Source organism: Leptolyngbya sp. GGD (assembly GCF_026735145.1).
Classification (GTDB): Bacteria; Cyanobacteriota; Cyanobacteriia; order Leptolyngbyales; family Leptolyngbyaceae; genus Leptolyngbya; species Leptolyngbya boryana.
The window spans coordinates 57,672-114,962 of the sequence record NZ_JAPQKE010000012.1; the positions used below are offsets into that span (position 1 = coordinate 57,672).

Below are 57,291 nucleotides of genomic sequence, written 5' to 3' on the forward strand. Positions count from 1 at the left end.
CACCGCAGCGACCATATCTGGAACAAAGAAGATGCCGAACACACAGACGATCGCATCAAAGCTCTCATCCGGCAACCCCAGTGATTCAAAATCCCCAGCCCGAAACTCAATATGGTTCAGTCCTTGCTGTTGAGCTTTCTGACGACCGAGTTGGAGCAGGGATTCAGCAAGATCAACCGCGAGAACTTGTCCAGTCGAACCGACACAGATGGCGGCTGGAATCGCAGATGCACCAGAACCACAACAAACATCTAAAACGCGATCGCCAGAATTCAAAGCGAGTTGATCGATCGTCCGTTGTCCAAACCGATTCCAGAACGACAATGCTGGCGCATCAAAATAATCTGAAGCCGTATTAAAAACCGCTTCTGTTCGTGCGAGTGCTGTTTCTTTGTTCATGATCCAGAAATAAAATGTTACAGAACAACAGGTTGCAGATGATCAGGAATCCGCTACCTTAGACGTGTTATCACTCTACGTTGCTTTTCTACAAGGAGGTGGACGATGACTGTATTCTTTGCCGAAATCACTTCAATGCTTCAACCGCAAGGCACAGAGGGTCTCGTTTTCTCCTGCACGATCCAGGGCTAACCTCCCGGCTGTGAACCTTGCTATCCACAAGTTGTCATCACAGCAAAAAACACTCATGAATTTAGAACAATTGGGCTGGAACGATACGATCGCTTCCAGTTTCATTCCCTATCGCCAGCAAGGATTCGTTGCAGGTCGGGTTGCGGTGGAATATCGCGATCGCTATCTCCTCTACACCGGGCAAGGCGAACAATTTGCAGAAGTCACAGGTAAATTCCGCCACCAAGCGACTGGAATTCAAGATTTCCCAGCCGTTGGCGATTGGGTTGCAATTCACAAGACCACAATTCATGCCGTGTTGCCAAGGCTGAGCAAATTTTCTCGTAAAATAGCAGGCGGCACGACTGAGGAACAGGTCATTGCAACGAATGTAGATACAGTTTTTCTCGTTTCTGGATTAGATGGGGACTTCAATCTCAGACGGATTGAACGCTATCTCGTCTTAGTTTGGGAAAGCGGTGCAATGCCTGTGATTGTCTTAAACAAAGCAGATCTCTGCCTCGATCTTGAATGTCGCATTGCTGAAGTAGAAGAGATCGCTCTCGGTGTCCCTGTTATTGCCTTAAGTGCAGCACAAGAGATTAAGGTTCTTCAGCCTTATCTTCAACTGGGAAAAACGATCGCGTTACTAGGCTCATCAGGTGTTGGTAAATCGACGATTACGAATCAACTCAAAGGTGAGTCAGTTCAAGTCGTCCAATCCGTTCGACTAGGAGACGATCGCGGTAAACATACCACAACGCATCGGCAGTTAATTTCCTTAGCTTCTGGTGCATTGATTATCGATACACCCGGAATGCGGGAACTGCAACTTTGGTCAGGTGCGGAAGCATTACCCGAAACGTTTGCAGATGTGGAAGCATTCGCGCAGCACTGTCGGTTTCGGGATTGCCAACATGAACAGGAACCAGGTTGTGCGGTGCAAAGCGCGATCGCAACCAGACAATTGAACACAAGTCGATTTCTGAGCTATCAGAAGTTGCAGCGAGAACTTCAGCATATCAATCGCAAACAGGATCAACGAGCTAATCTAGCCGAGAAGGAGCGGTGGAAGAAGATCCATAAAGCGATGCGGAAGAATCCTAAACTTCAACGGTAGAGTTTGGGTTTAGCCTGCGGTTCTTTTGGAGTGGCATTCTGCGCTAATCGCAAGGGATGTGAGGAATGCATTCAACATTAGCTTGAGAGCAGAATGATCATTCCTCACAATTCTTCTCCTGATGCTCAGCCGGAACCCAGTTACACACTAACTTACCATCGACGGTGATCCACTTTGCAGTTAGTCCCCGCGGTTCCTTCGGAGTTGCGCTCTGCGCTAAACGCGAGAACAGAGAAGTAGATTGTTGATTGTTCGCAACCTTGGGTTCGATCGTTAAAGTTTTCATTGTTCGACTCCTTAGAAATTTCAGAATGGTTTGATGTATCGAAAGGCGATATTTTTATAGACGATTCACCTGCGGAATTTATGCGGATATCACTCTTTTGGAAGCAGGTAATGCCTTCAATCGGGCTGAACGAATGAAACACTAGACTAAGTTGAGATGCAGGGAACTATCCCTACCTCTCTAAAATCATTGGGTAAAGTGCGCCCTAGCTATGCAATCCAAGCCGCTAAAAGATGCTCTGCGTTTTCTGCTTCTGCGGTTGTTGGATCAACAATTGTTTCGATCTTTGAAAGGCGGAAAATAACCTCGAACTTAGAATCAGCGGATGTTCGATCGTCCGCCTGTATTTGAATTGCTGGGCGGATCGCGACCCATCTATCATTTCTAGATCACAATTCACGTCGCATCACAAGTTCGCCGTTCTCTTCTTTTCCGGTGTAAACAAAACCCATCTTCTCGTAGAACGGACCGGGCCCCCCTTTAGCCAGCACACAACTTGTTTCGACCGCATCTGCTCCAGGGCGCGTCTTGACATATGCGAAGAACAACTCTAGCGCCTTGCGCCCGTACCCATGCCCCTGATATTGCTCACCGATCATAAAGCGCCACAGAAAGTACTCTTGTTGCGCTACGTCGTCTTCCAACATCAAAAAACCGACTGGCACATCACCAGCGTAGATTGCACGGAACCAAGCAACCTCTGGATTGAAATGCGCTTCTGCGATAGACACGGCGTTGGATGCCACGAACTGCTCTTGGTGTGGGGCTACTTTTAAGCGGATGATATCACGCCAGTTTTCCTTAGTAATCTCACGCAGCGTTACTTCGAGGTTGGGCTTGGACATACAGAATGTTCTCCCTGGATAATGCTTTTGAGAATAGTTTCTCACTCAATAACACAAGCAATATCCCCGCTCCTCTTCTGAAGCTCACCCTCGACCTGCTAAAGCTGACACACGAGCTTCTGAAGCCCTCCTGCCCGCCCTCAAACTCCTCCGCCTCAGTCTTGCTCTGTTAATCCCTGCGGCGTTCCTGTTGTGCAATTCATCGGGTTCCAATCAAGACGGGCTGAAAGAACTGATCATCCAACCGAGTCACTGAACGATAGCCAACTTGTGCCATCAACTGCATCAAGTGGGTTGGACTCACCGCATAGTAGCGCGATCTCATCACCGTTGTCGTCGCACGATCACTCTGTTGATCATCCTCTACGAAATACAGGGACAAATCGTAAACCTCATCGACAAAATCCCACACTTGAAACACCAAATAGCGTTTCCCTGCGGCTTCACGAATTGAAATGACCCCTCAAAACTAGACCACTTCCTTTGTCGATAGAAGCAGCATTAGCTCACAGCTAGTATACTGCTATTTCTAATTCTTCTCCATGTTTGTTTTACTGATTACTCCTCCATTCACTTTCAAATTCAATCGGTGTTAGATATCCAATTGATGAATGTATCCTCTTTCTCATGTACACATCCTCTAAAAACGTTTTGATCTGCATGTATGCTTCCGCAAAGTTGCGATACTCGGATAAATCCACTTCCTCCTCTTTGATAGTTCGCATTAATCGCTCCGCATAGCCATTCTGCGTCGGCTCTCCCACTTCTGCCATGCTGATTTGGATGTTTCGCTGCTTTAGGACTTCGACATAGCCCGTTGCTGCATATTGCACGCCCTGGTCAGAGTGATGAATCTCAGGTTGGTAATGTTCGAGCGCTTTGTTCAATGCGGTCAAGGTCAAGCTGTGATCCAGTCCTCTCCCTAAGTGCCAACCCCGAATACACCGAGTAAACACATCCATCAACACGGCGAGATAAACAAAGCTTTCTCCCAGTCGAATGTATGTGATATCTCCGACCCAAACCTGCTCAGGTCGTTCGATCTTTAGTCCTGCTACCCGATTCGGATAACGAGCAAAGCTATGGTTGCTATTGGTTGTGCGAACTCGCCGTTTGGGAGCTTTTCCAGCGAGTCCCATTTCTTTCATCAATCGTGCCACTCGCTTGTGGTTAACGACAATCCCTTGCCGTTTCAATTGCTGCGTAATTCTCCGATAGCCATATCTGGAAAACTCCCCTGCAATTTCCGCAATCGCATCTTTGAGTTCTGCTTCTGCTTCCAGATCTTGCTTAACAGGCTGATAGTACAAGCTACTTCGATTCACCGATAGCACTTCACAGATCAGTCGTACCGAGTAGCTCGGTTCAAGCTCAGCTACGATTTGCCGCTTTGTTTCGTCACTAAGATGCTCGATGCTTTTTTTGCAATCTCTAACTGCATGGTCAATTTCCCCACCATCTGTTCGAGTTCCGCAATTCGCACTTCGGTTTCTGAAACTTGTCCAACTTCGCCAAACACTGATGGCGCTCGTTCGACAAATTCGTTTTGCCACCGCGTTAAGACACTGCGATGTACGCCATGCGCTCGACTGATCTCGGTTTGCGTCTTTTCTCCACGCAGCAGTTCGAGTACAACTTTGGCTTTGAATTGAGGTGTATATTTCTTCGCTGGATTTGACATGCACTTGATCCTACTCCTTAAACGGTTCCTTGTTGCTTTTGGAGTGGTCTAGATTTTCGGGGTCATTTCAAATCCCATAAGGTTTGACAATTCCTGTGCCTCGTGGTTCTTTGTCGTAATCCCGAATCGTGAGTAGGCAACCGCCACCCGGACGGGTACACCGATACATTTGACCAAGCGCAGTGAGAATCTCCGCATCGCTAAGCAAATGAGGAATCGAATTATCGCACGACAGCACCACATCAAATTGAGCTTGATGACGATCGTAAGCAGTCCGCATGTCGCAAACCGAAAAACGAATGTCTAAATGACGGGCTTTGGCTTCTTGCTGAGCGCGATCGATCTCCTGAACAGAAAGGTCAGAAGCAGTTACCCGATATCCTTGCGCCGCTAATCCGAGTGTCTGCGTTCCAATACCACAGGAAACATCTAAAAGGGTGTGTGCTTCGCTCCAGTGCGATCGAATGATTTGGGATAGCTGAGCCGCTTGAAGTGAGATTGCAGCTTCCCAATCGCCATAGATAATGTGATAAAAGGGCGCAAGTTGATCATAAAAATCAGTCATCGCAAGATTTCCAATTCGAGTTCTTCTACCCACCCATTACTGACCTAATCTTGAAACCTGCTCCAGCAAAAGCAATTCCGAAGATGACTCCAGAGATGGCAAACAATAGGCTGAAACCTGCCGCAAAATAGCCGACGATCCCTACTACTACAGAGATTAGCCAGAAGCTAGAAACCCACTTGGGTAGCTTTCTGGCTCGCCAAGAGCCAACTGCAAATAAACTCAGACCCACAGAGAATGTCAATGCTCCGATCGAGTACAGACTGACTCCGGCTAGGGTTCCTGTGCGGATGATCACAATGCCAATGGTTGCAAGTAGAAATCCGAAAAATCCCCATAGTCCAGACTCTTGATGCTGAAATCCATACATGCCAAAGATTCCAAATAAGATGAAGAGATCTGTCAGGAGGTAAAGCATTGCAACTGTACCACTAGAAGCATCAGCGGGGACAAACGAGTTGACTGCGCGAAGGATGCCTGCAAGGACTGCTGCGAGTCCGCCTAACCGAATCAGCGTAGTACTAGACATTGGACTGTCCTCTGTTCTTCAAGCGACTTGACTAATATGAGCCGCAACAATCTGCCAAATCTCCGGCTCAGTGTGTGCCCAAACACGAGTAAATCGAAAATCACCATTAGCAGCACTACCTTGGTAGCTCCCGACAATTTGCATTCGGACAGACACGATCGCGACTTCTCCACAGACTTGAATCTGGCGCTCAGACGGATTCAACTCATGGAACTGAAACGCTCCTGATTCGTGGGCAGCCAGATCGTCTTGCTTCTTCAACAATTCTCCCCGATGACTGGTAATGATGATGTCTGGAGCAAGAAGTTCATTTAAGACGCGCACATCCGAGGTGAGCATTGCCTGCCTGAGCCGTTCTTCAATCTCAGTAATTTGAGCTTCAATGATTTCAATCATGGTCGTTCTCCTCATCGGAAGTTGGATCGTATGTTGGTAGACAATGACTGCCTAGTTCATCTACAAATTGTGCAATTTGTTTTGGCGATCGCAGGTGATAAACATTTATCCCTCCACCTAGCTTTGAAAGGCAATCACCGTAGTCATCACTTCAGGCTTCATCACTCATTCATTCCGTCAACGCTTCAATTCAAGCACATCAAACTCTAAATCGCTCAGAATTTCTGCGTTCCGTATATCCCATCTAGAGAATCGCTAAAGTGGTTAAAGCAATTAGGCAAATAAACTGAATCGATAGGCAGAGCACTCGAAAGTTTGGATTGAGACGTGCAATATGAATGATCGAGTGCAAAATCCGAAATCCCATGTAGGTCACAATCAGAATATCGATTGCAGTTCCAAACACTTCCCGGCTTGTTAGGAGAAACACAACGCCCAGGTACAACGGTAAGTTCTCAACTAAATTCGCTTGCGATCGATAGAGCCGCCATAGCAGACTTTCGTCGTTTGGGGTGGCAAAATCTTTGACGGAGCCGCCCTAAGCAAGATGGCGAATCCTCACCACGAGCAATAGAGTGACGATCGCAATCGTCCACAAAATGAAAATTACTAATCCCCAAAGTGAAATCGTCATGTTCTATCTCCTCTCATCAACGTTGCCCCCAGCTTAGAGAGGTTGTCGTGGAGAACGATAGAACAATATTGCCGAGCTTTGGGACATTCTTGCGATTAGACTTGCTGCACTTGTTTCGGAGTCACACCTAAAACCCGCTTAAAGCATCGCGTCAGATGGCTTTGATCGCAAAATCCGACTTGAGTTGCGATCAAAGCAATGCTCAAATCGGTTTGTCGCAACAGAATGCTCGCTTTCTCAATCCGGCACTGCAAAATGTACTGGTGCGGCGTGATGTTCAGGGTTTGCTTAAACAGACGTAAGAAATGATAAGGACTCATTTGTGCGATCGTAGCTAGTTCAATCAGTTTTAAGTCGTGATGTAAATTCTCCTGAATATATTCCGTCACCTGTCTCAGTTTCAGTTTCGATAATCCATCTGTATCACCAGAACTCTTGGGTTGTGTTGTGCAATAATTTCGCAGCAGATGGATTGCTAATGTTGTTCTGAGACTATCAACCAGCAGTTGTCCTCCGAATTTGTTCCCTTCGACTTCTGCTCTCAGTGTCGAAACAATCCCTTGGATCAGGGCATCTTGCTGAGTCATAAAGGCAGGAATGAGTTCAATGCGATCGGGATTCACCCAATCTTGACCAATGTGCTGGAGTAAGGCAGGATCAAGTGCCACGATCGTAAACTCGGCTGCAATGCTCCAATTACATCGCTGAGCAATACCCGATGGAATCATTGCAATATCTCCCGTATTGCGGGCTTCTCGTTTCAACTGACCATCCAGCCATCGCTCTCCCGATCTCAACGCTAGCGGGATTGTTTCTATCAACGGACAATACGCAATCACATGCCAATTGCCTTGATGTTCAGGGGTCTCGAACTGCGGTTGGTGATGATGTTCAAAGTGGATCTGCTCCCAGCCACAACTCTTGAGCACCGCAGGATGTGGCAGCAGAAAATCGGAGGTCTGCTGGCTGCTAAAGTCAATCTGCTGGATAGATGGCTCTGACGATCGCATGGCTAAGAGGGAACTGCTACTTCGTACTCTATCGGGTTTCCAAAATCTTTTTGAGGTTCGGTAATGCTGCCTGGATCTGGTCGGGTGAGGGGGCGGTTTGTTGAAAACTCTCGCGTGCAGATAATCGCTCCAGCCATGCGGTGAGTTTTGGGAAGGATGCCATCGAAATGCCAAACATCGGAACTGAACTCACCAGGGTTCCTGCCACAATATCAGCCAGGGTAAAAGTGTTGCCCGTCAAGTCATCTAGACCTTCAAAGAATTGCAGAATCTGGATGATGCGTTGCTGCGCCGTTTGCACTGTTGCCGCCTCAACAGGCAATCCAACAAGCTGTTTAGTCAGGGGGATCGTGGCGGGCTGTAAATCGGTGAGACAAATCATGCAAATCATACGGACAATTGCGATCGCATTAACATCATGAGGCAGAAGCGCGGTCGCTGGATATTGCGCTTCCAAATAATCTAGAATGGCTAGCGACTCCACCAGTATCAATTCATCATCAATTACAACTGGAACTCTTTGTAGAGGATTAATCTTTGTAAACTCTGCGGAGCATTGATCGCCATCCAAGTTGAGCAGAATTGGCTCAAAGGGAATCTGTTTCTCCAGTAAAGCAATCCAAACCCGTCGAGCGTTGATGGAGAGCGGAGCAAAGTAGAATTTCAACATAGATTTCTTCTTGCCTCATGCCTGGATTCTTGTCTTAACAGTACAGAACGCGATCGTAAACAATAAAGTTGCGATCGCTGCACTAATCGTTCGCACATGATTCCAGAATGTCCAGTTCATCAGGTATTTAGACCACAATGTTGCACCTTCAGGACTATTCGGTTTGACGCTTGCCAAGGCATCGTTCAACGGCACATTAAATGCGATCGTGACCCCAATCGAGCCAATCAGATAGAGCAAACTGCCGATGAGCAAATAAGCAGAATGAGGCTGACCCCACTTCAACCCGGTCAAGATGGCTAGAAGGAAGCAAACTACAGCCGTGCCAAACAGCGCCAGCATGAACAATGGGTTGATTGCTGTGATATTAATCGATTGCATAGCAGCAATCCCCTGCACGGGTTCGATGCGCGCCAGTGCAGGCATTACGAAAGTCGAGAAAGCAAAGAAAACGCCAGCGACTATCCCACTGCCGATTGCGGCGATTAACGTTAGCGTTGCGAGATTATTACTGAACACGATTGACCTCCAATACTCTATGTGCCGCCGTCGTTCGTTTGCGCTTCGCCGCAGTCATCCCGATTCGTACATCTTCAATGCGACGATCGACGAATGCTGATAGTAGCTCCTCTTTGTTCCTGAAATATTGATACAGCAATCCTTTGGAGATTTGGGCAAGCTTTGTCATCTCTTCAATCGAGGTCGCATAATAGCCTTCTTACAAGAATAAGCTGAAAGAGATGGTCAGGATACGTTCAGTCGTTTCGCGTTGGATGCGTCGTTCTCTGCGGAGCGACGGGGCACAAATCTACTGACCACCTTCGGGGTAACAATACTCAGTCTTCGATCGCCTCAATACCCAATTGCTTCAGTCGCTCAAGGTTCTCCTTCATGGTCTTGAGCGCTTCTGGAGAGTGCCCCTGCCAATCCATAACCTCGCCCTTGACCCGCAGTGGTTCTCGCGATCGATAGGACTTGGTTGGATTCCCTGGGAATTTCTTGTCTGTCACATTGGGGTCATCCTCGATCGAACCCATCGGTTCCACAATGTAGATTCTGCCGAGTCCTTTCCCGATGGCTAATTCAGCCCCCCAGATTGCCGCATCCAAGGTGGCTGCTAGATAAACATAGGTCGCCTGCTTTCGCTGACCGTAGTTAGAGAGATAGCCAGGTTCAATCAAGTCCCCCAGTTTCAGATCTGCCCGTGTGCCATGATAAAGCGTCCACTCTGTGACCTCGCTGATGACCCGCAACGGCTCGCGGGAGCGGTATGACATCGACAGATGCTTCGGAGCCTTCTGATCCATTCGTTTGGGGGCGGCTTCAATCGAACCGAGCGGCTCCACAAGGTAGACTCTGCTGCGACCTTCACCGATTGCCAGTTCTGCTCCCCAAATGGCTGCATCCAAAATCGGGGTGAGGTAGACATGGGTTGCCGGAGAATTGCAGGACTCGATTAGGTCTCCTGGCTTCAGGTCTGCCTTTGTGCCGTAGTAGAACTGCTGCGAACTGATGTCCTGGGTTGCCATCGATTCGTTCCTCATACTGTTGTCTGCATTGAAATCACGGGATAGTTATAACTCTCTCTGACGACTAATCCATCTTTCCAATAACCGATCGAAAGTTGGTTGCTTTTATTGTCAATTGTCTGATCACCATAGCGGATAGAGAAGTCATTGTACCAATTGGAAATAACAACAAAGTCATAGCGCTGATCGGCTGAGACTGCGACATCCTGACTGATTAACCTAGATTCTCTAAACTCTACTAACATCTCGTTAAAGAAGACAGCTCTCCCTTGGCGACAAGCTTCTTTACCTGTCGTGATCGTCCCGTCTCCTTCAATCATTACAATCTCCTCCGCATAGTATTTCTCCAATGCAACAGAGGTTTGAAAGGTCGCAACGAGATGGTTAATGTCTTCTAGTTTGGCTTGTAGTTCTTCGAGCGTCATCGCAATTGGTTTCTCCAAGGAGTTCTAGAACAGGGCAGAGTCTGATTATGGATCAAGCTTGTCTCGCTCAGATTGTAAAAAATTGACCTCAATTCGGCAAAACTACATGACAGGGATGAAAGCCTCGTTGGGTGAGGTACTCAGTGGGAGTGCAATCGGCAAAGGCTCGAAAGTCATGGATGAAGTGCGCCTGGTCAAAATAGCCACAGGTCAACGCAATCTCCATCCAATCGACTGGCGCTTTGACGGACAGTATCTTCAGCGCGTTCTGAAATCGTTGAATGCGACAAAACAGCTTTGGGGTCACGCCAACTTGATTACGGAATAATTGATTGAAATAGCGAGGACTGAATCCGGTTTGTTCAATGACTGCATTAATTGTTGAATTCGCCGATTGCTGAAACTGTTGCAATGCGAAATCGACCGCAGGATGGTGATCTGGCAATCGCATCATTTGCATTAAAAATTGCTCTAATATGTAAAAACGATGTTCTGGACTAAAGTGTTGGAGTAAGCATTCGCGCAATTCTGAAGCCTGAGTTTTCCAGATCTCATTTAAGGAAATCCTTTCGTTGTAAAGTTCACCAGCAGGCAGTTCAAAGAATGCAGCCCCGCCTCCTACTTTGAAATGCACGCCCATGATAGATATTTGATGAGCATCGCGAATAATAAAGTTTTCAGAATGTGTACCACAAAGCATGATGCCATTGGTACTACCCTGCTGCCTCCGACTTTGGCGATCGAAGAGTGGAATGCTATCTTCATTGAGATTGATGACTAATTCCATTGTCCCCATCGGCAGCAATCGGGTCTGCACCACTGACAAATCATTGCCTTCTCTCATCCAGAGAAATTCGATGAACTGTGAGAGAGGCGAAAGGGGCTGGTATGTCTTATAAATCATAGGTTGTGTTGATTAATCAGCCTCAACAGACATTCTTTAGGCTACCGTACCAACCCATTAATTGAGCCGTATAACGCTAACGCTCACCGGATGCAGATCGATCTCTGCCGAATCTGTCATAACCGACCTGAGTTAAAAACGACGGGTCTAGGAACAAATTGAAGAACATCGCTTGCCTAAATTCTATACCTGCCCCACTGCCGCCATCTAAAGCAACCACCATAGAATCTGACGGCACGATTGCATCCGTTGTATCATCGCGACAACAGGGCTGCGTTAACCTTGATTCATAGAGAATTCATGTCTGAGATTTCAGAGTGGGCGGATCGGGTTCATCTGTCCAGTAATCGGTGCCCTCAAACTTACCAACTTTGCCAATCGATCTCGATAGCCACTTATCTGAGTCTGGGTAGTAACACACTTCATAGGGCAGATTCTCACCCACCATGAGAATATCGACCGTCTCATCGGTGTGATTGTAGAACTGATGAGCAATGCGTTCGCCCCGTGGAAATGAAATTGCATCCCCTGCTTTCACAACGATCGTTCGATCTCCATACCGTAGGGTCGCTTCGCCACTGAGGATCAGGCAAAATTCATCTTCGTGAACATGGTAGTGAAAGGGACAGGAAAGCGTTCTGGGGCGGAGCCGATCGACTCTCACTCCAATATGTCCTTGTTTGCGATCCATTGCCGATGAAGAGAGCCGCTTTGACCAACCTGCGTAGTGTTCAGAGTAATGCTCCTCTGTCCACTCCAGATCGTTCATGTTGATAATGTTGGGAATGTCAGACATACAACCTCTGCTTTCAAGAATGAGTAGAACGTTGCAATTGCTCAACTTATCCAGCCTGATTTTGATTCAACTCTTGTTCAAGCTGCTCATCCCAAAAGGCTGCTTCTATCTTGTGCCCATCTAAATCACGCACAAAGCAACCGTAGTATGGTTCACCGTAGTCGGGTCTGCCACCCGGCGCACCTTCGTCTCTGCCTCCTGCTGCGAGTGCTGCCTCATAAAAGGCGTGAACTGCTTCCTTCGTGGGCGCAATAAAGCTGATGTGAGTGCCATTCCCAACCGTAGCAGGCTGTCCATCGAATGGGGTTTCCACCCAGAATTCGGGGTACTGTTTGCCATACGCAATTGCACCTGGATAGTCCATTAGTCGCTTGCAGCCCAACGTTAGTAACACTACATCGTAGAAAGCAACTGCCTGTTCAAAATGATTCGTGCCGATCGAGACGTGCGAGAGAATGCTGGGATTAGCGTCCATATCTGAAGCCTCCAGGATTTAATGCGAAATTTGGCAGGTCAGGGAGTTGAAGTGGCGGTTTGAAGCTTGACGAGGGCTTGCATTATAACAAGTGTTTTTGTACTAAATCAATTGAATTATTTTTGCTTTTTTGAGACGAATCGATCACTGAACTTCGTGCAACCGACGCTCTAGGAAGCGGCGTTCACTGTCATTAGTCACGGTCTCCAGCGCACAGCTATAGCTCTGGGCGGCGGATTGAAAGTCCCCAATTCGCCGCAACAGATCGGCACGGGCGGCATGAAACAGGTGATAGCTATCGAGTTCAGTGGCAAGTCGATCCAGAAGGGTGAGCGCTGTCTGAGGGCTGTCTGTCATTGCGATCGCAACCGCCCGATTCAAGGACACGATTGGTGATGGGTGGAAGCGTTCCATTACCGCATAAAGCTGAACAATCTGTGCCCAATCGGTGTCTTCTGCTCGCGTGGCTTGGCAATGGAGGGCTGCGATCGCAGCTTGTAAAGCAAAAGCTCCCGTTCCACCCCGCAATGCTTCTTCAACTAATGGCAGCGCCTCAGCAATTTGTGCCTGATTCCAACAGCGACGATCCTGATCTTCGAGCAGCACTACATCGCCCTGCTCATCCAAACGGGCATCACGCCGTGCGTCATGCAGCAACATTAGCGCCAAGAGTGCCGTGACTTCTGGCGAGGGTTGCGGTGACAGTAAAGTTCTAACTAATCGACTGAGCCGGATCGCTTCCGCACACAAATCGGCTCTAATCAGTGACTCACCACGGGTCGCCGCATAGCCCTCGTTAAAAATCAGATAAATCATCGCTAGCACCGCCTCAATCCGAGTAGGCAGATCACTCGTCTCTGGTACTTTGTAGGGAATGCCTGCATCCCGGATTTTGCGCTTAGCACGAACTAATCGCTGTGCCATTGTTGTCGTCGGCACGAGAAAGGCGCGGGCGATTTCGTCGGTTTCCAGTCCGCCGAGCATTCGGAGGGTCAAAGCGACTTGGGTTTCGATCGCAAGTGCCGGATGACAGCAAGTAAAGATCAGCCGTAAGCGATCGTCTGGAATTTCATCACTGTCATAATTTGGCTCCTCACTCGCCGGAATTAGCCCAGAAGCAGCATACCATTCCAGTTTTTCGGTCATTCTGGTTTTGCGGCGGAGGCGATCGATCGCTTTATATCGTGCCGTCCGAATGATCCAAGCACGGGGAAGATGCGGAATTCCTGACTGCCACTGATTGACTGCCGCCGCAAATGCTTCCTGCGCTGCCTCTTCCGCAATGTCAAAATCTCCGACCAGCCGAATCAGAATGGCGATAATCCGTCCCCATTCAGACCGATAAACGGAGTCGATTGCGTGACTGACCTCTGCTGCTGATTTTGGAGTTGCCATCGCTGACCTCAGAATTTTTTTAGCAAATCTGTCGATTTGACAAATTCCCATTCGACTCATTGATAAAGGAGGAGTTCGATCGTACTGGATGAAAAAAAGTTTTGGCAACGTGTCGATCTGAGCCAACGTCATTCGACTCATCAACACAAGGAGGCAATTTTATGAAATATGTGCTGCTGATCTACATGGAAGAAACTGCCATGAGTGACACTGAGCGCGAACAGTGTTACGGCAAATCCGCCCAACTCGCGCAAGATCTGCACTCGAAGGGGCAATTTCTCGCAACGGCTCCCCTTCACTCCGTTGCTACGGCAACCAGTATCCGAGTGCGAGAAGGAAAATCCCTCGTCACCGATGGACCGTTTGCGGAAACCCGTGAGCAGCTCGGTGGATTTTTCTTGATCGAGGCTGCGGATCTGGATGAAGCGATCGCGATCGCCACTCAAATTCCAGGCGCGAAAGTTGGAACCGTCGAAATTCGTCCGGTCATTGAAGTTGCAGGACTCCCCGCACAGTCCTGACTATCCTTAACCTCTTGAATTGAAGGAGAACTCTGATGCTAAACAATTCTAAAATCACGCCCTGTCTGTGGTTTGATGATCAAGCCGAAGCCGCCGCGCAATTTTATACGTCGATTTTTCGAAATTCCAAGATTGTCCACATCAGTCGCTATGGAGAAGCTGGACAGGAAATTCACGGAAAACCAGCCGGAACTGTCATGACCGTAAGCTTTGAACTAGAAGGTCAGTCGTTCACAGCCCTAAACGGAGGTCCAACCTTTAAATTCAACGAGGCGATTTCCTTCCAAGTCTTCTGTGATACCCAGGAGGAAGTGGACGATTACTGGGAGAAACTGTCTGCAGGTGGGGATGAAACCGCACAGCAATGCGGCTGGCTCAAAGATCAATACGGAGTCTCATGGCAAATTATTCCTCATATTCTCATTGAGTTGCTCAATCACCCCGATACGGAAACTGCTCAAAACGTTACAACTGCCATGCTGCAAATGAAGAAGATTGAGATTGATGAACTCAAGCGAGTTGCTGCTCGTTAGCAGTTCCTTCAGAGTGGCGCTTTGCGCAAATCAGCGCGCCAAACCCTTAGCAATTCAACTTAAAACTACTCCACAGGAGATTTCACAATGAAAGTGATGGTCATTGTTAAAGCAACCCAAGACTCTGAAGCCGGAATCATGCCGAGCGAAAAGCTTTTGACCGAAATGGGGCAATACAATGAAGAATTAGTCAAGGCAGGCATCTTGCTTGCAGGTGAGGGGCTTCATCCTAGCTCAAAAGGGGCGCGAGTTCACTTTTCAGGAAGCGATCGCACGGTCATCCAAGGCCCCTTCACCCCATCGCAGGAGCTAGTTGCAGGGTACTGGCTGTGGCAGGTGAACTCGATCGAAGAAGCCATTTCCTGGGTCAAACGCTGCCCCAACCCAATGCCCGGAGAATCCGAGATTGAGGTTCGCCCTGTCTTTGAGGCAGAGGATTTTGGTGAAGCGATGACCCCCGAATTAAGGGAGCAAGAAGATCGCATTCGCACCCAGGTTGAGACGCGACAGCAACAGTAGCTTCATCCCTCCATCGTGCAAGTCACGCACGATCGATTCGCGCATCAAACAACAATTGATTATTCAAGGAGAACACAATGCAACTTAATTCTTACCTGATGTTCAACGGCAACTGTGATGCAGCATTCAAGTTCTACGAACACTGTTTTGGCGGCAAAATTGTCACGCGGATGACGCACCAGGAAGCACCCTCCGCCGAAAACGTTCCTTCAAACTGGCAGGACAAAATCATGCACATTTGCCTCGATTTGGGAGAGCGCCTTTTGATGGGATCGGACAGTCCGCCAGGATATTTTGAATCTCCCCAAGGCTTCTACGTTCAGATCAGCATCGACGACCCCGCCGAGGCAGACCGAATTTTTCAGGCTTTAGCTGAGAACGGAACTATCAGAATGCCGTTTGAGCAAACCTTCTGGGCATTTCGATTTGGCATGTTAGTTGATCAATTTGGCACACCATGGATGATCAACTGCGAGAAAGCTGTTTGATGCTTCAGACCTTCAAGCGAACCGCAATTCAAAACAATTGATTAAAGGAGCAAAAGCAATGGAAACAACGCAAACACACCCAGAATCAACACAGCATTCTGAACCCCAAAAAGAACATCAGTGGCTGCAAAAACTCGTTGGAGAATGGACGTATGAAACTGAAGTCACAATGGGAGCCGATCAACCGACGGAAAGAGCGACGGGAACCGAAACTGTGCGTTCTCTCGGTGGACTTTGGATACTCGCTGAAGGGCAGGGCGAGATGCCGGGTTGTGGTTCTGCGACCACACTGATGACGATCGGCTATGACCCGCAGCAACACCGCTATGTGGGAACCTGGATTGGGTCAATGATGACCTATCTCTGGCAGTATGAGGGTGAACTAGATGCAGGTGAAACGACGCTCACGCTCTATTCCGATGGACCTGCCATGACAGGCGATGAGAAGCTAGCAAAATACAAAGACGCGATCGAGTTGAGAAGTGACGATCATCGTGTCATGACCTCCCAAATGTTAGGAGATGATGGGCAGTGGCATCACTTCATGACCACAAATTACTACCGGAAGCAATAAGCTAAACTTACCAGGGTGGAACTGAGTTACATTGACCGCTCAAACAATCTTCCTCAGAAATCACTGTGGGTGTTCTGAAAATGTATTAGCAAGCCCATTGCAACTAAAAAATAAAACCTCTGCGGTGAAACTTGATGAGCTTCATCGCAGAGTAAAGCACAAGCAGTAGAGCGGTTAGTTAGGCTTCATTGCCTTCAATCCAATGAATTAAAACGGGGGAATGACCTTTCAGGTGTAACAAACCGTTCCAAAGTTCAGCTAGTTTGATTTGATTGCAGTAGCAAATCGGCTCAGAAGCATCCCAATTAATTCTTATCAGAAGCGTTCCGCCTATGGCAGGAACAGGACGATACTGCTGCCCAGATGCATCTAAATTTTCTTCGAGTCCTCCTGAATCTTGTACATCTTCGATGATTGATTCCATCGAACCATCTGGAAAGGTTGTGATGGTATAGTGATGGTCATTCATTGCAACGCCACAGGAAACGTAACCAATTCCAGAGTTGTACTGCTCGAATTCATACCAAATCTGTTGAAGCAGATCGCGATCGCTAATTGATAAGATTTCAAGTGCCATTCGCCTTTCTCCATAAAGGTAGAACCTCATTGCCCTCGTGCTAGCGAGTCTGATAACGCTTGTTCTTTCAGCAAAGTTTTTAATACTTGCCATGCTTGACGGAATGCCGAATCCCGCATGAGTGATCGACTGAGGCGATCGGTTAGCTCCGCGATCGGGCGAAGTTGCCGAACTTTCAACTGTTCCAGTCCAGCTAAGTCCGTCCAAATGAAGCCAGGGATGGGATCACGATTCCAAAGAATGCCAAATTCTCGCGCACGAGTTTCTAAGTGTCGTGCGCTGAAATCGATGACTTCGGTGTAGGTGCGTTGACCCGGATCTGGATGAGCAATCCAACAGTGGAACTCCAGATCCGGAATCAAAGGATGGTGAGCATCAAAGCAGAGTGTGTACCAAGCGCCTGATTCATCTGGGTCAGGGCTGGTGAAAATCTCGAACGTTCCGGCGTAGAAGCTGTATTGAGATTTGGGATATAAGTGCCTTAATGCCAGTGTTCCAAGTAGAGCGTACCAAGCACAAGCTACTTCAGGAACAGGATGAGATCGGCAAACTGTGGTGTGAACGAGTTTATCGATCGTTGCACAATCAAACCGAGCAGTTTCGGGCATCGGACGAGCTAGAGGCATAAGGAAATTCGTCATACAGCATCTCCAAATTCAGTTGAGCCGCCAGCCACAAAATAGGTGTAACAAAGCTGAGAAACGGCTTGTATTGCCTGAAGGCTGTCTTGTACTGGAACCATATCAGGGATTAAGTCCACAGGCAGGTGAGTCATTTCGATCAGCCAATTGATCACCACACCTTTTGCAACGCGACGAGTTGCTTCATCAAGATGTGTTTGTGTTGCTTGTTCTGCATCTGCAATCATTTGATTCACAGTTCGCCAAGCTTGGATGCGGTACTGGATATAAAGGGTAGCCATCGTAATTTTCAGAAAACACCATCGTTCTTGTGCTAACAAGAAAGCGCAGCAGAAAATAAGGAGACAAATTGCTTTGCCTCCTTGGTAAGCCTCTTCAGTTGAGTCAGAATGATTTATCGCGATCGCGCTTTGCTAGTAACCGTATCGTCCTAGTCGGTCTTCCAGATAGTTTTCATACTGTCGATCGTAGTGTTGATTATCTTGCTCAAATAGTGAATCATTTCCTTGCGTCTCAAGCATTTCAACAGCCCTCCTCGGAATTGCAAAATGAAAAAGATCACCTCAGAAGAGGCAATCTTTGTGAAGCACTACCAGCCTTTATCTGGTGCAGACGGAGCTTGAGCAGATCTGCTTGATAGCACATCCAACACAGCACCATTTTGAGCGCGGAAGTTGCTTGCCCAAGCCTTGATTTGAGCAGGCGTGACATTGATGGCTTTGACATTCAGATCGTAGCCAGAAGTTTGCAGCAACTGCATAGCAACCGAATCACGTTGCTGTTTGAACTCAGGAGCGTCAGCCGGGATATGTCCTTCCAGTTGATAAGCCGCTACTCGGTAAGCAGGCGCTCGCAGGCTGAGTCCGAGATTGTAGCGAGTCGCATGATAGTGAATGTCACTGCTGTACAACGGTCTACTAAATGTCCGCTGAAATTCATCGCGAATGACACCGAAGAATGCTTCCATGAACTGAGATTCAGCCGTGCGATTGACTGTCGGAACTTGAGCGGCAGGAGCTTCTGTCACTGGAGTTTCAACAGTGTTGATCGTTTGCGCTGCATCTTCAGTCTGAGTTGTATCTCTTTCAAGAGTTGCAGCAGCGTTCGCGGTTTTCTTACTAGCCATTTTTACTCTCCTAGATAAATGAGGTCAAAATCTAAACTCATTTCTTCGCCGCTAGGCAATTAGCTGTTGAGATTAAAATCTTAATTTGCTACGCAAACTTGCTGATGATTTGTAATTCTTTAGAGTACTCGTTCTTGACTTTCAAGACTTTCAGAATGACGAGAAATTGACCCATTTACAATGTAGTAGATAGGAGGTTAAAGCATGAGCACTGGATAAAAATAGAATTTAAAATAGTATTCAACCTCAATTTCTACAGCTTTTTCAGGGTCATCTTTGATTTGTTCCTGCAAATATTTAGCAAGCCTCATCTTGCCTTCTTCGTGTTCGGGCGATTCTGGATGTCGAGGCACATTGCTGCTGCATACACGCTGATCGACAAAGTGCCGCGCGAAGCCTTCTCGCTCACGCGGAAATACACCTTGTTTGCATAATGGACATCGCAAACTTCCAAGTGGATATTTTGAGCGGAGTTCGTGGGGATCGATAACGAGCAGCGACAACTCGCTCTCAAGCTTCATCTACAGCGACAAGCATATCGGCGGGACAAGAGGTAATCAGTAGAGCATAAATACTGTATCTCATCTTTTCTCGGTTGTTATAGCCCATTGTTGAAGTTTGCATTGTTCTGGAACGATCGCGGCACGAGCAATCGGTTAGAGTGCTAATAATCAATCTCTCTTAGCAACTGTCGCATTCCGCGCTTTTATTGTAGGCTCCTTGCTTCGAGTCGTGTAGTTTGAATAGCTATAATGCCTATTCTGTCTAGGTTTAAGCAAGGTAGTATGGCACTTTCTTCACGTCCGGCGCTTTGTATCACCTTTTGGACTGGGAAACAGAGGCATGAATGAGCGACGGCCCTAGGAGCAACTCCCGCCGGAGCGCGTGACCTGGATGCGGAGAGAAGTGCAATTGCAATCGGATTGTGCCGAGTGAATTTGCAGAAATATTTGAATCGGTGAATATAGGAACGAGGAGAGAAGCCGCTGACGCAGAACGCAGCCGACGAATTCGGTAACATCTAGCGAATTGAATAGCGTCGATTCAGGCAGTATGGACTGAATGTCTTCAGACTTCTAAATCTGGCTGATCCCTAGTCCTTTCGGAGAGTAGTTCTCATCAATCAAGCGAGAAAGAACGATCGCACATTTGAGATAACCCTCTGTGATTGCTGCGACTGCAAGTAGAGATCCTCAGTTGATGGATACTTCGGGCAGCGAGGCAGCGAGATTATCTGTGAGTTGTTCATCACAGCAAGGTACTCCTATCAAGCGATCCTACTCCCATCAAATTCAGTGATCGCATATCAACTCAACCAATACGATCACAGATCGAAGCATACTCAAGCAAAAGCCGAAAGATATGATTAAAAATTAGGTCGGCTGCACAAAATTAAGCTTCTTCTGAGCAAAACAACCGCTTAACCAACTTGCGAAATTGTTTGCTGAGTTCTGCTTCCCGTAATAAAGGGTTGTAGCCATCCATGTTGGCATAAGCGATTGAGGAACTGAAAAACGTGCCAGCGTTCCCCACTAAAGAGCGGCGTAAACATTGGCACCTCTTGCAGCAAAGGATGAAGCATCTGCTTGGATTGAACGGTATGGGATGTGTGTGTGAAAATAGCAGGGTTATCTGTCAAAGCAGCATTCGGATGACAACCAATACGCCATGCAAGTTGGTTGGAGATCGCATCATAATCTAAAGCTTGTGTTGCTAGTGCATCTTCGCTTAGAAGCTGCAACCAGAGCACTTGAATTACTTTACGGGTATGGTCTTCCAAGGTGCGAGGCTGTGGTGCAGTGGATAATGCCCAAGCCATATTCGCTTCCTGTGCCGTCAGCTTCAACGGTTGTGACTGCTGGGGATGAGTCAGTACAAAGGTTTGAGCATTGATTTGCGAGAGAGTAAACGCAGGAATCCACAGATTCCAACTTTGCGCTAACAACGATCGCTGCGTTGGACTGATCGGATTTGGCGATGTCTGTGCGATCTCTTGAAAGCGTTGGAAGATACGCTGGCGATTGACCACGCGAGCTCGGTAAGTGGCTCTCCGGCTTACTTGCGACATTGACCAGTGATGGTAGCGCACCCAGCTATCGGGGACATACAAGAATTGGAATCCAATCAGCGCCGCGATCGTAAAGTACTCCCGATCCATATACACCGTTGTCTCCGGCTGCCAAGCTTGTGCGTTCATCAGTTGCAAGGCAGCACTTCGACGCAGAAGATAGGCATGGGGCGGTCGCCAGTTATCGAGTAACGTTTCCCAGAGGAAATCGTCATAGGGGCGATCAACAAAGCGCAATTGAGCAATTTGCTTTTGGTTCTCCCAAAAGCACCAGTCCCAATTGCCGTAGGCAATCTCGCACTGCGGGTGTTGCACTAGTGCCATTACTTGTTTCAGCAATTTGTCGGGTGCGAGGTCATCGTCAGCATCAAGCCACTGAATGTAGTCGCCTTGCGCGTGAGCAAGACCAAAATTTCGAGCGTGATTTGCACCTCGTTGAGGACAGTGTAAAATGTGAAATGGTCGGTTACTCTTTTGCAAAATTGTCTGAGCAATTTGAACTGTATCATCAGTAGAACCATTATCCACTAGAATAATTTCCAGATTGGGATAGGTTTGATTGAGACAACTTTGAAGACACTGTTGAAGCCTAGATATTGCGTTGTAGGCAGGAATAATAATGGAGACGAGCGGCTCAAGTGATCCGAGTGGGATCTCAAGCTCTAGTAGTGGTGAAGGCTTCTGGTTTGTTGGTTTCGAGTGCAGGGAAAAGCTAGCAGTAATTTTCAAATTGTAGTTAACATCAAGTCCACGTCGATGGAGGGCATTCTGAATTGCCTGATGAGTTGATTGGATAACCTCAACCTGATTATTTGTGACATTGTGAGTATGACGGCGGTAGAAGTAAAGAGGCTTCGGTAGGTGATGGATCTCTGTAACTTCGGAGAGCTTGAGACAGAGATCATAGTCTTCGGCACACGCGATCGTGGTGTCAATGCCACCTACTTGGTCGTAGCAGGATCGACGAATCAATCGAAAGTGGAAGACCATCAAATCGAGCAGCAAACGGTCTTTCGAGTAAGGAATCCGGCAGAGACGACCTAGACCACGGTCGTTGCCCTCTGCATCAATAATTAAATGATTTGTATACACCAATCCGACTTGCGGCTGGGAATCCAGAATAGCAACAGTCTCTGCAAGAGCTGTGGGAGCCAGTAAGTCATCACTATCGACCCAGCCGAAATAGGGAGCAGTGGTGGCTGAGATCGCTGCTTTGACAGATTTAGGGAAGCCTTGATTGTGGGGAGACTGCATGACATGAATGCGATCGTCCATCTGGGCATAGGTATGGGCAATTTCTAGGGAGCGATCCGTGGAGCCATCGTCCCAGATGAGCAGCTCAAAGTGCGGGTAAGTCTGGGCGAGAATACTGTCGAGGGTTTTGGGGAGATAGAAATCGCGGTTGTAGACCGTGGTGATCAGTGAGATTGGCGTAGGCATCGAAAAGTACGAAAACGATCGACATTGCTAAGATGCCCATTTTTACACTTCAGTACTTAGCAAAACGTTGTAAGCACTGCACTCTAATCAGTAGGGTAAGTGTCGGGATATAAGGAGTTGCTCATCAGTTCGCTTCACGCTCTTTTTTGCATAGCAGCATGAACATTTCCACTGGCATCAGTATCAGTCTATGCTTTACAAAAGCTTTTTCATTTGAAGACTGATTGCGATCTTAATTAAGATATGCATGAGGCTTAAACTTAGTATCTATGATTAGGTGCGTAAGAGTTCCCATTCCTGGTTAAGTTAATAACAGACCAAGACGAAAATTTAAAGAGCAGGATCTTAACTATTTTTTAAGTAAATATCCTTAGTTCATCTTGGTGAGCGAGTGTCTGAAATGACATCTTAAACGAGAAATACCTCGCTATAGGCTGTCTTGCTATGCAACTGGGAACGTCACTTGCTTCAGCTACTTCGTTAACTTTCGCTTCAGGAAGTCAAGCGATTGGAGATTCAGTCAGTGCGTCTGCACCTTTGGATCAGTATCGATTTTCTCTGAATGCTCCCAGCACTCTCCGAGCTTCTCTGAATAGCACAAGTCAGTCCGTAGTTGCAACGATTACGCTCGTTCATGACAAGAACTTGAATCAAATCGTTGATGCAAACGAAGTTCTTACAAGCCAGAGCACCTCTTTGGTAGCAGCAGAACTACAAGTACAAACACTTGATGCAGGCACATACTATCTGATTGTCAGTGCAGCAAACCCTTCTCAGTCGCTTGACTACACGTTACAAGCAGCAAGCACTCCTGAAGTTGATACGGATATTTTGTGGCGTGACCCGGTAACTCAAGAACTAGGTTACTGGCGCTTTGATGGGACAACATTCATTGGCACTCAAAGGCTTCAGTATGGTTTTTCAACATCCTGGCTCACAGGTTGGGAGATTATCGGAATTGGTGACTTTAATGGCGATCGCTTAGATGATCTAGCTTGGCGAAGTTCATATTCAGGTGAAGTTGGAGTTTGGCTAATGGGGCGCGAAGCTTCAGGGCAGCGCTTGCTGGCAGGAGGTGGAGTCTTTGCGGGAATGACAGTCACTTCTGATTGGCAACTCAGTGGTATTGGTGACCTTGATGGAGATGGCAAAGCAGATTGGATCTGGCGAAATCCATCACAAGGAGGTGTTGGATACTGGCTCATTGATGGAGATAAAGTTCGCCAAACTGGAAGTTTCAATGGAACGATTGGGGCAGAGTGGGTACTTGAAGGTGTAGGCGATTTTGATGGCGATCGCAAAACAGATTTATTCTGGCGAAATCGCAATACGCTGCAAACTGCAACCTGGTTGATGAACGGTTTTACAATCACGACAGGAACAGTTTTGCAACAGCAGATGGCGCTGAACCTACGGGTAGAGGGCTTTGGTGATTTTAGTGGGGACGGTAAGACTGACATTTTACTCCGCGATACCAGTTCAGGAAACGTCTCAGCCTGGTTAGTAAATAACAATCAGATCCAGCAATCATCGCTTTTACTGAGTAACAATTCCATAATCAATGTGCCTGGAAATTGGCAAGTTGTCGGAATTGACGATTTTACGAGCGATCGTAAAGCTGACATCATTTGGCGAAACTCTACAACAGGTGAAGTGGCAATTTGGGCGATCGACGGACTGCGAATCACTCAGACAGAACTTCTGACAGATCCAAGCTTACGCAATTTGAATTGGAAAGTGATCGGAACGACGACGCGCCCCGTAATGGCTGACCTTCCGCCTGTAGAAACAACTCCACCCGTTGTACAACTCTCATTGGAGAGCGATACAGGAGTTTTAGGAGATCGCATTACTCGCTTAACGACGATCGTCGGTCGAATTACTGATCAAAGTGGATTAGCAGAAGTTACCGCAAGCCTCAACAATCTGTCATTTATCAACATTCTCAGTTGGATTGATGCGAATGGAACAATTCGGCTGGATCGATCGCGTCTCGAAACAATTTTAGGGAGTGTACTGACAGATCGAAGCTATCAATTAGTGATTAGAGCGAAAGATCGTTTTGGCAATTGGACGAATACATCCAGCAATCCATTGAGTTGGACGCTGGATACAACTGCTCCTACTGTGAGTTTAGATTTATCAGATAGTTCAGATACGGGACGGAGCACGACGGATAACCTTACCCGCAATCGTACACTTCAGTTTCAAGGTACAGTTGGTGCAGGAGCGCAAGTTCAATTGTGGTTGAACGATCTGCAGCTCAACCCAACGATTACCAATGGAACATGGCAGATTACAACTCCAACTCTCACAGGTAATACCTACCAAGTCAAAGCTGTAGCAACTGATATTGCAGGAAATACACAAGAAGTTGTTTTATCACCTGGGCTTGTGATTGATACAGTCGCTCCAACTGCACCTACAGGTCTTCAAATTGTTGCGAATTCGTCTGGAGCAGCAAATCGTCGCACGATCGCCGGAAACGCTGAAGCAAATACAATAATTCTCCTTTATGCAAACGGCAACCTTGTTGGAGAAACGCTCACGGCTACTGATGGCAAATGGCAAGTAGAAACAAGTGCTTTACCTGATAGTGATTATATCCTAATTGCAAAAGCGATCGATGCCGCAGGTAATGAGAGTAGTTTATCGACATCTCTAACCTTCACAATCGCGTCTCAACTTTCAGCACCTGGAAATATTCGCTTGACTTCTCAGAGTGATTCTGGCTTGAGCAATGCGGACAACATTACCAAGTTAAACAAGCCGAGTGTGACCGGGACGGCATTAGCAGGCACAACTGTCAAACTGTATCAAAACAATCAACTGTTAGGGCAAGCGATCGCTGATAGTTCTGGGACTTGGACGATCACGCCGACAACAGCTTTACCTTCTGGAACTCACACACTTCGAGCAACAGCAAGTAGTGGATCTTTAGAAAGTGCATCAACTGCTTTCAATCTGACGATTGATGCAGTTCAGCCTGCTGTGAAGCTCCAGCAATTTAACAATGGACAATTAGCAACGATGGTTGATGGGGCAATCCTGACTGCTAATAGTCGATTTGTTGGCTCGATTGATGGAACAGGTTCAAATTTTGCTCGGTTGGCTTATCAATTGGGTAATCAGAGTGAAGTAGTGATTAACGTAGCTGAAGATGGATTGTTCAATCAGATGATCGATCTGGGTAGCATTGTGCCTGGAACAACGACGCTGCAAGTGACGGCAACTGATGCTGCTGGAAACGAGTATAGCAAAACTTACGCCGTTAACATCAGTCAGGGTGCTATCGTTGCAGAACCGCCAAAATTGATAATTAACCTTATTCAAGATACAGGCAGAAGTGCAAGCGATGGCTGGACAACTGCACCAGGGATTTCAGGCTTTGTCACTCAAAGCGGCTTCAACGTTCTTGAGGCACAGATTATTCAGAGTACATCAGCTTCAAGTACGCCTCTCTTCTCTGGGTTTGTGAACATCTCATCGAGCTTCAATCAAAATAGTACGTTTATGCTTGATGAGCAACAACTTGCAGGCTTGCTGAATACAACAACATTGGATGATGGAAATTATACAGTTCAACTGCGCGCCTTTGCAGGTGAAGTGAAGCTTGAACAGTCTTTCTTCTTTAACCTAGATCGTACAACTCCCGTCACAGAGGTTTCAAATCTGATTGATGGCATTGGTTGGGAGCGGGGGACGTTTTTTGAAGGGACGATCGAAGATTTGAGCGATAATGTCCAGTTTGAGTATTGGTTTGAGAATGCGGAAGGGGTTGGAATTGGGGGCGGAGGATCTAGCCTGATTGAGGGCGGGGGATTCCAGCAAACGCCGCCTGAATTTGGGATCGACAACGAATTTCTAGAAGACGAAACGGCTTACAATCTTGTGATTCTCAGTACTGATCTGGCTGGAAACCAGCATCGTAGCCGATTTGAGTTCTTCCTTTTGGGCGATCGTACAGTTGTCGATGATGATACTTGGAACAAGTCTGATCCAGAGCGTGATAATCCTCCCCCGTCTGACCCAAATACACCTCCTGGCAATATTGGACCCGATGGAGAACTTGGAAGTCGAGGGGCTTTCACTATCGGAGCTAGCTGGACGAGTTCAGAATATCAAAGCTCAGGTTGGTATCATCGTCAAAGTGATCTCGGAGGTGGAGGAACGAATCCACCGACACTGATTGGGCAAGGTTATGAGTATGAGTATCGCGAGAGCGTCTATGAGATGACGAAAGCGGCCGTCGATCGCATTAGTACTCATCCTCAAACGGTTGCGAAGAAGGCAGCGTTGGACAATCGCATTGAGATTCTCAATCAGATTGCTCAACGGATTGAGAATCTGATCAATGCAGATGGAGACTTTAAGAACGATCGTGCGTTTATCAATTTGCTTGCCCCCGTGATGGAAGGGCTATTTGTCGATGCTTATGATCCAAGTGCTGAGAAGGCAGGTGTGTGGGAGAATTATGTGCCGATTGGTGGACTGTGGTTAGCGAGCGATTTGGTGAAGGATACTCGTTCGGTTCGAGTGCAGGTTTTTCAAGCAACGCTACTGTCTGTGGTGACGGAAGTATTGAAAGACCGTCCGATGGTAGCAAGTTCACCTGAGCATCAGAAATTAGTGGATGCGGTACTGGAGCTAGGCGCGACTTATGCATGGTTGAATCCTGATGATGAAGTGAATGTACCCGTTGAGGATCAGGATTTTGCGTTTCTCAATCAGCTATGGCGATTGCAGGTTCCGAATGGGCAGGGATGGTTTGCGGATAGCGGGACAATCAAGCAGACACTTCAAACGAGCGTGGGAGCATTAGGTCGATTGCTCAACGGGGTAAACGATCCAGTCAAGGCAATTCAGTTCATCGATCATCTGATTCAATCGTCATCTAACATTATTAAATTTAAAGATGATCTTAAAGATGGTGAAATTGCACAAAACTTAGCAAAGCTTGGTTTTGAGTATGCACGCTGGAATCCTACTAATTCTGGAGACAATGTAGTTCAATCTAGTGAATTCTTTTTGCGCGAATTGTGGCAGACAGGTGATACAAAAGCTGCAAGATCAAAACTAAATGAATTTTTCTCTGATTTAGAAACTCGCCCCATACGCTTGCAAGCTTTAGAGCTTGCAAGTCGGCTGCTGAAAGCGCTCAAAAATGTTCCAGCATTAGAGCCACAACTTCAGAATGCTGAGTTCATGAGAGCACAGTTCGCATTCGTAAGCAGTTTCGTTGGCAGTACATCACCTACCAATAGTAATGAGCACCCCAAGCATTTTCTTTCTGATCTGTGGGCTGCGAGAACAAATGCAGAGATCCAAAGCGCTGCTCGAAAGCTACAGACAACTTTAGTTACTCAAAAGCCAGATATTCTTGATGATAGGGCATTAAGTACAATTAGGGTCTACAGCAGCTATGAGATGGCGCGAAATGCCTTGTCAGCGCCAGTCTTGGCAAATGCTATGGGCGCACAAGGAGGTGGAGGTCAACCAACTTCAGTCCAAAATGAGGTTGAAATTCCCCTTTCAAGCTACTTCAAACGTTATGAAGTTCGATATGAGCTAGAAGCCGATGGAGTTAGCTATAAGATTATCATCTCTGACTTAACAACAAAGACTGAAGAAACTTATCGAAATGTCGTTTCGACTCCTGGCGCTGATTTTTGGATGCTCAACACACCTGACAATCGTCATGGTCAAACAATAATTCGTCGTGGTGATGGCAGCCTTGATATCTTTGACGCTAATGAGCCAGTAGCTCTTCGACGAGGAGATTCTGTGTTTGTCTCGCCAATTTCTACAGCGGAGGCAAATTTTCTCAAACAAGAACTTACAGCACTACGTAAGCTAGGAAATAATCTTTATGAACGTTGGAAAGACGTAGCAGACTTCATTAGTGGAGCAGTTTATCAATATCTTTATGATGTTCATCCTGGTCCTTGGTTCGAGTTAATGAACCTCATTGATCCTCTTGGGTTTTCGTTTCGAGACAATCTTGTTCAAGGTGTTGAGCAAGGTGTCCTACCAGATAGCATTTGGTTCAAGATAGGTCGAATTATAGGGTCTGGAGCAGCGATTATACAAGGAATAAGGGAGATCCAAAGTGGTACGAAAACTATTACTGGGGGCGGAGCCGCAGTAGCTACCGGAGGAGGGGCAGTTATTGGGACGGGACTGGTATTAACAGGGGCAGCTCAGATTGCTCATGGTTTGGGAACTACTGTAAGTGGTACAAGAAGTCTAGTAGACAACGCTAGTAATGTTTTCAATCAAATTCAATCAGGCGATGCATTTTCCATAACTGAGAAGCCAGGGAGAGGTGGTGGAGATCTATCAGCACAAGAGAAAGAAGAACTAACACAGTTCAACAAGCAAATTAAGGATTTTGACAACAAAATTGATCAGGCTGAGAGTGTTGGAGACATTGCAAAAGCGAACGAATTGCGTTATGAACGCTATCTGCATCGGAAAGAGTATGAAGCTACTCATGGAGGAAATGGCAAAGTGCTATCGCATGAAGAGTGGCTTGTTGTAAAGAACAGGTTAAACGAAGCCAGTTTGCGAGGTATTCAAGACGAAGCTTCTGTAATTGACGATCTGGGACTAGTTAACAACAATAAGTTGCCATCGGAGCGGAGAACTACATTTATCAAAAAGGTCAAAACTGAAACAGGCGATCTGATTTCAGACGGAGCAACAATCCCGGATAGCGTAACAGACAAAGCCTGGATAGATGTAAAGTCGATCGAAACTAGCAATATTAGAAAGGGAGTAGTTGAAACTCTTTATGATTCGCCTCAGTTTCGACTTCAAAGAGAGGGGGCGAGACAGCAAGGCAAAGGCTCAGTGGTAATTATGACTGGCGGTTCTCAAACTCTTTTGAGACCTAGTGAGCCACTGGCTAGACAGTCAACAGCAGTCCTTCACTTTAATCGTACCGAAGGCAAGTGGTTTGGCTGGGATCGATCTGCTGGTCGTGATGGCGCTTGGAGAAGCCTCAAACTGGACGAAGTTCTCGGTATCGTGGGTAACCCAATTCAATAAAGGGATATAGATGTAATATAGATTGACACATTTTTACTGAAAACTTTTGACAAGCTAGGAGCAGTATGCTGAGCAAGATTGCTATTGACCTCTTTACTCTTAAATCTTTCTCTCAAGCAGAAAAAATTCGCTCACACCTGGATTTATTAACATCTTCCAATTTTGCTCCAACTCATTGGGGGGTGAACGAGCGCCCTAACTCCAGACGAAAGTATTCTACAGAAGAAGTATTATTTTCTATTGATGAAAATAATACTTTTGATGGTATGTGTTTATACCGAAAATCCTCTCCGTCTTACACCATCTTTTATTCTTCCGGTTCTGATACACCTTTAATTCCAAATGCCCTTCATTGCTCCTTTGAAAAAGGGGTCACATCGCTAGACCCAATTAATCTCAAGAGCATTTTTTCACTTGGAAGTCTCTTAGCTGCTGAGCTAGAAGTTGTTTATGGGTATATATGGTTGTATTGGAACGAGAATGAGGCCTGGAAACAATACATGCCGCAAAGTCTTATAAATTCGTTCGAGTTGGCAAAGTATGGACCAAACCCTGTTCAAGCTAGAACATGGTTTGGATCGTACCTAACTCAGTTAATTGGGAAAGATGTCTTCTCTCAGTGTGGAGTACTCATGCGGGACACCTCTTGGGGAGGACTTGAGTTGGATTTAGTTCCAGAGCCATGGAATTCTTCTCTAGAAGAAGTGCTTGCACAGCAAAAAAAAGCTATGTCAACTTTATCTAAGACTGGTATATTTGGTGACTATCAAAAGTTTGCCGATTATGCACCAGGAGAATCTTGGTCTCCCTTCTTCGGGGTTCCTCCGCATACACAAAATTGAGATGAGAATATATTAAGGAGATTCCTCTATTCTTTAATCACGAATTTCTTAACAAAGCGCTGCATTTTGTGGGATTGTCAAAGGCATTACTGTGATTACTGTCGCGTTCCACGGTATTTGACCTCGATCCCGCGCAATTTGACCGAGATTGCGAAAGCTTGAAATGCTGATCTAGCAGTAATTTGAGCGATGTAGTATGGATAATTGTTGCAGTTCCAAGCAATTTGACCGCTTGTGGAGATGAAATGTAAATCCAACCGAGAGTAAAACCCCTGTGTTCAGTAACGTTTCGCGAATCAGATTGAGATGAAACGACACAAGCTAATTGACCACTTGTGTCCTACAATTTCCGCCAGCGAACAAATTGCCTATGGACATGACTTCAAACTCCAACCCGAAAGATTTGGAATCAAGGCGAATCGAGCAATTGTCATTGCTACTGCCCGACGCAGCGGCTGAAGAAAACTGCGAGATGAATGAAATCGCGGATGTCTCGATCGAGGTACAACAGCGAATCGAAGTGATTCAGCAAGTGATGGCAGTGCAGGATACTGAACGATATGCCAAAGTAAGGAATTGCTGGATTGAGCCGACAATCGCGCTCGCATCAAGGAGCAAGCAAACATGGTGAAGACTGACAAACTTTTATCGTTAAAACTTATCGGGAGGGCAATCGCGGGGGTCGTCGCATGACCCCCGCGCAGGTAGCGCTGCGAGTTCGTGCCCGTGCCCAGGAATTAGGGGTCGAGAAGTATCCTAGCCGCACAACGGTCTATCGAATGCTTCAACCGAAAATCGAGAAACAGCAATCGAAGAGATCGTTGGGTTGGCGAGGAGATCGCCTAATGATTACGACTCGCGAGGGTATTGAACTTCAGATCGAATGGAGCAACCAAGTGTGGCAGTGCGACCACACGAAAATCGATGTTTTAGTGGTGGATCAAGCTGGAGAAGTGTTAGGGCAACCGTGGTTAACGATCGTAATCGACACCTATTCGCGCTGCATTATGGGCTTGTAGCTTGGCTTTGATGCGCCCAGCGCCCAAGTCGTTGGCTTAGCTCTACGTCACGCGATTCTGCCAAAACAGTACTCAGTCGCCTATGAACTACAGCAGGTATGGGACACCTACGGCTTACCCCAATATTAGAATTGTTGGGGAATAACTTTACCTCAAAGTCAAACTCTGACAATTTCAGCTTTCTGTTATCAAATCAAGCAGCTTTCAAGTAGAAATTCCATAATCCAGCAGCCGTCAGCATCAAATGGTCATCAAAATCCTTGATCCGATTGCGATAAATGGCACTGACCGCTCCATAACGCTTGATGCCTGCGAAAGCGTTCTCACAAACGACTCGCGACTGACTCAAACTGCGATTTTCTTGCTTCTGTTGCTCGCTTAGCTTGCCCCCTCTCAGTTTTTTGTGTGGAATGCGAATGTTCGTATACTCAGACTGCAAGCCTTGAAAGCCGAGATCAACTTCAATGGGAATCTTGTCGGGAATGTGAAACGCAATCTCTTCTTCGGTTTCAAAGCGTTTGTCGTGAAGCTTTCCCTCACGGGCATGGCTCAGCACTAACACTCGCTTGGATTGATCTACTACCGCTAGGTGCTTGCGAGTATGACGGCGCTTTTTGCCAGAGTAGTTCTGCGTCTGAGCTTCTGAATTCTGCGGACGTTGAATTGGGCGCTCTGTCCCATCAATCATCACCCGCTCGACTCCTGGAAACATTTCCAGAAATGCTTCAATACTCCGCAGCTTGCGCTCTGGTAACACCATCTCATGTCCTAAAGCTGCCTCAAGCACAGGCTGTAATTCGTGCATCCATTCATGCGTCTGTGAACGGTCAAGGTCAAACAAAAAACCTGCTAAATCAAACGTCGGATAGCATTTGAAGTAAAACAGGATGTAGAACAATTTCGCTTCGATACTTTGTAATCTTGCTTTGCGCCCGCCGCCTCTGGCTCGTTTTCGCACAGGCTTTGCCGCAATTCGACTGGCTTCATACGCTTGCTCAAAACTCGGCAGCAAGGCATCAAAGGCGTTTCGATTCAGACCGGTTAATGCTCGCAGAAGGCGATCCTGGTTCAGTGCACGTTCCAGGTTAAGCATCTGGCGGCATACTGTTGGTCTTGTCTATTATTACCTATTTCCCAACAAGTCTATTTGTACACCGATAACGGAAAGGACTTTAGATCGCAGCACATTGAGCAAGTGGCAACCGAACTCGGCATTGTTTTATGTCTGCATTGGCAACCAGCAGACGGTGGCATTGTGGAACGACCATTCGGCACATTTAATCGCGAATTCTTCAACACATTACCTGAATACGTCAGCAGTAATGTGATTGAGCGATCGCCCCAAGCTGAAACCGATGCTTGTCTCACCTTATTGCAATTGGAACGATTACTGGTTCGCTATGTTGTGGACAACTACAACCAACGAATTGATGCCCGGAAGGGGAATCAGAAAATTGGACATTCAATTTCTCCAAATTCAGTCAAGAAGCTGCAAAAATGGAGGCAATGTATCTTGCCTCCAGCAGATGTCATTGATTTCAAGATTAGTCGAATTAAAAATGCTTGCAATTGAGTTGAAAGAGCTGTGAGTAGTGTTCCACAAGGTCAGCTTGCTTCAGATGGATTTTGTCCTTCTTCGGCATTAGTATCCATAGCGTCCGAGCCGTTCTTCAAGATAGATCTCGTATTGTCGATCGTATTCATCATCGTCTTGCTCAACAGATAGTTGTTGTTCTAACATATGATTCATCTCAGTTTCTCAAAGTAAAAACTGATCGCCCCGAAATGAGGCGATCTTTATTGAGCGCTACCAGCCTTCAGAAGGAGCAGATCCTTGAATAGTCTTCGCCGATAGTACATCTAACACTGCGCCATTTTGAGCACGGAAGTTGCCTGACCATGCTTTGATTTGGGCAGATGTAATGTTGATTGCTTTGACGTTGGGATCGTAACCAGAAGCCTGCATCAACTGAACGGCAATTAAATCGCGTTGCTGCTTGAACTCTGGCGTTCCGGATGGAATGCGACCTTCGAGTTGATAAGTTGCAACCCGATAGGCAGAAGCTCGCAAACTCAGACCCAGATTGTAGCGAGTGGCGTGATAGTGAATGTCACTACTGTACAGAGGCCGACCGAATGTCTTTTGGAACTCATCACGAATGATGCCGAAGAATGCTTCCATGAACTGAGATTCAGCCGTACGATCGATCGTCGAAACTTGAGCAACAGGAGTTTCTGTCACTGGAGTTGCAATTGTATCAACCGTAGGCGTGGGTTCCTCAATTACTTGAGCCGTCTCTCTTTCAAGGGTTGTTGCTGTATTACTGGTACTCTTCTTACTCGCCATTGTTGATCTCCTAGAATAGATGAATGAGTCAGAATCTAAACTCATCGTTTTGCCGCTAGGCAGTTGTTTGCTGAATTTGAAATCCTAATTTTCTTTACAGTTTTGCCGCTAGGCGCGGTTCATAATTTGATTTGTAGATTGCCTCATTCTTTACAATCCGCCTAAGCAGTTTGTGCCAACCTGTTGTCCAATCGGCTTATGGGTGAGTTAATCACGCCATACAGTTAATTCACCAATTTTTCAGAATTCTGAGGCTCATTCTGTCGTACAGTAACCATTGATCGCTCACTCTCTACAGTAAAGCCATGCTCCAGATTGATTCATCTGCCCTACAAGCTCGCAATCGATTACTCGTGATGTTTGTGCTAACGTGCATTCTAGATATTGCCTTGGTGATCCTGGCGCGAGACCGATGGGCATTTGGTCGCATCGCATTTACTCTCATTGTGATGTACTTTGTCTTGCAAGGGCGCACTTGGGCAAAATGGCTTCTCATTGGAATTTGTAGTTTGCTGTTTGTGCTGCTCATCGCAATGGTTGTGGCGCTGAATGCAAAACTCTCTATCGCTTTAACGTTTGGAAGTTTGCTGCTGTCTGGTCTTAGCGCAATGATTGTGATCTATGTGCTTAGGAGCCAAGATTTAAGCCGCTATTTCGCTTATAAAAGGCAGTCTCATCGCTTGAATTAGTTTGACAGCCTGCAATTTCCTCAAAGAGGAATTACCAAGCAACTGCACTAGGACGCAGACTATCACTAGAACGCAATTGAGCAATCAACTTACAAGGCATTGAGATCATCGCTACACCTTTGAGGGAAAGTAGGCTTACATGCATCGAGAACGATCGCGACGTTTAAAAAATTACTGATTGGCTCATTCAGACAATCTATGTGTTCATTAAAGTGGAAAGTTGTTCGTTGCACTCTTTGATGCTGATCAGCTTGCTTTGTCAGAGTGTATTTCAAAAAGATTAAGTTTCTCAGGAGTATTGCATTATTTCAGTAACCTCATCACTATGCTCTAAAAAATGTAGTACGATAACCAGAATCATTGGGCTTCATTTTTTTCTTCAGATCGAGGTTTCGCGATGTCTCACAACTCAGCAAACCGTTCAAAGAAAGATTCTTCCGCAGATTCAACAGCGATTAGTCATGATGAAATCGTTGATCAACTCTTGTTCAGCGATAGCATTGATGAGCTTCTGGCAAGTGGAGAACTACAAGTTGATGACTTGCCTATAGATGAACCTATCATCTCTGATGAATCACTCGCATTTTTCAAAACTTATGCAGCAGAGATGGATGAGCGAATCGCTCGTGGAGAAATCACGCCGATCATCGCTGATGACTTCTAGCTCATCTTGCAGTAAGTCATATCACGAATTCGTCTAGCTCACTATTGTTGCTGAGTTAGAGGCGATCTCAATTTTTGAGCATCATTTTCCTCTTTGCGAGGTTGCAATGACTCTAAGCTTTATTCAATACGATGCGAAATTACTTCGTCCCGTTGAAACGGCAGCGAAAGAAGTCAATCATACGCTGCTAGAGCATCTGATCGAAGTTGAACGAAAACGAGCCGGCGAATGGAATACCCGCTATGTCACAGCGCAAATCTATGAAGGTGTAACGGCAGCAGATTTAAGAGCGTTTCGTGAGCTAGAACTGCAACTCATTCTCGCAAATGGTAAATGGGCGTATTTTACCGACAGACAGACGGCCGTTCTCGTTCAGCGTCAAGTCGCTCGATCAAGTGACGCGATCGCATATGGGAGCTTATTTCTCTCTCACGCGAATGCGTCTACTGTTCAATCTGAAGCCAGAATCTTAGTGTTAGATGATACTGCAACGATCGAGACAACGATCGCTCAACTTCCTCAAATTCGCCAAGCATTAGGAAATAACTTTAGTGAAACAGAACTACGAGAGATTCATCAAAAATTAGGTGACTGCTACAGCTTAGTTTCTTCTAGTCTTGCTCATGCAGTTGCTGATTCATCGGGTCAAAAGCAAGTCAAAGATCCAAATCGTTCTCCGTTCCAGTTTCGAGCAGGATCACCAGAAATTCCGGGGGTAATTAAAGGAACCTGCCGAGTGAGTGAGTGGTGCGATCGCTTACAAATCGATGCAATTCTGTCGCTTTCATCATTCAAGGCAACTCAACGATCGAATGGAGAAAAGCCACAGCTTGTCGGTGTGCAACTTGTTCCTAATTTCTTCTTTGCAAACAAAACCTATGCTGCGACCACTCAACAAAAGCGAGGGTTACAACCTGCTTTAGTCACTCCCGAAGCCACACAGCAAGAAGTGTTGCCGAAGCTTGTTGAAAAAGCGATCTCCGTTGCTCAAATTCAAGCAAACTCGAAAGACGCAACCGATTATTATTTAGCTGTTGCTGAACGAAACCGTAACGAATCTGATGAAGAAGTAGAGGTAGAGGAAGAAAGTGTAGAAGAACTCTACATCGATCCAATCTACGAAATTCTCAAAGCTGATTCATTCGAGCAAATGCAAGGACATCCGAAAGTAATGGATGCGATCGCGAAAGTTCTGCATCATGAGTGGATGAATGCAGTTACAGTAGGGATTTACACACCTTCTGCGATCGCTCAACCTCACGCTGAACTTCAATCCTGGGAATGTTGCTTTCGAGAATTGCCGCATGGTGCATTAGTGTCACTGTATCGCTCTCCGTTGGGCAACATTGCTGGAATCGGCACCTTTATCAATAACACAGAGCAACTTAGAGAAACGGATGCAGAAGCCTTTCGACAGCAAGGCGTGATTTATCTCAATCCTTGGTCTGCTGCAAATGTTTTGATCACAGATTTTGATGGAGATCGTAACGCAATCGTTCCAGGCTATGCAGCAATTTCACCTGGAGCAACGGTTTACAGTCTACAAGAACAACTTCAAGAGATTTCTGATCCTCGAAGTGCCTATGAAGCAGCACAAGCGCTTTTTATCACCGCGATTCAAGACGCAACCATTTTTGCTCCAACTGAATTCCCTGTTTTTGTTGCGGAAGTCTTGGATAAAAATCGACCAGAGGTGCGCCCAATCGCAGTCAGCAAAGAACTGAAGATTGAACGTCAAGGCACGATCGAAGAGTGCGCCATTCATGCAGCAAACAATCCGACAGGTATTGTTGCTAATCTAGGCATGAAAATCGATTCGCTGTACTGGGATATTGCTTATCTCACCCCAGAACAACGCCCTGCTTATCTTCAGCAAATTTGTTCGCACTATGCCAAAGTTTTAGAACGTGCAGCAATTCCTCAGCCTGAAGACTATGAGACAGTGCTATCAAGTGGAGATTTACAGTTTCACGAGCGTCTTCAGCAAATTGTAAATGAGGGTCACCAGTTCTTTCAACTTCCAGAACAAGCCCGAACAGAAGCTGCTGAGCTCGTGCTTCAGCAAGTCCAAACGTTACTGTGGGACGTGAAAGCAATTATTGCAATGAATCTGCAACGTGCCGTAGACTCACCGAAAAGTGCGCGAGAAGTTGCATGGCAACTTCACACCTTTGCTGCCACGCTTGGAAAATACAAGGATAATGCGTTATTAAACCATCGCAAGGATACAGATTTATATCAATCCCTCAAGCCAGGAGAAACACCTGAATCAGTTCGTATCTTACCGACTAGCACAGTCGATCCGGTTGCCCAGATTGCTCAAAGCGTGAATCAGCATTACCGAGAAGTCGTGCTAACTCCTCGCAGTCGCGATGTTTTCTTACCTTTATTTCCAAGCCGTGAGCAAGGTGGATTTAGTGAAGCGCAAGCAGAAATAGCGCGATCGTGGATTGATGACTACAATGCCACGATTCAAAGGGCTGCTATCGCACAAGAGCGGGCAAAAATAGAAGTGGGTCCCAGTCTTGTAATTCAATCGATCAGTGGTCGCCAGCTTCGAGTGGTGAACCTCACCAGTTGCGATCGCGAGGGAAATTCCTCAATTTGGCAGGCGGCACGTCAAGGTACTGCCTTAGCGTTTCAGGTTGGACTCAATCCAGATTGGCGCACGAAAACACAGTTTCCCTATGCTATTTTCTTCAACTCCTCTCAGCCTGCTGGCTTCATCAGCCTAGAAACCGTCCACCTCAATCAATCCTGGCTACAACACGCCACTGCTAAAAAACCAATTAACATCGCGACTGAGCGGATTAAGGAGTTTAATTTTGAACCGCACATGACGATCGCGCAAGCCAAAGCAGCAATTACTGAAGCAGCGCAGAAAATTGCTAGACAAGCTGAATTATTAGTAGAGTGCGACCGAACTTCAATGGCAGCTGCACTCTGGCATCAGGGTGGACAGCATCTAGTCATTCAAGCTTTTCATCCAGAATTATGTCAGCAGCTCCGGTCATTGCACCTTCAGACAATGACCGTTGTTGGACTGCAACACCCAACCAATCTGCATCGAGGACAAACCTTTTCAAGGGAACCATGCGCGATCTCAGTCGCCGTTGAAACCAATTCAGAAAGTCCGATCGCAGGGCGAACAGTTTTAAAAGTTGAAGGAAAAACGCTGGCTCCTTTCTCAACCGATAGTTATCAACTGCCGATTGGAACTCAGGGTGAAGCGCGGATCGTGCCGGAAGTTCCAGCGATTGTCAAAGCAATTTTGCCGAATGGAACACCGATTAAAATTAATCAAGTTCAAGCACATCATTTTGCAAATCAAGTTTGGAGTAATGAAACCGTTGAACTTGGCATGAAACGCCGAGAACGCGAGGGGAGCAAATGGTCTGATCTTGTTCTAAACATGCGCGACTCGGCTGGACACTTGCAAGATTTAGGCATTGTCAGTACTGCAAAAGACCGCCAAGCTGTGGAAGCTGCGTTTCGGCAAGTGTCTCCCGTTCTGAAGCGGGAAACGACGATCGGGGCAATGCTCACCTCAGACATTGCTCGACTTGCCACCGTTCATCTAATTCCCGAAAGCTTGCAGCTACCTAACGCGAACTCGCTGCAAGTCCGGGCTGAGTATAGCAATCCTCAAGGAATTCAAAAGCAAGCTTACGCGATCATGACCAAAAATTTAAACTTAGGAGCGCGATCTATCTTACTATCAGAGATTGAAGCACAAATCGGGCAGCCACTGAACTATGCGCGATCTCATCCCAACCAAGAATTTCTTGTCACTCGAATTCACAGCGGACTCGGAGGCTACCATGACCGTGAAATTGCTGCGTTGTGGTCAGAAAAACTAATTCCAGAGAATGGGCGATTGCCTCAGTCATTTATTGAAGCTATTCAAGCAAGCCATCCAGATGCAGAACCTTTGAGTGAAAAAACTATCTCAGGCTATTGTCCAAGCCGAGGCGAACTTTTTCAGTGGTATCAGGCATATCAACTTCGCGCGCAAACGCACCCCCATGATCCTCAAAAGCTAAAACAAGACCAAGAAGGGATGGCACACGTTGAGGCAATTCGACTTCGACAAAAAACAGAAGGACTGGCACAGATTCAGGGGCAAATCCTAGATGTATCCAACAATGATTTTCGGAATCCAGCAGTCGTTCTATCTGCTGAAGAATACCAACGGATGCAAAAAGCAATTCTATATTTTCGCCAAGCTTCGCCAGCCCATACCCAAGCCTCTAGAATTTGCCATAGCCCATCCTTTATAAATCCAATCATACTGAGACATTGAATCCACTTCTAAGGCATAATTCAAGGCAAGAATTCAGGAGTCGATTATGTCTCGTGACGAGGAACGGGAAACAAGAATCACGATGGAAATTGTCGTCGATGCCTATGGACCTGAAGAACAGGCAATGGGCTGGTATTACTATTTGCAAGACACGATGCAGTTTCCCTTTACGGCGACCTGTGTGAGCAAACGCCGCATCTCTCCGCTCAAAGAAGGCAAATCGGTAGAAGTGGTGGGGATGGCTCCGGAAGACGAATGTGAGCAAGAGATGTTCGTTGAAATCGAATGGGATGGCGATACGTTGGCAGTTCCCCTGATTCAGCTAGAAGCGATCGATGCCGAGGAAGAAACACAGCAAGCCATCGCCGACTGGCATTACTGGGTGAATCAAGGCTACGAATTCGGTTAAGCAGGGCGATTGGGAGCAGAATCAGAATGAATCGTAACCGACCAGGAAAATCGATTTCAGGCTTTGGACAGCGGGTGCAACCGGATCAGCAGCACTTTACTCGAAAGCTCAAATCAAAGGCAGCACAGGGAGTGCACGGCTATCAGATTGCGACGATCGCTGACTACGAACCGAATCCCGATCTTGCTGCAAAAGTTGCAGTAGGCATTGTGCAAAAACTGCATCATCCTAATCCGTTCGACGGAAACTTTGAACCTGAATTTGATAGACTTGCTCAGTAGTACTTGCGTTCAGAGTGGGAGTATCGATTCGTGGCAAAGTCCTCTTCGTTAGTGCCAGAAGGTTATCCTCAACTCTTGAACGATCTGAAGGAACGCATTCGGACAGCTCAAGTTCGTGCTGCAGTTGCGGTCAATCGCGAGTTAGTTCTTCTATATTGGCAAATTGGGCGGATGATTCTTGATCGTCAAGCACAAGCTGGATGGGGTGCAAAAGTTATTGACCAACTCTCAAAAGATTTGCGACGAGAATTTCCAGAAATTAAAGGCTTTTCGAGCCGGAATCTCAAATATATGCGAACCTTTGCAGAAACTTACCCAGATTCATCAATTGTGCAAGAGGTGCTTGCACAAATTACCTGGTATCACAATCTTGCATTGCTCGAAAAGCTGAAAACAACAGAAGACCGTCTTTGGTACGCGCAGCAAACGATCGCAAATGGCTGGAGTCGGAATATTTTGGTGATTCAAATCGAAACTCGGTTGCGCGATCGACAAGGCAAAGCTATGACCAACTTTGAGCGGACTTTACCGAAGCCTCAGTCGGATCTCGCAAATAGCTTGCTGAAAAGTCCCTATTCTTTTGATTTTCTTTCGCTCGGTCGAGAAGCACAGGAGCGGGATTTAGAAAATGCGCTGGTCGCTCACATTCGAGATTTTTTGTTAGAGCTAGGGGTAGGATTCGCCTTCGTGGGCAGCCAGTATCATCTGCAAGTCGGCAATGAGGATTACTATGTCGATCTGGTTTTCTATCATCTCAAGCTGCGCTGCTTTGTCATCATTGACTTGAAGATGATTGAGTTCACGCCAGAAATGAGCGGTAAGATGAACTTCTATTTAGCAGTCGTTGATGATTTGCTGCGACATCCTGACGATCAACCGACAATCGGGTTAATTTTATGTAAGTCGAAGAACCAAACAATTGTGGAATATGCGCTGCGAAGTATCAATCGACCGATTGGAGTTTCGACACATGAGATTTGGAATAGTTTGCCAGAGCAATTTAAGCAGAGTTTACCTTCGATTGAACAACTTGAATTAGAAATGGATGCCGCGATCGAAGACGATCTCACCTAAAGTCGAAGGTTGAGCTTTCTATCCTAACCGCTATCAGAAGTCAGCAGACTAATCAAGTAAACAGTCAGAGAAATTTCAAAGCAGGATGTTACAGCCATCTTCTGCTCAATTCAACTGCGCGATCGCACTCTTCTACTTCTGGTGTTTCGACATGGATTGAGAGCGGGTGAAGCTTCTCTATTGAAATGGGATGCAGTGATGCGATTGCGCTCCCAAAAGCGATGGCGGTCTGTCTTCTCCAAATCTGAGGTGTGATATTTTTGACTCGTAGTGCCACAATAAAAGCGGTTTATGCGTCAAAACTTAAGAACGACAGACGATAGGAGAGCATGATTGTGTTGCCATCGATTTTTGAAACTTGCACTCCCAGAGATGAGATTCTTTCTGGTGAACTATCGCTCGATCTGTTTGCTGCCAAGTTGAAATTGGTGGTCGATGGCAATGCTCCGAAAGTTTATCAAGACCCAGAGTTGTTCTTTGCCAATACCTTTCCCACTGAGGGATTAAAGACGCTGATTGGTGAAGTGTTTGGTCGTTTAGCGGGAACGGCGATCGGGTCTCCGGTGATTCGATTAGAAACCAGCTTCGGCGGCGGGAAAACGCACGATGAAATTGCGCTTTGGCACATTGCCCGAAACGGACGCAGCATTCGCGGACTCGATCGATTTAGCGATCGTCTCGATCAAATTCCTGCTGCTCCGGTTCAAGTTGCTGCGATCGCTTGTCAAGATCTTGATCCGACCAACGGCGACTTTCACCCAGAGACAGGCATCACCACTTACACCCTCTGGGGCGAAATTGCCTATCGGATTGGTGGGATTGGCGGATACAGTCTGCTGCGCGGTTCGGATGAGAAAAAAGTGAGCCCAGGAACGGGAGTCCTTCAGCAACTGATTCAAGATCGACCGACGCTGATTGTACTCGATGAAATCGCACAGTATCTACGCAAAGCGAAAGGGGTGATTGTTGGGAATAGTGATTTGTCGAAGCAGGTGGTTGCGTTTCTGTTTGCATTAATGGATTTAGCGGGGTCTTGCAATAATTTAGTGTTTGTTTATTCTCTCGCCTCATCTTCCGATACGTTTGCTGATGAAACCGCAGAACTGCAAGAAACGGTTCGCGCTTCAGCCCGTCAAGAACGCATTCTGAGTCCGAGTACCGATGTTGAGATCTACAACATTGTGAAGCAGCGCTTGTTTCAGCGTGTTGATGAAAAAGCTGCGAAAAAAGCTGCTCAAGAATATCTCAATGCGTATCGATCGAGCCGCATCAATCTGCCTGATGGTTGTCAAGATGCCACCTATTCACAAACCATCGAATCGAGCTATCCAATTCACCCAGAGCTATTCAATCTATTAACTAAAAAAATTGCATCAATCCCGAACTTTAACCGAACTCGTGGAGCGCTGAGGCTGTTTGCGATCGCGGTTCGAGAATTGTGGCGCGATCGCACAACTTGGATGCCGCTGATCCACGCGCACCATTTACCGATCGGCGTGAACGAAGAAATTACGAACGAATTGACTTCGCGCTTAGAACGTCCTTTAATGCGACTCCCGATTCAAGCTGATATCTACAACGCGAATGGACGAGAAGCACATGCTCAACTGCAAGATCAAGATTGGATGGCAGCAGGCAAACCGCCGTTTTCAACTTGGATTGGACGCACGATCTTTTTGCACTCCATTAATCAAGGAGTTGTGGCAGGCATTCGACGAGCGGAACTCAATCTATCGCTGCTTACCCCTGGAATTGAAATTGGCTTTATCGAGAGTGCTTTAGAGCGGCTCACTACGGTTGCTTGGTATCTCGATCACGATCCAATTACCTCAATTGCTCGGTTCAAAGAAGAACCTTCAATTAACAAAATTATTGCTGAAGAGAAAGAGCAAATCGGGCGCAGTGAAGCGAAAGACGATTTACGATCGCGGCGAGACACCATTTTTGCTAATCGCTATTTCACGCTGGTATCGTCGCCGGAGAGTCCAAGTGATGTCGATGATACGGCAGATAGTACTGCGCTTTGTCTGATCGATTTTAACGAAGCGACGGTGCAATCCTCGATCGACGCTGCGCCTCAAATTGTGGAACAAATTTTCAACAGTACAGGCGACTCTGGGAAGTTTCGCATCTTCCGCAATCGATTGCTGTTTCTACTCGCCAATCAGCAGGAATTGGAAAGAGCGATCGACGTGGCACGAGAACTGAGGGCGATTCGCACCATTCTCAAATCTCAGAATCGCCTGGAAGACCTTTCAGAGAGCCAACATAAACAGTTAAAGCAGAAAGAAGGGGAATTGGACTTGGCAGCGCGAGTTGCTCTAACGAATGCGTATCGTCATTTATTTTATCCCTCGCATGATCCGGTCAAAGCTCCAAAAGGGTTAATGCACTACCCGCTCCCCGCTCAGGATGCGAGTGATGTCAAGGGCAAGAGTAATCAGCAAGAAGCAATTCTCAAAGCGCTGAAAGACTGCCAAAAGATTCGCGCCGATGATGCTCAACCGTATGCACCTGCGTATGTGCTGCAAAAAGTGTGGGCAACAGGACTCGATTCGATCAGTACAAAGGGGTTAAAAGAAGCATTTGCGAAAGATTTGGGACTGAATCTATTCTCGGATGCGGAAACTTCAAAGCTGAGAACGACGATCGCTCAAGGGTTAACCAGTGGACAGTGGGATTTGAAGGTCGGTGAGCGCGTCTATATCAAAACCAATGCAGTTCCGCTGATTCCACCCGACATCATTGAATTTTCAGATCGGATGGTGCTACATCGACGCGGCATCCTAGAACCCCCGAAGCCGAGGGAAATTGAGATCAATGCTCAAGTGATGCCGAGTACGCAACCGAATAAACCTGTACGAGTGAGATGGAAAGCAGCGGGGGCACTTTCGGTCAAACTGTTTCAAGATGGCAATTTAATCGCAGGAAACTTCTTGCCGTCTGACGAATACGAGGGCGATCTGGCGCAAACAGCGACCTTTCGCATCGTTGCAGATTATGGGGAAGGAGAAACCGCAGCGGCAGAATCAAAGGCAAGAGTGCAAGCATATTCGACACTCTCCACTGGCTCTACTTCGGCTCACGATACTCCTAGCTTGTTCGATGTCAAACCGGAGGTGGTGGATTTATCGGGCAGTCTCAACGGTGTGTTTAATGAATTGCGCGATCGCATTCACGACGACAAAATTAGAGCGATCGAGCGGCTAGAACTCAGCGTGTCGGAGGTAATGGACTACCGCAAGCTAACCACAGCGGTTCCTCTTCTGATGCGTTATCCAATGCGACTCGACCAATTTGTCACCGTCCAAGCTGGAGATCAGTTCGTTCGATTAGAGTATCAAGGCAATGTCAAAGGGTTTCAAAGTTTTGCAAATCCGACGAACGCGCTGTTGGCGAGTCCTGATGTTCGAGCCGATGTCTCGCTTAAAATTACGTTCGAGTTCGCATCCGAGGTCGAGCCACAAGGCGTAGAGATGAAAGCGATCGAGCAGGCACTCTTGAGAAATCCGGTGGATCGACTCAGTTTGACAGCTAAGGTACTATACTGACGGAGTTTGTTTACGATCGTAGAAGTCAAACGCTGAAGGATTGGGGTATGCAGGAGTTTCAGCTCAAAGTCGTTCCCACGGACAACAACAATTTCGCATTGGAGTTGTATCAATGCGCCTATAAAAAAGCAGGTGAGAAAAAGCGATCGGCTGCCAAGCGTATTGGTCGATTGAAAGGACAAGGTTTGGTGCAGGCGCGACAAGCAGTTTATGACTGTCTGAAAGCGAATCAGTATGATCCGAAGACGTTGAAGCGCGATCGGCAAACGCCGTATGTGTTGAACGAAGAATCAGGCGTGAATTTAGCCTTATTGTTTCAGACGTTGCAGCCATTGTCGAAACCAGAGCGGATCGCGAATATTGCGGCGGGAGTGCGATCGATGAGCAATGAAGAGTCGCATTACTGGTTTGCGAAGATATCAAACGGTCAGCGAAGCCAAGCGCTCAGAGCGATACGGGTATTGCTGGGAGACTAAGCGACAAGGCTGTAAACTTTGATATGTATTAAACCCGAAATCAGTTTGCCTCAGATTAAAAAAAAATGTATACTCGAGCCAGTGTATCTACTGAAAAATTCCTATGCTTGAAATCGCTGCTGCTACTTTAGCTCAGACTGCTATTGGATTTCTTCTAGGTAAAGCGGCTGAGGGCGCTCTCCAAACCGCAGGCAGTGATGCTTACAAAACTGCTCTTCAGAAGTTGAAAGGGTTTTTTGATTACAAATTTGGCGATAAGCAGGAGCTTGCTAATGCAAATAGTTGCCCTGACGCACTGATCAAAATAGTAGAGCAGGAGCTTAAGAACGATCCAAGATTGGCAGAGGATCTAGGTCAGTTGGTTGCTCAATTGCAACAGATTACGGGTGAGAGTCCAACCATGATTAATCAAGGTAGCAATAGCAATGCTATTGTTGATAGCGCGGTTTCAAATAGTGATTTGTCAGATAACTCTATCAATGCTTCGAGTTTACAAGCGTCCAACAATAGTGGAACTATAAGTATCGGAAACAGAGAAAGCTCCTTTCGTAACAAACAATGAACTTCGTGCTGATACTATCTACTTCATTCAGCAAGAGACAGATTGGATCGAGGAGAGATTTTTATCTCTAGAGAGTAGATATGCCTATCAAGAAAATGAGTTCAGTAAGCGATTAGCTGACGTAGCTGATTTAGTCTTATCACTTGAACAACAACTAAATGAGGCTTCGAGCAATTCGGAGTCCCGTCTGAAAGTGCTTGAAATCTATCAAAAACTAGAAAGCTTTAGGACAAGAATTGTTGAGATCCAACAGCAATCTGAGCATTCCACCCAAGCTGCACAATGGCTGTGTAAATACCGAAACTTACTGATTGTACACGCTAGCGAAGCCGTTTTTGATATCAGTCAAGGAGATGGAAATATAAGAATTCGGGGGGAACATCTACAGATCTCAAGAGATGGTTATCGACTATTCCGGAGAGATATTTATGTTTATCTCAAATGGATTGGTCACTACATGGGAATGGGTGGTATGACACCCAAGATATTGAGCAAAGAATTGCTTGCCTTACCTATTGACTATAGATTTTATATCAAGGCGTTCACAGCTATCAGGAACAATAAAGTAGCGCAAGCAGATCGATCTGAAGTGTCTAGAGACGCTCTCCAAATGCTGGTGCGCTACTTTAACCGTTTTTTGATTAGTAGGGAGAATCAAGAACTCTAGAGATGAAGTTATCGATTTGGTAGGCAAATCTGTGAATCTATAGGATGGATAGTTACACCCTGACATTGCCACATAGAAGCAATTGAGGTTAGTTGTGCTACCTAAAAACAACACTTGGACAGTACTGAGTTTTGAGTGCCCTGAAGCGACTCATCAGTTCGTAGGAAGCTCGAATTGTATTCCGGTTCTCATTCCAAGCATCTTGTAAAGCTTCACAAATGTCAGGTAGGGATTCTTCAAGCTCATCTAGAAGTGCATGAAGCTGCTCTTCAACAGTCGGTCCAAAATCATTAAGATCCAGATCATCCATAAATTTTCAGAGTCAAAAGAGGACTCTCTCTTATTCTCTGAGTTGCAGAATGAACCGGAAAAATAAATTGCTACTTTGCAGTACTGGAAAGATGTGCTTGCTGTTCCTCCTTAAAATCTTGAGAAAGGTCTTCTACTTCTGTTTTGATCGAGCTAACTTGCTCTTCTGGAGTTTGTCCTCGGTCATCTAAATCAATCTGTGACGAAGAGTTTCCAGAGCTTGATGATTGCTGTTCCATCATAGTACTTGTAAACTACTTACTCAATATAGTTCATGGGTACTATGAGAGCAAGAGGTAAATCGGTAATAATCTGCGAAAGTTGATCGACAGCCATAGGATATTAATGAACGATGCTGCGGCTCAGATCGCTTTTAACGAGAGGGGCGTACAACTCGGATGAGTTGACCCTCAAGTGTTTCTTCTGATTGGAGCGCAGCACTAATTCTTTCTGCAAGCTGAATTTTGTCAACATCATCTGTACAAGCAATAATGCCAGCGTGATTTAGATTTTGATTGTGAAGGCGAATAAAGTCGCGACGATTGAGCGTCAGAATTGCTCGTGCTTGCTCGGTGGCAAACGCAAGAACTTCATCATCAGGAATACCTTGGTTCGCTTTGCCTGCCTCCTGAACGGTTAAAACGTCGTGTCCAAGTTGGCGCAGGTGTTCGCTCGTCAGGAAAGGAAACTGTTCGTCTGCGTAAAGTCGTGCCACGGATTACGCTGCCTCGTTTTCTACGATCGCTTGCTCGATTTCTCCTAGATGCGCCTCTGCATAGCGCCAAGCGTTACTCAGATCCGTGGCTGTAATGGTGGGGTAATTGGTCAGAATTTGGGCATCTGTGTTGCCGAGTTGTCTCGCTCGAACCAGTACCCAAACGGGGATGCGAGTATTTGCAATTCGGGCATCTCCACCGCAGACACCCGGAGTTTTCTCGATGCCTGTCCAAGTGTCACTGAGGCTTTCGATTAAGAGTTGAATCGCTTGGGTTTTTTCAGCAGGACTGAGCGCGAGAAGTTGGGGTTGGAGATCTTGCAGTGGCATGAAGCAGGTTCCAAAAATCACTCTAATCTAAGGATAATCGGCGTAACCGCGATCGACCGTCTAAAATATCAACGGACAGCGATGAGAGTTCGATTATGACGACCCGGAAGCCTGTGTTTATCGAGAAGATTATGCCTGTGAAGCTCCTCAATGAGCAGGTGTATTACGAGCATGGGGGGAATCCGTTTAAGGGGTTGCATCGGTGGTATTCGCGCAAACCCTTGTCGTTTAGTCGGGCTTCGGTGTTGGGATCGCTGTTACCCGAGGGAGTGACGATCGAGGAGTTTGAATATCTACTGGGCCTGAATCGGCGAGTCGCGGGAATGCAGGATAAGACGACGAAGCTGTATAAGACTCCGCCTTCGCCTGATCGAATTAAGAAGGTGCAGGAACTTTGTGAGCAACAGTGGGGAACGAAAACGCCTGTTGTGCTGGATGCGTTTGCGGGGGGCGGGAGTATTCCGTTTGAGGCGGCGCGGTATGGGTTAAAGGTGTTGGCTTCGGATTTGAATCCGGTGGCAGTGGTGACGATGAAAGCGGCTATTGAGTATCCGCTGAAGTTTGGTCCTGATTTGCAGCAGGATATCGATAAATGGGTGAAATGGGTTGGAAATGAGGCAGAGAAGCGACTGGCTGAGTTTTTCCCATCATTGCCTGGAGAGAAAGTAGAGACTTATTTTTGGGCACATACAATTCGATGCCCAAACTGTAGCTCAATAGTGCCTTTAAGTCCCAACTGGTGGCTGTATAATCGTCCTGAAAAACAGAATCTACATAAGTGGTGCGCTGTCAAGCCTATTCCTGATCTTGAAGAGAAGAAAGTTGAGTTTACCATTGTCAAAGGTAAGAAAGGGAAAGGAAACACTATTGCAATTAGTAATGATGAATACGACCCAACACAGCAAGCTACTCTTAGTAGAGGGGTTGGCTCATGTACTAATTGTAAGAATGTAATTGAGGACGAACTTATAAAGTCCTATGCTCAAACATATAGATTAGGACATCAGCTATACGCAATTGCTTATAGAGGTTTAGATAACTCCTTAGATTTTAGGCTCCCTACTGACGTAGACCATGCTGCTTTTACTAGAGCAGTTGAAACTTTAGAGAACCGAAGAAATGAACTAGAGTCACTAGGGTTTATGCCTAGCCAGGAGATCCCATCTAATACTCATAGGGGACCGGATATGTATTTGTACGGTATGTACAGGTGGCAGGAAGTATTTAATCCTCGCCAACTTTTGACTCTTGCTACCTATGTTGAAATTATTGATATTGTCAAGGATTTGATTGACAGTAGTAACAATCAAAAAGAGGCAGTTCTTACATATCTCTCACTTCTTCTAGATCTGTGTGTGGATAAGAACTGTAGATTATCTCACTGGCAATCTGGTAGAGCAGGAGCTAAAAGAGCATCAACACAGCATACTTTGAGTTTGATGTGGAATTACCCTGAACTCAACGGTGCATCAGAGTTATGGCAATCATGTGCTGCTGGATTTTCATCAACTTACGTAGAACTATGTAATTTATTTGGTACTCAGGTAAGGAGTTTAAGCATTCCAGACATTGAACGTCTAGATTCAAACTCAGTCGGAATTGAGATGGCTTCTGCCGACAATTTAAGTCACATTCCAGATAAATCCTTACTTTCCGTAGTTACTGATCCACCCTACTATGACGCAATACGATACGGTGAAATTTCAGACTTCTTCTATGTCTGGTTAAGAGCAAGTCTGCTAAACATCTTTCCTAATTTATTCCTCAATGAACTGACTGATAAAGACAATGAAGCGATCGCAAATCCCGGTCGTTTTCGCAACATGGGCATCTCTCCCGAAGAACTTGCCAACCAAGACTACGAAGCAAAAATGGCGCTTGCCTTCGCCGAATACCATCGAGTCCTGCGCGACGACGGCGTAATGACCGTCCAATTCAATCACAAAGACTCCGGCGCATGGGATGTCCTCGCCAAATCCCTCATTGATGCAGGCTTCGAGATCACCGCCTCCTGGTCAGTCAGCACCGAAAACCCCCAAAACCTCCACCAAGCCCAGAAAAACTCCGTCTCCAGCACCGTCCTCCTCGTCTGCCGCAAACGCGACCCCAACTCAGGACAAGCCTGGTGGGACGACCTCCGCCCCCAAGTCGCCAACCTCGTCGAACAACGCGCCCCCGAATTCGAGGCAAACGACATCGACGGCATCGACCTCTACCTCTCCGCCTTCGGACCCGCCCTCAACGTCTTCTCCCGCCACTCCCCGATCCTCGACACTTCCGGCAACGAAGTCCGCCCCGAACAAGCTTTCTCCGAAGCCCGCAAAGCCGTCGCCAACTACCGCTTCCGCAAACTCGCCCAAACCGACACCCTCGGCTTTGACCCCCTCACCACCTGGTACATCCTCGCCTGGGATGCCTTCCGCGCCCGCGAATTCCCCTTCGATGAAGCCCGCCAGCTTGCCCTCGCCGTCGGAGGCTTCAACGTCTCCGACCTCGCCAAAACCCACAAACTCCTCGACTCCACCAGCGGCATCTGCAAACTGCTCACCCCCGACCAGCGCTTCAAAAAACGCGCCTTTTCCACCAACCCCGAAGACTTCACCCTCACCTCGCTCATCGACGGACTCCACGCCCTGATCGCCATCTACCTCGAAGAACAATCCATTGATCCTGTCCGCCGCTTCCTCAAAACTACCGGACTTTTGAGCAACGATTTATTTATGCGTGCCTGGGAAGTCACCCTGCGCGTGATTCCACATATTGGGGACGATCGCAAACGAATGCCCGAAGAAAAAGCGCTTGCCGATCTGTGGCTGGCAATGGACGAAATCAAAGCCAAAGTCCGCTACGAACAGCCAGAATTAGACTTAGGCGATGTGCAGCAGAGTTTGTTTTAAATCGATGGAGGTTATGCCATGAAAGTGAAAGGAATTTTACGCGGACAAACGATCGAATTACTAGAGCAAGTGAACGCACCAGATGGAACGGAGGTCAGTGTCGAAGTTGAAATTCTCTCGGCTCCTCACCATTCACCAGCGCAGCCTTTGAGCGATGAGGAGCGTTTGACAAAGCTGAATGAGTTATTTGGAGCGTGGAAAAACCAGCCTGACTTAGATGAGATTTTTGCTGAAATTGATCGAGAGCGACACGCTTATCGAGGTCGGCAGATTGATTCATTTGATGACTAAGGTGAAGCTTCGTGTATTTACTGGATACTAATATTTGCAGTGCATTGATGAAGGGCAATCGTCGAGCCTCAATTCGATTTAACCGAGCATTTCCGCAATGCTATACATCGACGATCGTTGTCGCAGAACTCTACAAGGGCATTCTCGACTCCCAACGTCTGCAAGACAATCTGCAATCACTTGCAGATTTGACGACTTACCTAGCGATTGAATCATTTGATTTAGCCGCTGCTGAAGAGTTTGGCAGAATTCAAGTTGAACTTAAACGCATTGGTAAGCCTACAGGTGAGGTCGATGCACTGATTGCAGCAGTTGCTCGCTCACGGCAATCTATTTTAGTGGCGAACAATACGCGCCACTTTGAGAATATCGCGAACTTACAGCTTGAAGACTGGCTGGAGCCATAATGATGCCTCGATCCCTACAAAATCACCGATGGAAAATTAGCTACTCTAGCGACGAAAACAACCCCGTTGCTGATTTCTATATTCCAGCGCTGGAATGTGCGGTGAAGTACGATCGCAAAGCCGGATTTTTCAACAGTGCGATTCTCAGCAAAGTCGCCCGTGGACTCGGCCCAATGCTCGACAACGCTGGACAAATGCGACTAATCATGGGTTGCCAATTTAGTCCGACTGACCTACAAGCAATTCAGAAAGGTTATGAACTTCGATCGGCATTAAGCGATCGCTTAACTCAAGATCTCCAACCCCCCAGCAACTTCGCCCAACTCAAACACTTTGAGATCTTAAGCTGGCTGATCCAAAATCACTATCTTGATATCCGCATTGCCGTTCCGCTTAAGTCCGATGGCATACCTGAAAATAGCAGCGAACAGCTTGATCCAAATCGTCTATTTCATGAAAAGGTTGGCATTATTACTGACGGCAACGGCGATCGTCTAGCTTTTAGCGGCTCGAATAATGAATCGATCGGCGGCTGGTATGCCAATGTTGAATCTTTCCATGTCTATCTGGCTTGGGAAGGTGGACGAGATTTAGAACGGGTGGAATTAGAGTGCGATCGCTTTGAGAAGCTCTGGAACAATCAAACCGCAAATGTCCGAGTGTTTGAAGTTCCAGAAGCCGTAAAGCGGCGACTGTTGCAGTATGTTCCGAAACATAAGCCTACTTGGAGCCAAGAAATCGAGTTTGATCAAAGAGAGATTGCACCCGAAGTCCCTCTGGAAATTCAGCCCACAGTCCCTCAACTTGAAGACTATCAGCACGAAATCGAGCAGTTCGAGAAACTCGCAACGCTACACGAGCATCCAGGCTGCCTCGATTTCACGCTCAAAACAATTCCGATCCAGCCCTGGATTCACCAAATCAAAATTCTCCGCCGCTATGCCGAAGAGTTTCCGCGCAACGGATTGATTGCCGATGAAGTTGGACTAGGAAAAACGATCGAGACGGGCTTAATTCTGCGTTATCTGATTCTCTCGAAAAAAGCACAGCGTATTTTAGTTCTCGCTCCCGCCAGTGTCCAACCCCAATGGCAAGACGAACTGCGTGAAAAATTCAATCTGCACTTCTGGAGCTTAGCCCAAGGCGAACTGCGAGACCCATTCAAGCAGTCCATTCCCCTCGCTGAAAATCCGTGGAACACACAGAACTTGATTCTGGCTTCTAGTCATCTCGTGCGCCGCAAAGAACGAATGCAAGAACTTCTAGACTCCGAACCGTGGGATTTGGTGGTTCTCGATGAAGCCCATCATGCTCGTCGCAAATCGCCGCAGAATCGCAAGGAAACCCCAAATCGACTATTAGAGTTGATGCAAAAGCTAAAGGATAGAACTAAAGCTTTATTGCTACTCTCAGCTACTCCGATGCAGATTGACCCGATCGAGGTCTTTGATCTACTCAACCTACTCGGACTGAAAGGACATTGGCAGTATGCAGATAACTTCTGCGACTACTTCAAACACATTGCCAGCGAAGTCGATTCACACATCCTAAACTTTTGGCAGCAGATGTCTACTGATTACTTTGCTCAAGGCGGTCAACCCTGTCCACGATTGCAGCAGCATCTAACGAAAAGCGATCGACTCCTAGCCTACAAGCTCGAAGATATCTGGCAAAAAGGACGAATCCGCATTACCCCAAATCAAACCAAAGAGGAAGCCTTCATCACCGCCTCTCGACAATTTCTTACAGTCAACACCCCGCTCAAGGATCTCATGTTTCGCCACACCCGCGATACACTCAGACAGTATTACAAGTTGGGCGTTCTCGAAAAAGATGTTCCAGTGCGGGAGGTGTGGGACAATGCAGTAGTTTTAGAATCGACCCGCGAAGCTGAACTGTATCGGGCAGTGAGTGATTATGTACGTCATTTCTATCGTCTAGCCCAGAAAGAAAACCGCAAAGCATTAGGCTTTTTGATGACTTTGTATCGCAAACGGCTCACTAGCTCGTTTTATGCGATCGAGCGATCGCTCTCCCGTCGATTGAGTGACCTACAAACTGGACAGCAAACAAGCCTTACTCCCGATGATTTGCTCGAACTTGATGAAGCTGAAGATGCGGTAATCGATGGCTTAAAAACATTCTTCGAGCCAGTCCATCCACGAGAAATTGAATATTTACAAGACCTACTCCAACAGTTTGAGAACACAGGCGAAGACACCAAGTGCGCTCAATTTTTGACTCAACTGCGACAAGAGTTAAACACCCGCGATAGCGCGATCGTCTTCACGCAATACACCGACACGATGGACTATCTGCGCGAGTTCTTGCGCTCTAGCTTTGGAAATCAACTCGCTTGCTATTCTGGACGAGGCGGAGAGCTTTACCGCAACAATGAATGGACAATAGTACCGAAAGAAGACATCAAGAAGCGATTCCGCAAAGGTGAGATTAAAATTCTTCTATGTACTGAATCTGCCAGTGAAGGTTTAAATCTACAAACTTGCGGTGTTTTGATCAACTATGATATGCCCTGGAATCCCATGCGAGTCGAGCAACGCATTGGACGAATCGATCGTATTGGTCAGCGCTATCCAACCGTGCGAATTCATAACTTTTACTACGACGGGACTGTTGAAGCGAAAGTGTATCGTAAATTGCGCGATCGCATTGATGCGTTCTCAACGGTCGTAGGAAAACTTCAGCCGATTCTGGCGAAAGTCCCGACTTTTATCGAGCGAGCGTTGAACAGCGCTGATCCTGAAGAAGAAGACGTGCTGTTGTCTGAGTTTGAAACAGTTTTAGAATCGCCGCCGCTGCGTCCCGAAATTGATGAAATGGTCGAGATGGATGTGCAGGCGGACTTATTGATCATGCGACAACCGATGGCATCGGCTCCGATGTCGATCGACGAAATCAAGACGTTGCTGACAACCTCAAAACTCCTACAATCTCGCGGCTTTGACTTTGAGCAAGTCAGCCAAGACGTATGGAAATTGAGCGATCGGCATCAACACCATCTCATTACCTTTAATCCAGCAAAGTATGACGAGCAACCTTCGCTGCGATTGATGCTTTCTGGAGATCCGCTGCTAGAGAACATTCTGAATCAAGTGCTCCCGTCCATCAATAAATAGAGCAATTTAGAAGGCAATTCTATTCTTCTGTAACTACTGTTGATGGATTACACAAGAACCCTTGCTTTTGTAAAGTTACAATTCTAGGGCAACTTCAGATTCGATCGTAAGAGAACTGCACTTCGATGCCATTTTTAAAATCGAGTGGCGCATTGTAACAAAATGTAATATCAAAAATCAATTTTCTGACCTCAAGAAGCAACACGCTCAATGGCTTGAGACTGAGCAAACGCTTCTGCTAACTCCTCAAACGAGCACTCCAACATTTCACAGAGAATTTTAGTTTGCTCAGGATTGAGTTTTGGAATGCTGTAGCCTGTCTCCCACGCGCTCACTGTTTTGTGACTAATGTTCAACGCCTTCGCCAGTTCTTTCTGGCGAATACCCTTCTTATGTCGCTGGAAGTGCAGCCATTCAGCGAATGTAGAAGCAGAGACAGGCAGGTTCATTGGGTAAACCATGAATCGACGTGAAACCAGCATACCCCAAATTTTAGATTATGGGCGCAAATCCAGACTGGTACTGCCTTTGGAAGTACCGATCCACCGGAAAAGTCCAAGATATTAGACTTATCTAAGGGCATGGATCATTAGAATTTTTTCCGTTTAGTCCCACAATACACAATCTGAGCGCGTGTCGCTGAATTCAATTTCTATTCCGGCTACTTCTGTTTCACCCCAGTTCATCCAGAACGATCGCTCCGTTTGCTCAACAACTTGGGCAGCGAGTTCAACCTGGATTTGTCTGCGAATTTCAGCAATGCGATCGAGTCCTATTTTCAGAGTTTCTAGAACGTGTCGCTGAGTTTCAACCTGAGTTATGTTTCCGATTAATGCTGTAGGGTTCAGCGACATTCCAACAGGCAATGGGATCAAGCGCAAATAAGCCTCAACCGCCTGAGCTAAGTCCTGTCTATTTCGTGATTCCTGAGCATACAAGACGTGATCAAGGGCGATTTGAGCGTGAGCTACCGTTTGATGAGTCACTGCCCCTAATCCAGTTTGGTACTGCCCTTTCTCTGGATTGAATCGAATTGAGGTCTGTTCGTGAATAATTGCGGCATCAATTGCGAGGTGTTGAATTTGCGCTTTGAGCGATTTGGCGCGTTTGCCAAGAACTGCAAAATTGATCGATTGATTGGGAGTGAGATCGACTTCTGCCTCTATGTAGCCCTTCGCTTTTTTGTCCCGCACAATTTGTTGTAATTTCGTTTGTGCCTTGGCGACATTGCCGCAAGCGTAGGAGTGGGTTTGTCCCTTGTAATTCACTCGCCCATATTTCGCGAAGACTGTGCCATCGGGTAAAACATAACCTTGCCAAAACTTGTTGTGATTGCTAAGGCTGTCTACGCAAATCAGATGAACCGAAGCGATCGCACTCGAAAGATCTGGACACTGAGAAGTCATGTCAAATTTCCTCAAACGTTTGAAAATTTTTCTTGTGATTGGAAACTACCGCAATTCACAACGTCAAATTCCATCTGAGTAGGTTGCCGATGAACTCTGATTTGAGGCTGACGCGGCTGAAAATCAGGAGATAGATTTCGATGAGGTTCTTGATGGCTGGTTTCGACTTGGTGATAGGCAATACAGCGCTCGACAAATTGGCAATTCACACAAATACACATCGCAGCCTCCTAGTTTTCTTCCCAAACGACAGTGCGATCGCTTTCAATTTGCTCCTCGATCTCCGGTGCAACACATAATGCTTGTCCGTTTCGTGCCCAACGATCGAGGGCTGCAAGTTCTTCAGCATCACCTAGGGATCGCGGTGGTTTGCGTTCAATTTGCGCGTGGAGATCTTCGATCGTGACTTGTCCAGGTCGGCGTTGAGCATAGGCTTGAGCCGCACAAGCAAACACGATGTCGTGAATTTCGCTTCCGGTATACCGCTCGGTGTGACGGACAAGCGGTTCGATTAAGGCTTGAACGGCTGGATTTTCGAGATCAGCATTAGGACTCAGCAATTTGTAGCGTTGCATCTGAACTTGGAAGATTTCACGACGAGCCGCTAAATTTGGTAATGGAACGTGATACACCTCAGAGAATCGCCGTAAAAGTTCTGGTTTGAAACATCCGGGACGGTTTGCTGTTGCTGCTACGAAGACCGCTGAGGTATGTTCTTGGAACCATTGCAGGAAGTAGCCAAACATCCGTTTTGTTGTCCCGCCATCAGATTCGCTGCCCGTTCCACCATCGAACATTTTGTCCATTTCATCAATGAATAGAATCGAGGGAGCCATTGCTTCGGCTGCTGCGATCGTTTGTCTGAGATTTTCTTCTGATGCTCCAAGTTCTTTTTGTACGAGCTTACTGGTATCGAGGATCAGAATCGGCAGTCCCCATTCTTTCGCAAGACACTTAATTCCGAGTGTTTTACCCGTTCCACCGTAGCCTACGAGTAAAACACCTCGCGGAAAAGGTAGATTCCAGCTTTCCTGTGCTTCTGGCTCTAGGAGTGCTGCTTGTGTGATTGCCCAAGATTGCAGCACGGGCATTCCTTTCACTGGAACATCGGGTGCTTTGGCATATTGAATTCCGCGTGCTGCAAACTGTTGCTTTTTGATTTCGAGAATGTCATCGATCGACTGTGCTTCGAGTCGTTTACGCTTGATTGCAACCAGTTGAATCGCGTCATCTATGCCTTCGGGAGTCATGCCGAGCAATGCGCGAATGAGACGTTTGCGATCGTCTTCGGACAAGTTTACTTCAAACGATTGAGATTGAGCTTTAGCGCTGCGTTGAAGGGCTTTGAGCCTGTGTTCAAAGATTGCCTCGGCCTCCGTCGCTAAGGGTAAGGGATTTTGCATATCCACCACCAGATCTTGGAAAATTGGCGGTGTTCGCAAACCATCGTGCAAAATGATCAAGGAGTTTTGCGATCGCTTCAGCAAATTAAACACACGTACCGACAGTCTCACAAAAGCGGGATTTGAGTCCCTAGCTGCAATGTAG

Annotated in this window: 60 protein-coding genes and 2 pseudogenes (2 of these 62 running past the window's edge); 25 read left to right on the forward strand and 37 right to left on the reverse strand. The window is 46.7% G+C overall.

Annotated features, from left to right (window positions below; translation table 11 throughout):
- Positions 1–399: the 5' portion of a class I SAM-dependent methyltransferase gene (locus tag OU814_RS29465; RefSeq protein WP_268243050.1), read on the reverse strand. The gene continues 423 nt to the left of window position 1, outside the view; the window shows 399 of its 822 coding nt (coding positions 1–399); the start codon lies at positions 397–399; the stop codon falls past the left edge of the window.
- A 247-nt stretch (positions 400–646) separates the two neighbouring features.
- Between OU814_RS29465 and rsgA the strand changes: the two genes are divergently transcribed.
- The gene (rsgA, locus tag OU814_RS29470; RefSeq protein ID WP_017291835.1) at positions 647–1,690 is read left to right on the forward strand and encodes a ribosome small subunit-dependent GTPase A; all 1,044 of its coding nucleotides are present in this window, start codon (positions 647–649) and stop codon (positions 1,688–1,690) included.
- A gap of 97 nt (positions 1,691–1,787) precedes the next feature.
- Here the strand turns inward: rsgA and OU814_RS29475 are convergent, their stop codons facing one another.
- From OU814_RS29475 to OU814_RS29565, 20 genes and pseudogenes are all read right to left on the reverse strand, one after another.
- Positions 1,788–1,976 (reverse strand): hypothetical protein, encoded by a 189-nt coding sequence (locus OU814_RS29475; RefSeq protein WP_268243051.1) that lies wholly within the window; start codon positions 1,974–1,976, stop codon positions 1,788–1,790.
- 389 nt (positions 1,977–2,365) lie between these two features.
- A complete protein-coding gene (locus OU814_RS29480; protein ID WP_017291832.1) occupies positions 2,366–2,821 on the reverse strand; it encodes a GNAT family N-acetyltransferase in 456 nt (151 codons plus the stop codon).
- 199 nt (positions 2,822–3,020) lie between these two features.
- A complete protein-coding gene (locus OU814_RS29485; RefSeq protein WP_268243052.1) occupies positions 3,021–3,242 on the reverse strand; it encodes a hypothetical protein in 222 nt (73 codons plus the stop codon).
- 130 nt (positions 3,243–3,372) lie between these two features.
- Positions 3,373–4,502, reverse strand: a protein-coding gene (locus OU814_RS29490; RefSeq protein ID WP_268243053.1) for an IS3 family transposase whose coding sequence is annotated in 2 segments (ribosomal slippage) — positions 3,373–4,220 and positions 4,220–4,502 — 1,131 coding nt in all. Because the reading frame shifts where the segments join, the coding sequence is not laid out codon by codon here.
- Between the two features lie 67 nt (positions 4,503–4,569).
- The gene (locus OU814_RS29495; RefSeq protein ID WP_268243054.1) at positions 4,570–5,067 is read right to left on the reverse strand and encodes a class I SAM-dependent methyltransferase; all 498 of its coding nucleotides are present in this window, start codon (positions 5,065–5,067) and stop codon (positions 4,570–4,572) included.
- A 25-nt stretch (positions 5,068–5,092) separates the two neighbouring features.
- The gene (locus OU814_RS29500; protein ID WP_268243055.1) at positions 5,093–5,596 is read right to left on the reverse strand and encodes a hypothetical protein; all 504 of its coding nucleotides are present in this window, start codon (positions 5,594–5,596) and stop codon (positions 5,093–5,095) included.
- Between the two features lie 18 nt (positions 5,597–5,614).
- Positions 5,615–5,992 (reverse strand): nuclear transport factor 2 family protein, encoded by a 378-nt coding sequence (locus OU814_RS29505; RefSeq protein ID WP_268243056.1) that lies wholly within the window; start codon positions 5,990–5,992, stop codon positions 5,615–5,617.
- Positions 5,993–6,236: 244 nt separating this feature from the next.
- Positions 6,237–6,488, reverse strand: a complete 252-nt coding sequence (locus tag OU814_RS29510; RefSeq protein WP_268243114.1) for an MAPEG family protein — start codon at positions 6,486–6,488, stop codon at positions 6,237–6,239.
- 233 nt (positions 6,489–6,721) lie between these two features.
- Positions 6,722–7,636, reverse strand: coding sequence for an AraC family transcriptional regulator (locus tag OU814_RS29515; RefSeq protein WP_268243057.1), 915 nt, complete (start codon positions 7,634–7,636; stop codon positions 6,722–6,724).
- Between the two features lie 28 nt (positions 7,637–7,664).
- The gene (locus OU814_RS29520; RefSeq protein WP_268243058.1) at positions 7,665–8,306 is read right to left on the reverse strand and encodes a glutathione S-transferase family protein; all 642 of its coding nucleotides are present in this window, start codon (positions 8,304–8,306) and stop codon (positions 7,665–7,667) included.
- Between the two features lie 15 nt (positions 8,307–8,321).
- Positions 8,322–8,825: an anthrone oxygenase family protein gene (locus OU814_RS29525; RefSeq protein ID WP_268243059.1), complete on the reverse strand. Its 504-nt coding sequence runs from the start codon at positions 8,823–8,825 to the stop codon at positions 8,322–8,324.
- Positions 8,815–9,012: pseudogene (locus OU814_RS29530) on the reverse strand (TetR/AcrR family transcriptional regulator); the annotation flags it as partial. The gene OU814_RS29525 and the pseudogene OU814_RS29530, both read right to left, overlap by 11 nt.
- Positions 9,013–9,142: 130 nt before the next feature.
- The gene (arr, locus tag OU814_RS31345) at positions 9,143–9,559 is read right to left on the reverse strand and encodes an NAD(+)--rifampin ADP-ribosyltransferase (protein WP_277876599.1); all 417 of its coding nucleotides are present in this window, start codon (positions 9,557–9,559) and stop codon (positions 9,143–9,145) included.
- A pseudogene (locus tag OU814_RS31350) lies at positions 9,542–9,850 on the reverse strand (NAD(+)--rifampin ADP-ribosyltransferase); the annotation flags it as partial. The pseudogene OU814_RS31350 and the gene arr, both read right to left, overlap by 18 nt.
- Positions 9,847–10,260, reverse strand: coding sequence for a hypothetical protein (locus OU814_RS29540; protein WP_268243061.1), 414 nt, complete (start codon positions 10,258–10,260; stop codon positions 9,847–9,849). The pseudogene OU814_RS31350 and the gene OU814_RS29540, both read right to left, overlap by 4 nt.
- 88 nt (positions 10,261–10,348) lie before the next feature.
- Entirely contained in the window at positions 10,349–11,164 is an 816-nt protein-coding gene (locus OU814_RS29545) for a helix-turn-helix domain-containing protein (protein ID WP_026149092.1), read from the reverse strand.
- A 76-nt stretch (positions 11,165–11,240) separates the two neighbouring features.
- Positions 11,241–11,402 (reverse strand): hypothetical protein, encoded by a 162-nt coding sequence (locus OU814_RS29550; protein ID WP_268243062.1) that lies wholly within the window; start codon positions 11,400–11,402, stop codon positions 11,241–11,243.
- Positions 11,403–11,462: 60 nt separating this feature from the next.
- Positions 11,463–11,960 (reverse strand): cupin domain-containing protein, encoded by a 498-nt coding sequence (locus tag OU814_RS29555; protein WP_017291821.1) that lies wholly within the window; start codon positions 11,958–11,960, stop codon positions 11,463–11,465.
- A gap of 46 nt (positions 11,961–12,006) precedes the next feature.
- On the reverse strand, positions 12,007–12,435 hold the full coding sequence (locus OU814_RS29560) for a VOC family protein (RefSeq protein WP_268243063.1): 429 nt from the start codon (positions 12,433–12,435) through the stop codon (positions 12,007–12,009).
- Positions 12,436–12,579: 144 nt separating this feature from the next.
- On the reverse strand, positions 12,580–13,830 hold the full coding sequence (locus OU814_RS29565) for an RNA polymerase sigma factor (RefSeq protein ID WP_268243064.1): 1,251 nt from the start codon (positions 13,828–13,830) through the stop codon (positions 12,580–12,582).
- A 161-nt stretch (positions 13,831–13,991) separates the two neighbouring features.
- On the opposite strand from OU814_RS29565, the gene OU814_RS29570 reads away from it, so the two are divergent.
- The 5 genes from OU814_RS29570 to OU814_RS29590 all read left to right on the forward strand — a co-directional run bounded on the left by OU814_RS29570 (position 13,992) and on the right by OU814_RS29590 (position 16,465).
- On the forward strand, positions 13,992–14,351 hold the full coding sequence (locus OU814_RS29570) for a YciI family protein (RefSeq protein WP_017291818.1): 360 nt from the start codon (positions 13,992–13,994) through the stop codon (positions 14,349–14,351).
- Between the two features lie 35 nt (positions 14,352–14,386).
- Complete coding sequence (locus OU814_RS29575; RefSeq protein WP_268243065.1) at positions 14,387–14,884, forward strand: VOC family protein; 498 nt, start codon at positions 14,387–14,389, stop codon at positions 14,882–14,884.
- An 87-nt stretch (positions 14,885–14,971) separates the two neighbouring features.
- The gene (locus tag OU814_RS29580) at positions 14,972–15,403 is read left to right on the forward strand and encodes a YciI family protein (protein ID WP_268243066.1); all 432 of its coding nucleotides are present in this window, start codon (positions 14,972–14,974) and stop codon (positions 15,401–15,403) included.
- A 77-nt stretch (positions 15,404–15,480) separates the two neighbouring features.
- Positions 15,481–15,891 (forward strand): VOC family protein, encoded by a 411-nt coding sequence (locus tag OU814_RS29585; RefSeq protein WP_268243067.1) that lies wholly within the window; start codon positions 15,481–15,483, stop codon positions 15,889–15,891.
- A 58-nt stretch (positions 15,892–15,949) separates the two neighbouring features.
- A complete protein-coding gene (locus OU814_RS29590; RefSeq protein ID WP_268243068.1) occupies positions 15,950–16,465 on the forward strand; it encodes a DUF1579 domain-containing protein in 516 nt (171 codons plus the stop codon).
- 178 nt (positions 16,466–16,643) lie between these two features.
- On the opposite strand, the gene OU814_RS29595 is transcribed toward OU814_RS29590, so the two are convergent.
- From OU814_RS29595 to OU814_RS29620, 6 genes are all read right to left on the reverse strand, one after another.
- Positions 16,644–17,042, reverse strand: coding sequence for a hypothetical protein (locus OU814_RS29595; protein WP_268243069.1), 399 nt, complete (start codon positions 17,040–17,042; stop codon positions 16,644–16,646).
- Positions 17,043–17,068: 26 nt separating this feature from the next.
- Positions 17,069–17,683: a hypothetical protein gene (locus OU814_RS29600; RefSeq protein WP_268243070.1), complete on the reverse strand. Its 615-nt coding sequence runs from the start codon at positions 17,681–17,683 to the stop codon at positions 17,069–17,071.
- The gene (locus OU814_RS29605) at positions 17,680–17,964 is read right to left on the reverse strand and encodes a hypothetical protein (protein WP_268243071.1); all 285 of its coding nucleotides are present in this window, start codon (positions 17,962–17,964) and stop codon (positions 17,680–17,682) included. Before OU814_RS29605 ends, OU814_RS29600 begins: the two co-directional genes overlap by 4 nt.
- A 308-nt stretch (positions 17,965–18,272) precedes the next feature.
- Complete coding sequence (locus OU814_RS29610) at positions 18,273–18,809, reverse strand: hypothetical protein (protein WP_268243072.1); 537 nt, start codon at positions 18,807–18,809, stop codon at positions 18,273–18,275.
- Between the two features lie 197 nt (positions 18,810–19,006).
- A complete protein-coding gene (locus OU814_RS29615) occupies positions 19,007–19,330 on the reverse strand; it encodes a competence protein CoiA family protein (RefSeq protein ID WP_268243073.1) in 324 nt (107 codons plus the stop codon).
- A gap of 899 nt (positions 19,331–20,229) precedes the next feature.
- Positions 20,230–22,317 (reverse strand): glycosyltransferase family 2 protein, encoded by a 2,088-nt coding sequence (locus OU814_RS29620; RefSeq protein ID WP_268243074.1) that lies wholly within the window; start codon positions 22,315–22,317, stop codon positions 20,230–20,232.
- Between the two features lie 444 nt (positions 22,318–22,761).
- Between OU814_RS29620 and OU814_RS29625 the strand changes: the two genes are divergently transcribed.
- The 4 genes from OU814_RS29625 to OU814_RS29640 all read left to right on the forward strand — a co-directional run bounded on the left by OU814_RS29625 (position 22,762) and on the right by OU814_RS29640 (position 31,228).
- Complete coding sequence (locus tag OU814_RS29625) at positions 22,762–29,367, forward strand: Ig-like domain-containing protein (RefSeq protein WP_268243075.1); 6,606 nt, start codon at positions 22,762–22,764, stop codon at positions 29,365–29,367.
- 65 nt (positions 29,368–29,432) lie between these two features.
- Positions 29,433–30,209, forward strand: a complete 777-nt coding sequence (locus OU814_RS29630) for a hypothetical protein (protein WP_268243076.1) — start codon at positions 29,433–29,435, stop codon at positions 30,207–30,209.
- Positions 30,210–30,585: 376 nt separating this feature from the next.
- Positions 30,586–30,840, forward strand: a complete 255-nt coding sequence (locus OU814_RS29635) for a hypothetical protein (protein ID WP_268243077.1) — start codon at positions 30,586–30,588, stop codon at positions 30,838–30,840.
- Between the two features lie 58 nt (positions 30,841–30,898).
- On the forward strand, positions 30,899–31,228 hold the full coding sequence (locus OU814_RS29640; RefSeq protein ID WP_268243078.1) for a hypothetical protein: 330 nt from the start codon (positions 30,899–30,901) through the stop codon (positions 31,226–31,228).
- Between the two features lie 193 nt (positions 31,229–31,421).
- Here the strand turns inward: OU814_RS29640 and OU814_RS29645 are convergent, their stop codons facing one another.
- Positions 31,422–32,321 carry a transposase gene (locus OU814_RS29645; protein WP_268243079.1) on the reverse strand — a complete coding sequence of 300 codons (900 nt, stop codon included), beginning with the start codon at positions 32,319–32,321 and terminating at the stop codon, positions 31,422–31,424.
- A gap of 102 nt (positions 32,322–32,423) precedes the next feature.
- Between OU814_RS29645 and OU814_RS29650 the strand changes: the two genes are divergently transcribed.
- On the forward strand, positions 32,424–32,801 hold the full coding sequence (locus OU814_RS29650; protein WP_268243080.1) for a hypothetical protein: 378 nt from the start codon (positions 32,424–32,426) through the stop codon (positions 32,799–32,801).
- Positions 32,802–33,035: 234 nt separating this feature from the next.
- On the opposite strand, the gene OU814_RS29655 is transcribed toward OU814_RS29650, so the two are convergent.
- Positions 33,036–33,575, reverse strand: a complete 540-nt coding sequence (locus OU814_RS29655) for a hypothetical protein (protein WP_268243081.1) — start codon at positions 33,573–33,575, stop codon at positions 33,036–33,038.
- Between the two features lie 305 nt (positions 33,576–33,880).
- Between OU814_RS29655 and OU814_RS29660 the strand changes: the two genes are divergently transcribed.
- From OU814_RS29660 to OU814_RS29705, 10 genes are all read left to right on the forward strand, one after another.
- The gene (locus OU814_RS29660) at positions 33,881–34,264 is read left to right on the forward strand and encodes a hypothetical protein (protein ID WP_268243082.1); all 384 of its coding nucleotides are present in this window, start codon (positions 33,881–33,883) and stop codon (positions 34,262–34,264) included.
- Between the two features lie 397 nt (positions 34,265–34,661).
- The gene (locus tag OU814_RS29665) at positions 34,662–34,928 is read left to right on the forward strand and encodes a hypothetical protein (protein WP_268243083.1); all 267 of its coding nucleotides are present in this window, start codon (positions 34,662–34,664) and stop codon (positions 34,926–34,928) included.
- Positions 34,929–35,034: 106 nt separating this feature from the next.
- Entirely contained in the window at positions 35,035–39,231 is a 4,197-nt protein-coding gene (locus OU814_RS29670; protein WP_268243084.1) for an A1S_2505 family phage non-structural protein, read from the forward strand.
- Positions 39,232–39,277: 46 nt separating this feature from the next.
- The gene (locus tag OU814_RS29675) at positions 39,278–39,640 is read left to right on the forward strand and encodes a calcium-binding protein (protein WP_026149088.1); all 363 of its coding nucleotides are present in this window, start codon (positions 39,278–39,280) and stop codon (positions 39,638–39,640) included.
- A gap of 26 nt (positions 39,641–39,666) precedes the next feature.
- Positions 39,667–39,921 (forward strand): hypothetical protein, encoded by a 255-nt coding sequence (locus OU814_RS29680; RefSeq protein WP_268243085.1) that lies wholly within the window; start codon positions 39,667–39,669, stop codon positions 39,919–39,921.
- Positions 39,922–39,951: 30 nt separating this feature from the next.
- The gene (locus OU814_RS29685) at positions 39,952–40,995 is read left to right on the forward strand and encodes a PDDEXK nuclease domain-containing protein (RefSeq protein WP_268243086.1); all 1,044 of its coding nucleotides are present in this window, start codon (positions 39,952–39,954) and stop codon (positions 40,993–40,995) included.
- Positions 40,996–41,324: 329 nt separating this feature from the next.
- A complete protein-coding gene (locus OU814_RS29690; protein ID WP_268243087.1) occupies positions 41,325–44,546 on the forward strand; it encodes an ATP-binding protein in 3,222 nt (1,073 codons plus the stop codon).
- Between the two features lie 47 nt (positions 44,547–44,593).
- Positions 44,594–45,022: a DUF7680 family protein gene (locus OU814_RS29695; RefSeq protein WP_268243088.1), complete on the forward strand. Its 429-nt coding sequence runs from the start codon at positions 44,594–44,596 to the stop codon at positions 45,020–45,022.
- A 103-nt stretch (positions 45,023–45,125) separates the two neighbouring features.
- On the forward strand, positions 45,126–45,584 hold the full coding sequence (locus tag OU814_RS29700; RefSeq protein ID WP_268243089.1) for a hypothetical protein: 459 nt from the start codon (positions 45,126–45,128) through the stop codon (positions 45,582–45,584).
- 193 nt (positions 45,585–45,777) lie between these two features.
- Positions 45,778–46,251, forward strand: coding sequence for a hypothetical protein (locus OU814_RS29705; RefSeq protein WP_268243090.1), 474 nt, complete (start codon positions 45,778–45,780; stop codon positions 46,249–46,251).
- Between the two features lie 97 nt (positions 46,252–46,348).
- Here the strand turns inward: OU814_RS29705 and OU814_RS29710 are convergent, their stop codons facing one another.
- The 4 genes from OU814_RS29710 to OU814_RS29725 all read right to left on the reverse strand — a co-directional run bounded on the left by OU814_RS29710 (position 46,349) and on the right by OU814_RS29725 (position 47,605).
- Complete coding sequence (locus tag OU814_RS29710; protein ID WP_268243091.1) at positions 46,349–46,561, reverse strand: hypothetical protein; 213 nt, start codon at positions 46,559–46,561, stop codon at positions 46,349–46,351.
- Between the two features lie 70 nt (positions 46,562–46,631).
- Positions 46,632–46,799: a hypothetical protein gene (locus OU814_RS29715; protein ID WP_268243092.1), complete on the reverse strand. Its 168-nt coding sequence runs from the start codon at positions 46,797–46,799 to the stop codon at positions 46,632–46,634.
- A 134-nt stretch (positions 46,800–46,933) separates the two neighbouring features.
- Complete coding sequence (locus OU814_RS29720; protein WP_268243093.1) at positions 46,934–47,275, reverse strand: DUF5615 family PIN-like protein; 342 nt, start codon at positions 47,273–47,275, stop codon at positions 46,934–46,936.
- Between the two features lie 3 nt (positions 47,276–47,278).
- The gene (locus tag OU814_RS29725) at positions 47,279–47,605 is read right to left on the reverse strand and encodes a DUF433 domain-containing protein (RefSeq protein WP_268243094.1); all 327 of its coding nucleotides are present in this window, start codon (positions 47,603–47,605) and stop codon (positions 47,279–47,281) included.
- A 95-nt stretch (positions 47,606–47,700) separates the two neighbouring features.
- Between OU814_RS29725 and OU814_RS29730 the strand changes: the two genes are divergently transcribed.
- From OU814_RS29730 to OU814_RS29745, 4 genes are read left to right on the forward strand one after another with little or no spacing between them, the layout of a single operon-like run.
- On the forward strand, positions 47,701–50,502 hold the full coding sequence (locus OU814_RS29730) for a DUF1156 domain-containing protein (protein ID WP_268243095.1): 2,802 nt from the start codon (positions 47,701–47,703) through the stop codon (positions 50,500–50,502).
- 18 nt (positions 50,503–50,520) lie between these two features.
- Positions 50,521–50,793: a hypothetical protein gene (locus OU814_RS29735; RefSeq protein ID WP_268243096.1), complete on the forward strand. Its 273-nt coding sequence runs from the start codon at positions 50,521–50,523 to the stop codon at positions 50,791–50,793.
- Positions 50,794–50,804: 11 nt separating this feature from the next.
- Positions 50,805–51,200, forward strand: a complete 396-nt coding sequence (locus tag OU814_RS29740; RefSeq protein WP_268243097.1) for a type II toxin-antitoxin system VapC family toxin — start codon at positions 50,805–50,807, stop codon at positions 51,198–51,200.
- Between the two features lie 2 nt (positions 51,201–51,202).
- Positions 51,203–54,337 carry an SNF2-related protein gene (locus OU814_RS29745; RefSeq protein ID WP_268243098.1) on the forward strand — a complete coding sequence of 1,045 codons (3,135 nt, stop codon included), beginning with the start codon at positions 51,203–51,205 and terminating at the stop codon, positions 54,335–54,337.
- 191 nt (positions 54,338–54,528) lie between these two features.
- Here OU814_RS29745 and OU814_RS29750 read toward each other — a convergent pair whose 3' ends face one another.
- The 4 genes from OU814_RS29750 to OU814_RS29765 all read right to left on the reverse strand — a co-directional run.
- Positions 54,529–54,786 carry a helix-turn-helix transcriptional regulator gene (locus OU814_RS29750; RefSeq protein WP_036047136.1) on the reverse strand — a complete coding sequence of 86 codons (258 nt, stop codon included), beginning with the start codon at positions 54,784–54,786 and terminating at the stop codon, positions 54,529–54,531.
- Positions 54,787–54,942: 156 nt separating this feature from the next.
- On the reverse strand, positions 54,943–55,743 hold the full coding sequence (locus tag OU814_RS29755) for a WGR domain-containing protein (RefSeq protein ID WP_268243099.1): 801 nt from the start codon (positions 55,741–55,743) through the stop codon (positions 54,943–54,945).
- Between the two features lie 11 nt (positions 55,744–55,754).
- A complete protein-coding gene (locus OU814_RS29760) occupies positions 55,755–55,964 on the reverse strand; it encodes a Ycf34 family protein (RefSeq protein WP_268243100.1) in 210 nt (69 codons plus the stop codon).
- Between the two features lie 9 nt (positions 55,965–55,973).
- Positions 55,974–57,291 carry the 3' portion of an AAA family ATPase gene (locus tag OU814_RS29765; protein ID WP_268243101.1) on the reverse strand. Its footprint extends 374 nt past the window's final position, so the window shows 1,318 of its 1,692 coding nt (coding positions 375–1,692); the start codon falls outside the window, past its right edge; its stop codon occupies positions 55,974–55,976.

Bases quoted from the DNA above. Each gene is read 5' to 3' on its own strand.
- rsgA (WP_017291835.1), top strand. From the start codon at position 647: ATGAATTTAGAACAATTGGGCTGGAACGATACGATCGCTTCCAGTTTC.
- OU814_RS29655 (WP_268243081.1), bottom strand. From the start codon at position 33,575: ATGGCGAGTAAGAAGAGTACCAGTAATACAGCAACAACCCTTGAAAGA.
- OU814_RS29640 (WP_268243078.1), top strand. From the start codon at position 30,899: ATGACCCCCGCGCAGGTAGCGCTGCGAGTTCGTGCCCGTGCCCAGGAA.
- OU814_RS29585 (WP_268243067.1), top strand. From the start codon at position 15,481: ATGCAACTTAATTCTTACCTGATGTTCAACGGCAACTGTGATGCAGCA.
- OU814_RS29660 (WP_268243082.1), top strand. From the start codon at position 33,881: ATGCTCCAGATTGATTCATCTGCCCTACAAGCTCGCAATCGATTACTC.
- OU814_RS29675 (WP_026149088.1), top strand. From the start codon at position 39,278: ATGTCTCGTGACGAGGAACGGGAAACAAGAATCACGATGGAAATTGTC.
- OU814_RS29630 (WP_268243076.1), top strand. From the start codon at position 29,433: ATGCTGAGCAAGATTGCTATTGACCTCTTTACTCTTAAATCTTTCTCT.
- OU814_RS29745 (WP_268243098.1), top strand. From the start codon at position 51,203: ATGCCTCGATCCCTACAAAATCACCGATGGAAAATTAGCTACTCTAGC.
- OU814_RS29755 (WP_268243099.1), bottom strand. From the start codon at position 55,743: ATGACTTCTCAGTGTCCAGATCTTTCGAGTGCGATCGCTTCGGTTCAT.
- OU814_RS29570 (WP_017291818.1), top strand. From the start codon at position 13,992: ATGAAATATGTGCTGCTGATCTACATGGAAGAAACTGCCATGAGTGAC.
- OU814_RS29565 (WP_268243064.1), bottom strand. From the start codon at position 13,830: ATGGCAACTCCAAAATCAGCAGCAGAGGTCAGTCACGCAATCGACTCC.
- OU814_RS29540 (WP_268243061.1), bottom strand. From the start codon at position 10,260: ATGACGCTCGAAGAACTACAAGCCAAACTAGAAGACATTAACCATCTC.
- OU814_RS29475 (WP_268243051.1), bottom strand. From the start codon at position 1,976: ATGAAAACTTTAACGATCGAACCCAAGGTTGCGAACAATCAACAATCT.
- OU814_RS29545 (WP_026149092.1), bottom strand. From the start codon at position 11,164: ATGATTTATAAGACATACCAGCCCCTTTCGCCTCTCTCACAGTTCATC.
- OU814_RS29480 (WP_017291832.1), bottom strand. From the start codon at position 2,821: ATGTCCAAGCCCAACCTCGAAGTAACGCTGCGTGAGATTACTAAGGAA.
- OU814_RS29495 (WP_268243054.1), bottom strand. From the start codon at position 5,067: ATGACTGATTTTTATGATCAACTTGCGCCCTTTTATCACATTATCTAT.
- OU814_RS29645 (WP_268243079.1), bottom strand. From the start codon at position 32,321: ATGCTTAACCTGGAACGTGCACTGAACCAGGATCGCCTTCTGCGAGCA.
- OU814_RS29665 (WP_268243083.1), top strand. From the start codon at position 34,662: ATGTCTCACAACTCAGCAAACCGTTCAAAGAAAGATTCTTCCGCAGAT.
- OU814_RS29710 (WP_268243091.1), bottom strand. From the start codon at position 46,561: ATGGATGATCTGGATCTTAATGATTTTGGACCGACTGTTGAAGAGCAG.
- OU814_RS29700 (WP_268243089.1), top strand. From the start codon at position 45,126: ATGCTTGAAATCGCTGCTGCTACTTTAGCTCAGACTGCTATTGGATTT.
- OU814_RS29575 (WP_268243065.1), top strand. From the start codon at position 14,387: ATGCTAAACAATTCTAAAATCACGCCCTGTCTGTGGTTTGATGATCAA.
- OU814_RS29625 (WP_268243075.1), top strand. From the start codon at position 22,762: ATGCAACTGGGAACGTCACTTGCTTCAGCTACTTCGTTAACTTTCGCT.
- OU814_RS29590 (WP_268243068.1), top strand. From the start codon at position 15,950: ATGGAAACAACGCAAACACACCCAGAATCAACACAGCATTCTGAACCC.
- OU814_RS29520 (WP_268243058.1), bottom strand. From the start codon at position 8,306: ATGTTGAAATTCTACTTTGCTCCGCTCTCCATCAACGCTCGACGGGTT.
- OU814_RS29610 (WP_268243072.1), bottom strand. From the start codon at position 18,809: ATGGCTAGTAAGAAAACCGCGAACGCTGCTGCAACTCTTGAAAGAGAT.
- OU814_RS29615 (WP_268243073.1), bottom strand. From the start codon at position 19,330: ATGAAGCTTGAGAGCGAGTTGTCGCTGCTCGTTATCGATCCCCACGAA.
- OU814_RS29600 (WP_268243070.1), bottom strand. From the start codon at position 17,683: ATGACGAATTTCCTTATGCCTCTAGCTCGTCCGATGCCCGAAACTGCT.
- OU814_RS29725 (WP_268243094.1), bottom strand. From the start codon at position 47,605: ATGCCACTGCAAGATCTCCAACCCCAACTTCTCGCGCTCAGTCCTGCT.
- OU814_RS29515 (WP_268243057.1), bottom strand. From the start codon at position 7,636: ATGCGATCGTCAGAGCCATCTATCCAGCAGATTGACTTTAGCAGCCAG.
- OU814_RS29500 (WP_268243055.1), bottom strand. From the start codon at position 5,596: ATGTCTAGTACTACGCTGATTCGGTTAGGCGGACTCGCAGCAGTCCTT.
- OU814_RS29635 (WP_268243077.1), top strand. From the start codon at position 30,586: ATGACTTCAAACTCCAACCCGAAAGATTTGGAATCAAGGCGAATCGAG.
- OU814_RS29620 (WP_268243074.1), bottom strand. From the start codon at position 22,317: ATGCCTACGCCAATCTCACTGATCACCACGGTCTACAACCGCGATTTC.
- OU814_RS29695 (WP_268243088.1), top strand. From the start codon at position 44,594: ATGCAGGAGTTTCAGCTCAAAGTCGTTCCCACGGACAACAACAATTTC.
- OU814_RS29560 (WP_268243063.1), bottom strand. From the start codon at position 12,435: ATGGACGCTAATCCCAGCATTCTCTCGCACGTCTCGATCGGCACGAAT.
- OU814_RS29735 (WP_268243096.1), top strand. From the start codon at position 50,521: ATGAAAGTGAAAGGAATTTTACGCGGACAAACGATCGAATTACTAGAG.
- OU814_RS29595 (WP_268243069.1), bottom strand. From the start codon at position 17,042: ATGGCACTTGAAATCTTATCAATTAGCGATCGCGATCTGCTTCAACAG.
- OU814_RS29760 (WP_268243100.1), bottom strand. From the start codon at position 55,964: ATGTGTATTTGTGTGAATTGCCAATTTGTCGAGCGCTGTATTGCCTAT.
- OU814_RS29750 (WP_036047136.1), bottom strand. From the start codon at position 54,786: ATGAACCTGCCTGTCTCTGCTTCTACATTCGCTGAATGGCTGCACTTC.
- OU814_RS29505 (WP_268243056.1), bottom strand. From the start codon at position 5,992: ATGATTGAAATCATTGAAGCTCAAATTACTGAGATTGAAGAACGGCTC.
- OU814_RS29605 (WP_268243071.1), bottom strand. From the start codon at position 17,964: ATGGCTACCCTTTATATCCAGTACCGCATCCAAGCTTGGCGAACTGTG.
- OU814_RS29555 (WP_017291821.1), bottom strand. From the start codon at position 11,960: ATGTCTGACATTCCCAACATTATCAACATGAACGATCTGGAGTGGACA.
- OU814_RS29715 (WP_268243092.1), bottom strand. From the start codon at position 46,799: ATGGAACAGCAATCATCAAGCTCTGGAAACTCTTCGTCACAGATTGAT.
- OU814_RS29680 (WP_268243085.1), top strand. From the start codon at position 39,667: ATGAATCGTAACCGACCAGGAAAATCGATTTCAGGCTTTGGACAGCGG.
- OU814_RS29690 (WP_268243087.1), top strand. From the start codon at position 41,325: ATGATTGTGTTGCCATCGATTTTTGAAACTTGCACTCCCAGAGATGAG.
- OU814_RS29730 (WP_268243095.1), top strand. From the start codon at position 47,701: ATGACGACCCGGAAGCCTGTGTTTATCGAGAAGATTATGCCTGTGAAG.
- OU814_RS29580 (WP_268243066.1), top strand. From the start codon at position 14,972: ATGAAAGTGATGGTCATTGTTAAAGCAACCCAAGACTCTGAAGCCGGA.
- OU814_RS29670 (WP_268243084.1), top strand. From the start codon at position 35,035: ATGACTCTAAGCTTTATTCAATACGATGCGAAATTACTTCGTCCCGTT.